Raw genomic sequence first — 56526 nt, forward strand, 5'->3', positions numbered from 1 at the left:
CCGACGAGGTGACCCGGGTGGCCCGCGAGGTGGGCACGGAGGGCAAGCTGGGCGGTCAGGCCCAGGTGAAGGGCGTTTCGGGTACGTGGCGGGATCTGACCGACAACGTGAACTCGATGGCGTCGAACCTGACGTCGCAGGTGCGCAACATCGCCTCGGTGACCACCGCCGTGGCGAAGGGTGACCTGTCGCAGAAGATCACCGTCGACGCCCACGGCGAGATCCTGGAACTCAAGTCCACCGTCAACACGATGGTGGACCAGTTGTCGTCGTTCGCCGACGAGGTGACCCGGGTGGCCCGCGAGGTGGGCACGGAGGGCAAGCTCGGCGGCCAGGCCCAGGTCAAGGGCGTCTCGGGCACCTGGCGGGACCTCACCGAGAACGTCAACCAGCTCGCCTCGACCCTCACCACCCAGTTGCGCGCCATCGCGCAGGTCTCCACCTCGGTGACCCGGGGCGACCTGACCCAGCGGATCGCGGTCAAGGCGCAGGGCGAGGTCGCCGAGCTGAAGGACAACATCAACCAGATGATCGTCACCCTCCGGGAGACGACCAAGAAGAACGCCGAGCAGGGCTGGCTCGACTCGAACCTGGCCCGGATCGGCGGCCTGCTCCAGGGGCAGCGGGACCTGGGCGAGGTGTGCCGCATGATCATGATGGAGGTGACTCCGCTGGTCGACGCGCAGCTCGGCGCGTTCTTCCTGGCGGACACCTCCGAGGGCGTGATGCGGCTGCGGTTGACCGCCTCGTACGGCTACGTCGCCCGGGGACAGGAGGTCACCTTCGGCCCCGGCGAGGGGCTGGTCGGCCAGACCGCCCTGTCCCGCCGGACGATCCGGATGGGCGGGGCGCCGGACGGCAAGCTGATGCTTCGCTCCGGGCTCGCCGAGACCCCGCCGGCCGACCTGGTCGTGCTGCCCGTGCTCTTCGAGGGCGAGCTGCTCGGGGTCATCGAGTTCGCCAGCGTCGCGGCCTTCTCCGAGCTGCACCTGTCGTTCCTGGAGCGGCTCGTGCTGACCACCGGCATCGCGGTCAACACCATCCAGGCCAACCGGCGTACGGAGGAACTGCTCGCGCAGTCCCAGCGGCTCGCCCACGAGTTGCAGGAGCAGTCGGCGGAGCTCCAGCGCACCAACGCCGAGCTGGAGGACAAGGCGCAGCTGCTCTCGGAACAGAAGGGCAACATCGAGACGAAGAACCGGGAGATCGAGCTGGCCCGGCTCGGCCTGGAGGAGAAGGCCCAGCAGCTCACGAGGGCGTCGGCGTACAAGTCGGAGTTCCTGGCCAACATGAGCCACGAGCTGCGTACGCCGTTGAACTCGCTGCTGCTGCTGGCCCGGCTGCTGGCCGAGAACTCGGAGCAGAACCTCACGCCGAAGCAGATCGAGTTCGCCCGGACGATCCACGGCGCCGGTTCCGACCTGCTGCGGCTGATCGACGACATCCTGGACCTGTCGAAGATCGAGGCAGGACGGATGGACGTCGAGCCCACCGAGGTCCGGTTCGACGAGATCCGCGGCTACGTGGAGCAGGCGTTCGCGCCGCAGGCCGAGGAGAAGAACCTGGACTTCCAGGTGCGGATCAGCAGGGACCTGCCGGCGGCGCTGGTCACCGACGCCCAGCGACTCCAGCAGATCCTGCGCAACCTGCTCTCCAACGCGGTCAAGTTCACCGACAACGGCGCGGTGACGCTGCGGATCGGGCCGGCGCCCGACAACACGGTCTTCGACGTGCCGGCCCTGACCAACGCACGGCAGGTCATCGCGTTCACGGTGGTCGACACCGGCATCGGCATCTCCGACGACAAGCTGTCGCTGATCTTCGAGGCGTTCCAGCAGGCCGACGGCACCACCAGCCGCCGCTACGGCGGTACGGGGCTGGGGCTGTCGATCAGCCGGGACCTGGCCCGACTGCTCGGCGGCAGCATCGTGGTGGCGTCGGCGCCCGGGCAGGGCTCGACGTTCACCCTCTTCGTGCCGGACGTGCTCGCCCCGGACGCGGTGGTCGCGCCGCTGCCGCCGTCACCGGCGCGGGCCGGACTTCCGTCCTCGCTGCTCATGCCGCCGCCGGAGCTGCCCGAACCGGCCTCCACGCCGGCCACCCGGAGGCTGGAGGGCACCACCGTGCTGATCGTCGACGACGACGTCCGGAACGTCTTCGCGCTGACCAGCGCGTTGGAACTGCACGGCCTGACCGTGTTGTACTCGGACAACGGGGCGGACGGCGTCCGCCTGCTGGCCGAGCATCCGGAGGTGGACATCGTCCTGATGGATGCGATGATGCCCGATCAGGACGGGTACGAGACGACCCGACAGATCAGGCGCAACCACCGGTTCGCCGACCTGCCGATCGTCTTCCTGACCGCGAAGGCCATGCCCGGCGACCGCGAGTCGGCGCTGGCGGCCGGCGGAAGTGACTACATCACCAAGCCCGTCGACCTGGACGAGTTGATCGAACTCATGTCGTCCTGGATCAGCGGCAGCCGAACCGAGGAGAGTTCGTGACCCAGATGGCAAAGGCGCTGCTGGTGGACGACCGCCGGGAGAACCTGATGGCCCTGGAGGCGATTCTCCAGGGGCTCCCCGTCCAGTCCGTCGCCGTCGAGAGCGGCGAGGCGGCCCTGAAGCAACTGCTGGTCGACGACTTCGCGGTGATCCTGCTCGACGCCCAGATGCCGGACATGGACGGCTTCGAGACGGCCAGCCACATCAAGCGGCGTGAGCGTACGCGGCACGTACCGATCATCTTCCTCACCGCCGCCGACCGGGACGCCCAGCTCGCGCTGCGCGGCTACGCGGTCGGCGCGGTCGACTACCTGACCAAGCCGTTCGATCCGTGGGTGCTGCGGGCCAAGGTGTCGGTCTTCGTCGAGCTGTGGGTCAAGACCCGGCAGCTCGCGGCCCAGTCGGACCTGGTGCGGGAGCGCGACACGCAGTGGCGGGTGCTGGCCGACGCGGTCGACGAGGCCACCACGCTGCTGCGCGCGGACGATCCGGAAGCCCGCGACCGGGCGGTACAACTCCTGGAACACGCCCGCTGGGGCAACACCCCCTGACCACCCGCCCCGCCCCACCCCGCCCACCCTCGCCCCACCCTCTCCCGCGCCGATCTTGCACTTTGTGCCCCGACATAGCGGTCAATGCGGACGAGAATTGGGCCGAAAGTGCAAGATCGACGCGCGGGCACGCGGGCGCGCGGGCGCGGGCACGGGACGGGTGCGGGACGGGCGCGCGGACTCGGGCACGGAGGCGCGGGTGTGGGGCGCGTGGGGGCGCCGGGGGTGGGTCAGCCGGTGGTCTGGTCGTTGCGGATCATCAGGGCGCTGCGTAGGCCGGTGATGTCCAGGACGCGGATCAGGAAGTCGCCGACATTGGTCAGCATCAGCAGGCTCTGCGCGTGGCTGGCCTTGCGGCTGAGTACGACGAGGGTGCCCAGGCCCTGTGAGTCGCAGAAGGTGACCCCGCCGAGGTCGAGGACGATCCGCGGCGGCGGATCGACGAGCACCTCGTTGACGACGGTCGACAGTTGGGCGGCCGTGAGCATGTCGATCTCACCGGCCAGGCGAAGCACAGCTTCGTCGCCCGCCCGGTGTAGCGTGATGGACAGTTCGGCACGATCCACCGGGTCAGCCTAGCGCGATCCGGGCGACCCGGCCTGTCGAGCGGCCGGCGACAGAGCCCCGTCAGGCGGAACGCACGGCGCGGGTGGCCGGATCACCCTCCTTCGACCTCGTGTCGGACCGCAGCACGACCCGCTCCCGCGAAGGAAACGCGAGGGGACGCAGACCCGAGTCAGGGCGCCGGAACCAGCCCGACCCGGGCGACGGGCGTGACGCCGCCCGGGAGCGCGGGAGGGGCCGGCACGGGTGAGCCGGGTAACCCCCGTGCGGGGTGCCTGCAGATTCGCCGTCCGACGCTGACACAATGGCGGCATCGTGACCGATATGTTTCCCGCCGGACCCGGCCGTTACCCGGCCGAAGCACCGGCCTCCGAGGCCCTGTTCGACCGCGCCAAGGCCATCGTGCCCGGCGGGGTGAACTCCCCCGTGCGCGCGTTCCGTGCCGTCGGCGGCACGCCGCGCTTCATGGTCCGGGGGGAGGGTCCCTGGCTGTACGACGCCGACGACCGGCGCTACGTCGACCTGGTCTCCTCCTGGGGCCCCCTGATCCTGGGCCACGCGCATCCGGAGGTGGTGGACGCGATCAGGTCGGCCGCGACCCGGGGCACCAGCTTCGGCACCCCCACTCCGGGTGAGGTCGAGCTGGCCACCGAGATCGTCGACCGCACCCCGGTCGAGCAGGTCCGGCTGGTCAACTCCGGCACCGAGGCCACCATGTCGGCGATCCGGCTGGCGCGCGGCTTCACCGGCCGCTCCCGGATCGTGAAGTTCTCCGGCTGCTACCACGGGCACTCCGACGGCCTGCTGGCCGCCGCCGGCTCGGGCGTCGCCACCCTCGGCCTGCCCGATTCGCCGGGGGTGACCGGCGCGGCGGCGGGTGACACGATCGTGCTGCCGTACAACGACGTCGCCGCCGTGGAGCAGGCGTTCGCCGCCGAGGGCCAGCACATCGCCGCGATCATCACCGAGGCCGCCGCCGGCAACATGGGCGTGGTCGCCCCGCGCGACGGTTTCAACTCCCAGCTCGCCCGGATCGCGCACGCGCACGGCGCGCTGCTCATCGTCGACGAGGTGATGACCGGGTTCCGGGTCTCCCGCGCCGGTTGGCACGGCCTCGACCCCTCCGATGCCGACCTGTGGACGTACGGCAAGGTCATGGGGGGTGGGCTGCCGGCCGCGGCGTTCGGCGGGCGCGCGGAGATCATGGAACGACTGGCCCCCGCCGGCCCGGTCTACCAGGCCGGCACCCTCTCCGGTAACCCGCTGGCCTGCGCCGCCGGCCTGGCCACCCTGCGGCTGGCCGACGACGCGCTCTACCGCAGGCTGGACGAGACGGCCGCCGCCGTGGGCAGGCTCGCCGCCGACGCGCTCTCCGCCGCCGGGGTCCCGCACCGGCTGTCGTACGCGGGAAACATGTTCTCGATCTTCTTCACCGACGCCGACGTGGTCGACTACGACAGCGCCCGCACGCAGCAGGTGCCCGCGTTCAAGGCGTTCTTCCACGCGATGCTCGCCAGCGGTGTCTACCTGCCGCCGAGCGCGTTCGAGGCGTGGTTCGTGTCGGCGGCGCTGGACGACGCCGCTCTGGAGCAGATCGCCGCCGCACTGCCGGTGGCGGCCAGCGCTGCGGCAGCGGCAGGTCACGGGGGGTAGCGGTGAGCGCGAGGAGTGAGCCGGGTTTGCGAGCCCCGCAGTCGCGAACGAAGGGCGTAGCGGTGAGCGCGAGGAGTGAGCCGGGTTTGCGAGCCCCGCAGTCGCGAACGAAGGGGGCGCAGCGGTGAGCAAGACGGTGGTCCACGTGCTGCGGCACGGCGAGGTGCACAACCCGGACGGCATCCTCTACGGCCGGCTGCCGGGCTTCCGCCTCTCCGAGCTCGGCGTGCAGATGGCGAAGGCCGCCGCGCAGGGGCTGGCCGAGCGGGAGGTCGTGCACGTGGTGGCCAGCCCGCTGGAACGCGCCCAGCAGACGGCCGAGCCGATCGCCGCGCAGTTCGGGTTGCCGGTCGGGGTGGACGAGCGGCTCATCGAGAGCGCCAACTGGTTCGAGGGCAAGAAGGTCTCTCCCGGCGACGGCTCCTTCCGGGATCCGCGCAACTGGTGGGTGCTGCGGGACCCGGTCACGCCGTCCTGGGGCGAGGCCTACCGGGTCATCGCGGAGCGGATGTTCGCCGCCCTGCACGCCGCCCGGGTGGCCGCCGAGGGACGCGAGGCGGTGCTGGTCTCGCACCAGCTCCCGATCTGGACGCTGCGCCGGCACGTCGAACGCAAGCGGCTCTGGCACGACCCGCGCCGGCGCCAGTGCGGGCTGGCCAGCCTCACCTCGTTCCACTTCGACGGTGCCAAGGTGGTCGGCATCGGCTACTCCGAGCCGGCCGCCCACCTGGTCGCGATGTCGTCGACAGCCCGGACGGCCAAGGGAGCCTGATGAACGCCCGGAGGTTCACCGCGGGTCTGCTCGCCACCATCGTGACGGTGGCGTTGGCCGGTTGCTCGTCGCGCGACCGGGAGGAGGCCTGCGACACCCGGGAGGGCGTCATCGAGTGCGCCCCCGACCAGCGTTCTGCCCCTCCGAAGCTCGCCGGTGAGCTGCTCACCGGCGGCAGCTACGACGTGGCGAAGGACCGTGGCCAGGTCGTGGTCGTCAACTTCTGGGGCTCGTGGTGCGCGCCGTGCCGGGCCGAGGCGGACGACCTGGAGGGCACGTACCAGGCCACCAGGGCGTCCGGGGTGACCTTCCTGGGCGTCAACATCCAGGACCAGCGGGACAAGGCGCTCGCCTTCGAGGAGAGCTTCAAGATCACCTACCCGAGCCTGTTCGACCCGCCGAGCCGGCTGGCGCTCGCCCTCGACATCGCGCCGAACACCATCCCGGCCACCGTCGTGCTGGACCGGGACGGCCGGATCGCCGTGGTGATCCGGGCGGCGGTCAAGCGGGAGAGCTTCCAGCCCATCGTCGAGCGGATCGCGGCCGAGCAACCGGCGCCCAACGGTTCACGCTGATGGGCGAGACGTTCCGGGAACTCGCCCAGTCGGGTCCGCTGCTGCTCGCCATCGGCGCGGCGGCGCTCGCCGGGCTGGTCAGCTTCCTCTCCCCGTGCGTGCTCCCGCTGCTGCCGGGCTACCTGTCGTACGTCACGGGCCTCGCCGGCGCGGACCTCGAAACCCGCCCACGGGCGAGGAAGGGCACCCCGGCAGCGGAAGGAGCCCTTCCCGACGCAGACAGCGCCGACAACGGCGGCAGCGGTGGCAGCGGTCCGGTGGCGGTGCGGGAGCGCACCGCGTCGGCCACGGTCGCGGTCAAGGGCCGGGTGCTGGCCGGCACGCTGCTGTTCATCGGCGGCTTCACCGTCGTCTTCACCGCCACCGCCATCCTGTTCGCCACCGTCGGCAGGGTCTTCTTCGAGTACGAGCGGACGCTGGAGATCGTCGTCGGCGCGCTGATCGTCGTGCTCGGGCTGAGCTACGTCGGGGTGGTCCCGGGGATGCAGCGGGAGTTCCGCATCCAGCGGCTGCCCGCCGCCGGGCTGCTCGGCGCCCCGGTGTTCGGCGCGGTCTTCGCGCTGAGCTGGGTGCCCTGCGTCGGCCCGACGCTCGGCGCGGTGCTCGGCATGGCAGCAGTCGAGGGTAAGACCGACCGGGCCGTGGTGCTCGCCGTGGCGTACTGCCTCGGGTTGGGGATACCGTTCGTCGTCTTCGGGCTGGGCTTCGAACGCCTGCTCGGGGTCTTCCGCGCCATCCGGCGCAACAGCCGCTGGATCACCCGGGTGGGTGGTGCGCTGCTGATCCTGATCGGCCTGGCGCTGGTCACCGGCGGCTGGACGAACTTCGTGATCTGGTTGCAGACCACCGTAGGGGTGGGCGAGGTGAGCATCTGATGACCGCCGTCGACGAGCGGCCGGCACCGCCCGCCCAGGCTCCCCGGAGTCGGCCCAACCGCCTGCTGGCCCTGCTACGCAACTCGTGGCGGCAGCTCACCAGCATGCGTACGGCCCTGGTGCTGCTCTTCCTGCTCGCGGTGGCCGCCATCCCCGGCTCGGTGCTGCCGCAGCGCGGGGTCAACCCGGAGGACGTGCGGGACTACTTCACCGCGTACCCCGACCTGGCCCCGGTGCTGGACCGGATCGGCGCCTTCGAGGCGTTCGGCTCGGTCTGGTTCTCCGCCATCTACCTGCTGCTCTTCACCTCGCTGATCGGCTGCATCACGCCCCGGCTGCGCGACCACGTACGGGCGCTGCGGTCGAAGCCGCCGGCCGCACCGAAGCGGCTGGACCGGCTGCCGCAGCACACGGTGCTGCCCGCGCCGGAGGGTGGCGCCGCGGCGATCGCGGAGGCGCTGCGCCGGCGGCGCTGGCGGGTGGTGGTGCGCGGCGACGAGGTCTCCGCCGAGAAGGGCTACCTCAAGGAGACCGGCAACCTGCTCTTCCACAGCTCGATGGTGGTCGTGCTGGTCGGCGTGGCGCTCGGCTCCTGGTACGGCTGGAGCGGCAACAGGTTGCTGGTCGCCGGCGAGGAGAACGCGTTCTGCAACACCCGCCAGCAGTACGCCGAGAGCAAGCTCGGGCCCCGGGTGGGCGCCGCCGACCTGCCCGGCTTCTGCGTCCGGCTCGACGACTTCGAGGCCCGGTTCATCGAGTCGGGGCAGCCGGAGTTCTTCAACGCCAAGGTGACCGTCGACGAGGACGGCGGCGAGCGGCGGCAGGCCAACTTCTCGGTCAACTCGCCGCTGCGCCTCGACGGCGCGAACGTCTACCTGCTCGGCCACGGCTACGCCCCGGTGATCCGCTACACCGACCGGTTCGGTCGTAGCCAGACCAGTGCGGTGCCGTTCCTGACCACCGGTGACATCGGGCTGACGAGCGAGGGGCTGGCGGCCTTCCCGGACATCAACGTCGACCCGGCCACCGGCAGCCGGGACCCGAACCTCCAGATGGCCTTCTCCGGCCTCTACCTGCCGACCGCGCCGGCCGCCGCGCCGTTCGCCCGCTCCGAGTACCCGACCGAGCGGAATCCCGCGCTGAACCTCGTCGCCTACCGGGGCAACCTGGGCATGGACGCCGGCATCCCCGGCTCGATCTACAAGCTGGACCAGCGGCAGGTGAGCGCCGGCAAGGTCAAGGAGGTCGGCACGAAGCTGCTCCGCAAGGGCGAGACCTGGAAGCTGGACGACGGCACCACTGTCGAGTTCCTGGACACGAAGCCGTACATCACCCTGTCGGTCCGGTACGACCCCGGCTCGACGTTGCTGCTGGTCAGCTCCGCCGTCCTGCTGGTCGGGCTGATGGGCTCGCTGTTCGGGCGGCGCCGCCGGGTCTTCTTCCGGGTGCTTCCGGCCGACCCGGCGAGTGGATCTCCGACGAGCGGTAGTAGTTTGGTCGAGGCCGGTGGCCTGCCGCGCACCGACCATCCCGGGTTCGCCGACGAGTTCGCGCAACTCGTGGCCGCGATCGGTGGCGACGGGCGGCCGGACGAGGAGGCCGGTGTCGATCGTGACGGCGGCGACCGGGCCGGAGCGCGAGAAGGAGCCGAGTGATGTCCGCACTCTCCGATCAGCTGGTGTCGTTCGCGATCCTGGTGTACCTGGTCGCGATGATCTGCCACGCCGTCGAGTACGCGCTCGGCAACGCCCGGGCGCGGACTGCGGCGCCCGCCCGCGAGCTGGTCGGGGCCGGCGTCGGCGCGGCCGGAGGCGTCATCCCGGAGAGTCCCGTCGCGAACGGGGCGTCGGCGGCCGAGCGCACCGCCCGGCGCGCCCGGCTGGCGGGTCTGTTCGCCGTCGGCGCCACCGCGCTCGGGTCGCTGCTGCACCTCGGGGCGCTGGTCACCCGCGGCCTCGCCGCCGACCGGATGCCCTGGGGCAACATGTACGAGTTCGTGCTCACGGTCACCTGGATCGGCGCCGCCGCCTGGCTGGTGGTGCTCTGGAAGCGCCCGCAGCTGCGCCGCCTCGGGCTGTTCCTGTCGCTGGTGATGGTGCTGCTGGTGGCGACCGCCGAGCTGGTGCTCTACACCCCGATCGTGCCCCTGGTGCCGGCACTCAACTCGTACTGGTTCATCATCCACGTCTCGACGATCGTGTTCGCCTCCGGCATCTTCCTGCTGGGCGCGGTGCCGGCGGTGGCGTTCCTGATGCGCAGCGGCTACGAGCGGGGCAGGCGGAGCTTCCCGTACACGCTGGCGAAGCGGCTGCCGGCGGCGGCGGCGCTGGAGCGGCTGACCTTCGTGCTGCACGCCTTCGCGTTCCCGATCTTCACCTTCGCGGTGATCGCCGGGGCGATCTGGGCCGAGGCGGCCTGGGGGCGGCCCTGGGGCTGGGACCCGAAGGAGACCTGGTCGTTCATCTCCTGGGTGATCTACGCCGGCTACCTGCACGCCCGGGCCACGCCGAGCGTGAAGCGGAACGTGGCGACCTGGCTGGCCATCGTCGGCTTCCTCACCATGCTGATGAACCTGTTCGGCGTGAACATCTTCTTCGAGGGCCTGCACTCGTACGGCGGCCTGGACTGAGTCTCCGTCTTCCACGCTGTGTAGAACCACACTTCTCACCCGGGTCGGTGTGCTGGCCGGGCCGGGTGCGCGCCGATCACCGTTCCGGCCGGCCGGCGGGCAGGTCCAGCGTCTGGTCGATCGCGTCCAGCACCTCCGGCTTGTCCGCCTTGGCGCTGCGCAGCAGGTCGACGACGACCATCCGGATCTGGCCGATGGACGTGCTGACCGGCAACGACTGGTCGTGCCGGAGCAACGGGGCCATCGCCTGGACGGTGTCGACCGCGATCCTCCCCGCCTGGTCGGCATGCCTGTCGGCCGCGTCGCTCTCGCCGGAGACGACGGCGGCGAGCACCGCGGCGGCACAGTCCGTCAGCTGACTCAGCGAGGCCAGCGCGGTGCCGAGTTGTGGCGGCGTCGGATCCGGCAGCCGGGTGAGTGTCACTGCCGAGCGCGCCAGCGTCCGGGTGTTGCGGACGGCGTAGTCGACCTGGTCGACGGTGGCTCGGGCGGCCTGGACCCGAGGGCGGCTGCGCCGTTCCCAGATCGCGAGACGCAGGTTCTCGTCGGCGACCAGCACGGCCCTGCGGAGCGCGGCGGTACGCGAGTCCAACTGCCGTGCCCGGTCGAGCACGGCCCGGGCCGCCTTCTCGTCGTGTCGTTGCACTGCCTGACGGATGCTGTCCAGCACCCCGGACAACTCCGTGAACGCCCGCCGCCCCTCGGCGTCCAGTGGCGCCAGCGGCGAGCGTGCGCCGGCAACCTGGGTGATCAGCAACGCGATGGTGCCACCGATCAGCGCGTCGTAGAGGCGGGTCGGCTCCAGTTCCTTGTTCGGCGGGACCACGGCGACCAGAAAGAGCGCGGACGTCGTCAACTGGTTCCGGACGACGCCCGCGGCACCGGCGGCGATCGACAGCCCGGCCGCGGCCAGGATGACGACGAAGATGGCGGCGGTGGAGCGGGCACCGAGCAGCCAGATGGCGACCTCGCCGAGGACCACCCCGACCGCGATCCCGACCAGGACCCGGATCGCCTGCCCCAGCCGTACGCCCCGGGCCTGGGACAGGACGATCAGCGCGGCTGCCGGTGCGTAGAACGCCGCGCTGTCGTCACCACCGTGCGGGCCGCCGATGAGGCGGCTGGCGACGAACCAGGACGCGGTCGCCCCCAGGGTCACCGCCGCCAGCAGTTGCCAACCGCTTCGCAGGCGGTCCCAGGCGGTACGGAACCAGTGCGCCAGCCGGGCCACGCGCGTCCTCCCCATCGCTGGTTCAACGACGTGACCGGCCGTTCGTCGTTCGGCGGTGCGGTCTCTTCCGCAGCGCGGTTTCGGGTTCCCGCCCGCCGGGTGGGTCAGCCGCCGAACCAGCCGGGCACGTCGAGGCGGAACGGGTTGGCCGGGGTGACCGCGCGCAGGTCGTCCTCCAGGGCGGCGACCCGGTCGGTGCCGAGGGCGGTGGCCCACCCCTGCCGCAGCTGGTCGAAGACGGCCGCCGAGCGGCGCAGGCCGTCCAGGCCGTGCGGGGTCATCCGGACCAGCTTGCGCCGGGCGTCGTGTGGGTCGTCGGCGCGTTCCAGGTAGCCCAGGGCGACCAGCCGGTCCACCGTCTTTCCGGCCGCCTGCTTGGAGACGCCGAGTCGCTGGCCCAGCTCGGTGGCGGTGGTGCCCTCGCCGCCGACGGCCTGGAGGACGAAGCCGTGCAGGGGCCGCAGCTCAGGGTGCCCCTGTCGGGCCAGCTCCGCGTGCAGGTCGTCGATGAGCGTCCGGAAGCCGGCCAGCAGCAGCAGGGGCAGCAGGAAGCCGGGCCGGTCGGGTTCAGCCGTTGCCACGTTCGACAACCTGGTTTACGATTTCGACAACCACGTTGACGATTCTACGTCACGCGCGGCGCGCCGCCGATCCGGCCGCGCCGCCCCTCCCCGACCCTGAGAGCAGGCTCCCCGTGTCCCCGTTCACCGCGCACACCGTCGACACCGCCCCCGCCGCCGCCCGGCCGACCATCGAGGGGGTACGCCGCAGGCTCGGGCACCTGCCCGCCGCCGTCGGCCTGATGGCCGAGTCCCCGGAACTGCTCAACGGCTTCCTCGCCGTCAACGGCATCTTCGAGAGCTGCGCGCTCGACCCGGTCGAGCGGGAGGTCGTCGTGCTGACCGTGGCCACCCGCAACGAGTGCCACCTCTGCGTCGCCATGCACACCGCCACCCTCACCCGGCACGGCGCCGCGCCGGAGCTGATCGAGGCGCTCCGCGCCGGCACGCCCCTGCCCGACGGCCGGCTGGAGGCGCTGCGGCGCTTCACCGTCGCCGTACTCGACCACCGGGGCGCGGTGCCCGAGGAGGGGACGCGCGCCTTCCTGGCGGCCGGCTACCAGCCCCGGCACGCCCTGGACGTCGTCCTCGGCGTCGGCACGTACACCATCTCCACCTTCGCCAACCGGCTCACCGGCGCCCCGCTCGACCCGCCCGTGGCCGCGTACGCCTGGGTACCGGTCCCGTGATCGCCGGTGTCACACCACCCGGCGTGGTTGCGGCCCCGACCGGTGCGGGAGACTGGCAGGCATGGCTGCTCGTGGCTTCCCGTACACGGATCTCAAGGACTTTCTCGCGGCGCTGGAGCGCGCGGGCGAACTGCGGCGGGTGAGCGCGCCGGTCGACCCCACCCTGGAGATCAGCGAGGTCGTCACCCGGACCGTTCGTGCGGGCGGCCCGGCGTTGCTCTTCGAGCGGCCGACCCGGGGCGAGATGCCGGTGGCGATCAACCTGTTCGGCACCGAGAAGCGGATGGCGATGGCGCTCGGCGTCGAGAGTCTCGACGAGATCGGCGAGCGGATCGGCAACATGCTCAAGCCGGAGTTGCCGATGGGCCTCTCCGGGATGATGGACGGCCTCGGCAAGGTCATGCAGCTGAAGTCGATGCCGCCGAAGAAGGTCAAGACCGCCCCCTGCCAGCAGGTGGTCTACCGCGGCGACGACGTCGACCTGAACCGGCTGCCGGGGCTGCAGGTCTGGCCGGGCGACGGCGGGATCTTCCACAACTTCGGGCTGACCCACACCAAGCACCCCGAGACCGGCAAGCGCAACCTGGGGCTGTACCGGTTGCAGCAGCACTCGCGGAACACCATCGGCATGCACTGGCAGATCCACAAGAACTCCACGGCGCACCACGCGGTCGCCGAGCGGCTCGGGCAGCGGCTGCCGGTGGCGATCGCCATCGGTACGGACCCCGCGGTCGCCTACTCGGCCAGCGCGCCACTTCCCGCCGACATCGACGAATACCTGTTCGCCGGGTACCTGCGCGGCGAGCGGGTCGAGATGACGGACTGCCTGACGGTCCCGTTGCAGGTGCCGGCGCACGCGCAGATCGTCCTGGAGGGCTACATCGAGCCGGGTGAGCGGCTTCCGGAGGGCCCGTTCGGCGACCACACCGGCTTCTACACGCCGGTGGAGCCCTTCCCGGTGATGCACATCGAATGCATGACCATGCAGCGCGACCCGGTCTACCACTCGATCGTCACGTCGCAGCCGCCCCAGGAGGACCACGGCCTCGGCAAGGCCACCGAGCGGATCTTCGCGCCGTTGCTGCGCTTCCTGATCCCGGACATCGTCGACTACGACCTGCCTGCCGCCGGGGTCTTCCACAACTGCGCGATCGTGTCGATCCGCAAGCGCTACCCGAAGCACGCGCAGAAGGTCATGAACGCGATCTGGGGCGCGCACATGATGTCGCTGACCAAGCTGATCGTGATCGTCGACGAGGACTGCGACGTGCACGACTACAACGAGGTCGCGTTCCGCGCCTTCGGCAACGTCGACTACGCCCGCGACCTGCTGCTCACCGAGGGCCCGGTGGACCACCTGGACCACGCGTCGTACCAGCAGTTCTGGGGCGGCAAGGCGGGCGTCGACGCCACCCGCAAGCTGCCCACCGAGGGCTACACCCGGGGCTGGCCCGAGGAGATGCGGATGGCCCCCGAGGTCGTCTCCCTGGTCGACAAGCGCTGGAAGGAGTACGGCATCTGATGCCCACACCCTCCGATCCCCGCGATCTTGCAGTTTCGGCCCCCGATTCGCCTGGTTCGTCCGCCTCTGTCGGGGCGGCGAGTGCAAGATCGCGGGGGAAGGTGCGGGCCTTCCTCGACCTCGTGGCGATCGAGCACTCCGTGTTCGCGTTGCCGTTCGCGTACCTGTCGGCGTTGACCGCCATGCAGGTCAACGGAGGGCGGGTGCGGTGGGGGGACCTGCTGCTGATCACCGTGGCGATGGTCGGCGCGCGGACGTTCGCGATGGCCGCCAACCGGATCCTGGACCGCCGGATCGACGCGCGGAACCCGCGTACCGCCGCCCGGGAGCTGGTCACCGGGGCGGTCAGCGTGCGGACGGCCTGGACCGGCGCAGCCGTCGCGCTCGTGGTCTTCCTCGCCGCCGCCGCCCTGCTCAACCCGCTCTGCCTGGTGCTCGCGCCGCTGGCCGTGGTGCCGCTGATCGTCTACCCGTACGGCAAGCGGTTCACCAACTGGCCGCACGCCATCCTGGCTGTCGCCCAGGCAGTCGGCCCGGTCGGCGCCTGGCTGGGCGTCACCGGCACCCTCGACGGCTCCTGGCCGGCCTGGCTGCTCGGCGTGGCCGTCGGCCTCTGGATCGGCGGGTTCGACCTCATCTACGCCTGCCAGGACGCCGAGGTCGACCGGCAGATCGGCGTGCACAGCGTGCCGGCCCGCTACGGGCTGCGGTTCGCGCTGCACGCCTCCACCGTCGCGCACGTGGTGACGTTCGCGCTCTTCATCTGGTTCGGGGCGCTGGTCGGCTTCGGCTGGCTCTGGTGGATCGGGCTGGCGCTGACCGCGTTCGCCTTCGGCTACCAGCACCTGGTCGTCAGCCCGACCGACCTGAGCAAGGTGAACCGGGCCTTCTTCACCGCCAACGGCTTCGTCGGCATCGCGCTGTTCGTGTTCGCCCTGCTCGACCTGGTGATCCGCCTCGGCCTGCGGGCCTGACCGCCGATCCTGCCGGACCAGGCCGGGCGGGCCGTTGCCGGCCCTACCGGTGCCAGCCGGCGGCGGGCGTGTCCGGTCCTGGCCGTCAGGAAGGGGCACTTCCTCTACCGGAAGCGTCAACAAGGTGCCCTTCCTTACTGCCGTAGCGGGTGCTCTCCAGGGTCCAGTCGACGGTGGCCCGGACGGCGTTCGCCACCCCGTCGAGGTGGTCGGCGACCGCCTGATCCAGCGCCGGACCGAACGACGGCACCGCCGCGCGCAGCTCGACGAAGCGCCCCATCGACGCCCGCCAGCGCTCGGCGGTCAGCCCGACCGCGGTCCGCACCGGCACCCGCTGCTCGGCCGCGATCGCGAGGACCAGGTTGTGCCCGCCGGAGGTCGCCTCGTCCCGCTCCAGCGAGGCGAGGTCGTTGTACCAGGAGAGCAGGTCGTTGCCCGTGTCGGCGATCTCGCGCAGCAGCGGGTGGTGGTGGACCGGGTCGGGCAGCGGGCGCCCGGTGACGAACTCCACCAGCGGATACGACACGTACGCGGCGGAGGTGGCGCGCCGCAGCACGACGTACTCGGCGACGCCGGGGCGGCGCCCGGCCGCCTTGTTCACGGCCTCCCGCCACACGCCGTCGAGGTGGTCGGCGACGGCCCCGGCGAAGCGCCGCCGCCAGCGGGCCGGCATCCGCCGGCGCGGCTCCCGCCACCCGTGCACCAGCAGCCGCCTCAACGGTCCGGTCAGGCCGGCGTGCCGGAGCCGGGGACCGGAGTGCAGCAGGGTCAGCGCGCCGGCGCGCAGCGCCCGGATCTGGTCGATGCCGTGCCGACCCGGCCCGTCGCACGCGTCGTCGACCAGGAAGAACCAGGTGAACAGGGCCGTCAACGCCCGGAGGTCGGCCTCGGCGGCGCCCGGATAGAGACGGCCGGCGTACCGGGCGAACCCGGCGCGGGAAGCCCGTTGCAGCGCCGCCTCGTCCAGCGGCAGGCCGAGGCCCGGAAGCAGGTCGTCGACCAGCCACCGCTGCACCCTGTCGGCGTACGGCGAGAGCCGGGGCGGGACGGGGCACTCGGACCGTAGCGACCAGAGAACCTCGCCGGTCGTCACCGAGTCCCTCCCCGCATGCGATTCGCCCACATGGGAATCGCACCGGCAGCATGTCAGGTCGCCAGGAGGAGCGTGTTCCCGGTCGCCCGACGCAACCGGCGCGCGGGGGACATCACGGACGCTCCGGGCGGGGGTGCCCGACGCCGGAAGAAGGCGACCAGGCAGGCTGGAGGGCATGCGCGAACCATGGGTGGTCGGAGTCTCCGGGGCGTCCGGCACGCCGTACGCGGCTGCCGTCGTGCGGGCGCTGCTCGACGCCGGCGAGCCGGTGGACCTGATCGTCTCCCGGGCCGCCCGGCTGACCGTCCTGGACGAAACCGGTCGCCCGTTCCGGGACGGACACTGGGCCGACGACCTCGCCGCCTGGCTGGGCCGCGACCTCGCGGGAGCCGACGTGCGGCACTGGCCCGCCGGCGACCTGGCCGCCGGCCCGAGCAGCGGCTCCTACCGGGTGCGCGGGATGGCGGTGGTGCCGGCGAGCACGGCGGCCTGCGCCGGCATCGCGATCGGGCTCTCCAAGGACCTGTTGCAGCGGGCCGCCGAGGTCAACCTCAAGGAGCGCCGGCCGGTGGTGGTGGTGCCCCGGGAGACGCCGGTGACCCGTAGCCACCTGGAGCACCTCATCGCGCTGCACGACGCCGGAGCGGTGGTGCTGCCGGCCAGCCCCGGCTTCTACGGCGCGGGGGCGGCGGCCTCCGCCCCGCAACTCGTCGACTTCGTGGCCGGCAAGGTGCTGGACGCCCTCGGCGTACGGCACACGCTGTTCCGTCGTTGGTCGGGTGAGCTGGGCGCGGCGCGGGAGTGACCCCGGGGCGCGGCCAACCGGAACGCGGACCGGAACTGGAGCCCGGTCCGCGTGATGATCCGCACCGTTCAATACATGCCGGCGTTGGCCGGGCCCGGCCCGGTCGAGGCGGCCGGCCCCGCGTTGCGCGGTTTGCCACCTTCTTCCGCCTCGTCCAACATGCCCTCCCCCTCAAGCAGGGCCCGCACCTCGGATTCCCGAAACCGGCGGTGCCCGCCTGGAGTCCGGATGCTGCCTATCCGGCCCGCCGCTGCCCATCGCGTCACCGTTTTCGGGTCAACCCGAAACAGTGCGGCAACTTCACCCGGTGTCAGCAGGCGATCTCCAGTGTCCACAGCCCCCTCCTCGCGTCGACGAAGCCCCCGGCTGAACACACTGCCCCCGGCCGGTGCGAGCCCAGAGCCGTCATGAGGGACGTATGGCAATTACAGCACCAGCGACCTGGCCTGTCCGCCAAACGCGAAAAACGCACTGAGTGGGAAGTTAGGAAATATTACCTGCGTACGGCACCTTTCACTGTGGATTTCTGAACGACTACACGCCGTCATGTTCAACGCGTACCGGGTGCCCGACGTTACGCCCGGACCGCTAGGGTCACTCTCCGTGGACGCCATCGACCTGAGCCTCGTGGAGTTGCTGCGCGGCAACGCCCGCCTCTCCTACGCCGAGTTGGCCCGCCAGGTCGGCCTCTCCGCGCCAGCCGTGCACGAACGGGTCGGCAAGCTCGAGTCCGGCGGCGTGATCCGGGCCTACCGGGCGGAGGTGGAGCCCGAGGCGGTCGGCCTCGGCGTCACCGCGCTCATCAGCATCGTCGAGGACTCCGGCGGCGACACCGACGACGTGCTGGAGGCGTTCCGGCGGATGCCCGAGATCGAATCCTGCTACTTCATGGCCGGCGTCGAGTCGTTCCTGCTCAAGGCCCGGGTCGGCACCATCGCCGAGCTGGAACAGCTGATAGTGCGGCTGAACCGGACCCCGGGCGTCGCCTCCACCCGCACCGGCATCGCCCTCTCCACCAAGTGGGAGAACCGGCCACAGGCCCTGGGAAACCCCGCCACCTGAACCGCCCGCCCCGCCCGCCGGCCCCGCCCGGCCGGCCGGGGCCGCTGCGGACCGAACCGGCTTGCTAGGTTTCGAACGTGACTCATCTCGACCGGTGCGACGAGACCAGCCGGCGCTGGGTGACCGAGGCGATCGCCGCCGTCGAGGCGGACGCCAACCGCTCCGCCGACACCCACCTGCTGCCGTTCCCGCTGCCCCGGGCGTGGGGAATCGACCTCTACCTCAAGGACGAGTCGGTGCACCCGACCGGCTCGCTCAAGCACCGCCTGGCCCGCTCGCTCTTCCTCTACGGGCTCTGCAACGGCTGGATCGGCCCGCAGACCACGATCGTGGAGGCGTCCTCCGGGTCGACGGCGGTCTCCGAGGCGTACTTCGCGCGGATGCTGGGGCTGCCGTTCATCGCGGTCATGCCCGCCTCCACCTCGCCCGAGAAGATCGCCCAGATCGAGTTCCAGGGTGGCCGCTGCCACCTCGTGGACGACCCGGCCAAGGTGGTCGTCGAGGCCCGCTGGCTGGCGGAGGACTCCGGCGGGCACTTCATGGACCAGTTCACCTACGCCGAGCGGGCCACCGACTGGCGGGGCAACAACAACATCGCCGAGTCGATCTACGCGCAGCTCGCCCTGGAACGGCACCCCGTGCCGGCGTGGATCGTGGTGGGAGCGGGCACGGGCGGCACCAGCGCCACCATCGGCCGGTACGCCCGCTACCAGCGGCTGCCCACCAAGCTGTGCGTGGTCGACCCGGAGAACTCCGCGTTCTATCCCGCCTGGCAGGCCGCCGACTGGTCGGTGCGCACCGGGCGCGGCTCCCGCATCGAGGGGATCGGCCGGCCCACCGTGGAGGCGTCGTTCGTGCCGTCGGTGGTGGACCGGATGGTCCAGGTGCCCGACGCCGCCTCGCTGGCCGCCATGCGTGCCGGCTCGGCCGTGCTCGGCCGCCGGGTGGGCGGCTCGACCGGCACCAACCTGTGGGGTGCCTTCGGGCTCATCGCGGAGCTGCTCGCCGAGGGCCGCACCGGCTCGGTGGTCACCCTGATCTGCGACGCCGGCGACCGCTACGCCGACACCTACTACGCCGACGAGTGGCTGGCCGCCCAGGGGCTCGACCCGACCCCGCACCTGGCGACGGTCGAGCGCTTCCTCAGCACCGGGGCCTGGCCGGCCTGAGCCGCCGGAGGGCGCCGGCAGCCGGTCAGCGCGGGTCGACCCGCTCGGCCAGCCCGGGGTAGCGCACCACGTAGCCGTCGCCGTCGAGGTCGATGTCGGCGGTGAAGGTGTCGCTGGCGAAGCGGACCCGGCCGGGGCCGAGCGCGGTGTAGACCTGCTCGGCGGGCACCACCATCAGGCTGGGCACCAGCACCCAGGCGACGTCGATCCGGTGCGGGGTGTCGGCCGCAGCGGCGGTCAGCCCGAGCCGGTGCACCGGCAGGCTGTTGAACAGCGCCGCGCCGCCGAGGTCGACGTCCAGCGCCCCGGCCAGCCGGTCCGGGTCGTCGGTGCCAGGGAGCCCGACCTGCGGATGGCCGGCCGCCCGCAGCGCCGCGTCCAGGTCACCCTGCTCGGAGGTGGTCACCCGCCACCCGTCGGCCATCCGTTCCAGGCGTACGCTGCGCAGCCAGCCGGTGCCCTCCGCCTCCACCTCGACCCGGGAGCTGGCCCACTGCGGGTCGGTGGCGAGCTGGTAGCGGCAGGTGTAGGGGACCGGGTCGACGGCTGTCAGAGTGCCCCGCGCCGTCAGCCCCCGGCCGTCGTCGAACAGCGCGTGCTCCGCTCCGGCGGTGTCCGTCCGGGTCCAGAAGAGCGACTTCGGCATGGTCGGCATGAGCCGGACGTTACGCGACCCGGCCGACACCGGCAGCGGATGTGGAAACGCCGTCGCGGGGCGTGGGCCCCGCGACGGCGTCCAGAGACGATGCTGTCGATCAGTGGGTACGTGCCGGCGGACGCCCGCCGAAGCCCCGCCGCTCGTCGCGCGGCCGGTCGTCGCGTCCCCGACCCTCGGGCCGGAAGCCACCCCGGTCGCCGAAGCGGCGTTCGCCCTGCGGCCGGTCCCCGTAACCACGGCCGTCGGTCGGCCGGTCACCGTAGCCACGGCTCTCGGTCGGCCGGTCCCCGTAGCGGCGTTCGCCCTGCGGCCGGTCGCCGTAACCACGCCCGTCGGCCTGCCGGTCGCCGTAGCTGCGGCGGTCGGTCGGCCGGTCGCCATAGCCACGGCTCTCGGAAGGCCGGTCGCCGTAGCGGCGCTCACCCTGCGGCCGGTCCCCGTAGCCGCGGCTCTCGCTGCGGTCGCCGTAGCGCCGCTCACCTTGTGGACGGTCGTAGCCGCGGGTCTCGGTGGGCCGGTCGCCGTAGCGGCGTTCGCCCTGTGGGCGGTCGCCGTAGCCGCGGCCCTGGGTGGGTCGGTCGCCGTAGCGGCGTTCGCCCTGCGGCCGGTCCCCGTAACGGCGCGGGCCGCCCTGCCGGTCGCCGTGCCGGCGCGGCTCCTCGGGCTCGTTGCGGACCGGGACGCCGCTCGGCTCGCGGGCGCCGGTCAGCTCGGCGAGCGCCGGGTCGCCGACCCGCACCCGGGTCTCGGCCGGCGCCACGCCGGCCTTCTCCAGCATGGCGAGCGTGGTCCGGCGCTGCTTCGGCAGCACCAGCGTGGCCACCGCGCCCGACTCGCCGGCCCGGGCGGTACGACCCGCACGGTGCAGGTAGTCCTTCGGGTCCTTCGGCGGGTCGACGTGCAGCACCAGCGAGACGCCGTCGACGTGGATGCCCCGTGCCGCCACGTCCGTGGCGACCAGGACGTTCATCCGGCCCTCACGGAACTCGGCCAGCGTGCGGGTACGCATCCGCTGGGTCTTGCCGCCGTGCAGCCCACCCGCCCGTACGCCGACGGCAGCCAGCTGCTCGACCAGCCGGTCGACGCCGAGCTGGGTCCGGGCGAAGACCATCGTCCGACCGTCCCGGGCCGCGATGGACGCCGCGACCGGGAACTTGTCGTGCGGCGGGATCAGCAGCATGTGGTGGTCCATGGTGGACACCGACGCGGTGGACGGGGCGGTGGAGTGCGTCACCGGGTCGGTCATGAACCGCTTGACCAGCGCGTCGACGTCGCCGTCCAGGGTCGCCGAGAAGAGCAGCCGCTGGGAGCCGGCCGGCGTCTTCGACAGCAGCTCGGTGACCTCGGGCAGGAAGCCCATGTCGGCCATCTGGTCGGCCTCGTCGAGGACGGTGATCTCGATCTCGTCCAGGTGGCAGACACCCCGGGCGATCAGGTCACCCAGCCGGCCCGGGGTGGCCACGATGATCTCCACCCCACGCCGGAGGGCGTCGATCTGCCGGTCGTACGGCACGCCGCCGACAGCGGTCTTCAGGAACACACCGACGGCCTTGCCGAGCGGCACCAGCGCGTCGTTGACCTGCATGGCGAGTTCCCGGGTGGGCACCAGGACCAGGGCGCGGGGCCGCAGCGGCCGGGCCCGGTTGCGGTCGGCCACCAGGGCCAGCAGGGGCAGGCCGAAGGCCAGGGTCTTACCGGAGCCGGTCTGGCCCCGACCGAGGACGTCCCGGCCGGCGAGCGCGTCCGGCATGGTGGCGCGCTGGATCTCGAACGGGGTGGTGATGCCCTGCCGGGCGAGCGCGTGGACCAGTGGCTGGGGCAGCCCCAGCGCGGCGAAGTCGGCGGCCTCGGGCGTCACCGGGGCGGCCTGGTCCTGGAGGGTGGTGTCCTGCTCGACGACGGTCTGCGCGTCGGCGGTGTCGAGGGCGGACGGCAGCGTGCTGGATTCAGCAAAGGTGGTCAAGAAATGCCTTTCGAGCGGGGCGCATCTTCGCGATGGCCTGCCGCAGCTGAACGCCGCCGAATCGCCCGCAAGATCGCCCATGGGCGCGCAGGACGCGCGCCGGGTCAGTGATCTCCACCAGTGTACGGCGATCGGACGAACCCGCCACCGGACCACGGATGGGTAGTGGGCGGGCTCACCATCGTCGTCGGCTCACTTGCTCAGTAGGCCGTCCACCAGTCCGCCCAGCGTGTCGTTGGCCAGCAGCACGACCAGCACGCCGATCGCCACCAGCAGGCCCAGTGAGGCGGCCAGTACGACCATCACCTTGGTCGTGCTGGACCGCTCCTCGGTGGGGGTCTCCGTCCAGCCCTGGGCCAGGATGTGCCCGGTCAACGAGCCGGAGTTCTCCACCGGGTTGTTCGGGAACGAGACCGTGTTGAAGCCCGGGCCCTCGACGCTGCCGCTGGTACCGGCGCCGTAGAACGTGCCGAGGTCGGGCCCGCCGTCGTAGCGGCCCGCAGGGGTGCCCTCGGCCTGCCCGGCGCGCGTGGACGGGCCGCCGACGGAGCCTCCGCCGACGGAACCCGTGCCGACGGGGCGCTCGGTCAGCCGGCGTGCCTCCCGGGGCGCGGAGGCCGGCTCGGTACCGCCGGGCCGGCGGTCACCCGGGTTGGTCGGTGGCGGCCAGCCCGGCAGCGCGGGGGCGGGCACGACCACCGACCCGGAGGCGGGGGGCGCGGAGAACGGCGGCGCGACCGCCGGTGGTGCGGAGAACGGGGGTGCGGCTGCCGGGGAAGCTGAGAACGGCGGCGCGGAGGCCGGGGGAGCGGAGAACGAGGGCGCGAACGCCGGGGGTGTGGAGAACCGGGGCGCCACCGCCGGTGGTGCGGAGAACGGTGGTGCGCTCGCGACAGGTCCCGGTACCGGTGCGGTGCCCGTAGCGGCCGTGAGAGGCGGTGGCGGGAACGGCGGAGCCGGCGCCGGGCCGGGCGGTGGCGGCGGGGCGGGCACCGGCGGCCCGGGTGGCGGCGCGGGCGGGCCCGGCACTGGCGGCCTGGGCCCCGGCCCGGGGGGCACCGGGCCGGGCGGGTAGGGAGCGGGAACCGGCGGGGTCGGGGTCGGGACCGGCGGGGCCGGCGACGGCGGGTTCGGGCCCGGCACCGGCGGCGTGGGGGCCGGCGACGGCTCGGGCTCCGGGACCGGTGGGGTCGGCGGCTGGGCCGGCTGCGGCGGCTGGGCGGGCTCCGGCGGTTCCGGGTTGACCGGGGTCGCCCGGTAGATCCTGGCCTCGCCCGTCCGGGAGCGGACGGCTCCGGCCTCGTCGGCCGAGATGCGCCGCATTCCGGGTACGGCGGCGCTGGCCCGCGCCCCCGGCGCGCCCCGCTGGCCGGGGACCGGAGTGTCGGCGGGGGTGGCCGTTCCGGCTGCCCGGTAGGTGGTGCCGGCGCTCGGGCCGGCCGGTGGCGCAGCGTCGTCCTGGCTGGCCGTGGCGGCCACGGACACCCGGCCCCGGGCCGGCGCGGCGGGCTGTCGGCGTACGTCGTCGGCGGGCAGCTCGGGCGACGACCCCGACGGCACCGGGGAGCCGGCCCCCGACGTGGCTCCGTTTCCGGGCGTGGTCGTCGTCGGGGTGCCGACGGGTGTCGGGGGATGCGGTGCCTCGGCACGGCTCCGGTCGGGCGTGGATCCGTGGTCGACCGGCTCTGCCGGAACCTCTTGCTCGGCCATGCTCGCCCTCCGCGCACGCTCGCGCCCGGATCCGCGACGTCGGACCGGGCGTGCCTGACTGTCACCGTGCCACATTCCGGCTCGACGGCACAGCCGGAGTGCGTTCCGGGGCGGTGTCGATCCGATGCCCCCGCCGGGGGCGCCCCGGTCAGCTGCCGGTGCTCGCCGGGGCGGTGGCCGAGGTGCTGCCCGCCGGACCGGAACTGCTCGCCGCCGTGGTCGGCGCCACACTGCCGGTCGTCGCGCTCGGCACCGAGGTGGCCGACCTGCTCGGCGACGCACTGACCGACCTGCTCGGGGACGGCGTGGCCGACGTGTCGGGCGTGGTCGACGTGTCGGGCGTGGCCGTGGGCGAGAGGGAGTCGGTGGGCGAGGGGGATGGCGACGACGGCGAGGTCGACGGGCTCGGTGACGGCGAGGTGGGCTTCGGGCTCGGTGACGGCGAGGTGGGCTTCGGGGTCGGAGTCGGGCTGGTCGGCGGCTTCGGCGTGGCCGGCTTGGTCGGAGTCGGCGTCGGCGAGGGGGTGCTGGGCGGCGCGGGCACCGCCCCGATGACGCGGGTGGCGGCGTAGAGGCGCGACCAGCGCACATTGGAGATCTTGACCACGTCGCCGGTGGTCGGCGAGTGGATCATCTTGCCGCCGCCGATGTACATGCCCATGTGGTGGATCGTCGTCCAACTGGTGCCCGAGGCGTAGAAGACCAGGTCACCGGGGAGCAGCGCGCTCCGGGAGACGGTGCGGGACCGGGTGGCGTAGTACTGGTCCCGGGAGACCCGGGGCAGCCCGTAGTAGCCCGCCGACCGGTAGGCGGCGTAGATGAGGCCGGAGCAGTCGAACTTGTCCGGCCCCTCGGCCGCCCACAGGTACGGGTCGCCGAGCTGCGCCTTGGCGTACGCGACGGCCTTCAGAGCCGTCGGGTGGGCGGCCAGGCCGTTGGCGGTCTCGTTGTCGAGGTAGTCCGCGCCGAGGCGCTGGTCGGCGGCCTCCTGCTGGCGCTCGATCTCGACGAGCTGCGTGGCGTTGTCCCGCCGCAGCTTGTCCAGGCTCTTCTCGGCCGCACGTAGGGCCGTCTCACCGGCGGTGTATTCCGCCCTGGCTCCCGTGAGGCGGGACTCGGCCGACAGCATCGCCTGGCCGGCCGCCTGCTCGGCGAAGCGGGTCCGGGACAGCTCGCCCTGCGCGGCGGTGGTGCCGCCCTCGGCCTTCTCCCCGCGGATGATCCGGGAGAGCCGGCTCAGCTCGTGCAGGTCGCTGGCGAACTCGCCCGGCGGAAGGGCCGCGGCGGCCTTGAACGCGCCTGCGGCGGCGGCGTCGGCGCCCTCCTGGGCGCGGGCCAACGCGTCCCGCGCGGCGGCGAGGTCGCGTACGGCGGTGGCGTGCTGGGCCTCGGCCTCGGTGCGCTTCTGCTGGAGCAGGAGCAGTTGATCACGGAGCTGCCCGACCTGGGCCTCGGCGGCGTAGATCTGGGCGGCGAGTGGGCCGGTGCCGATGTTGCCGGCCGGCAGCCCCGGAACCGTGCCGGGCAGCCCGGGGACCGGCGCGCCGCCCGGGAGCTGGAGCTGGCCGCTGTAGGACGGACGGGACCCGGTGTCGGGGACGCTGGTGGGCAGCGACGGATCGGCCTGGACCGGGTTGGCGAGGACGGTGGCGGCGATGGCGCCGAGCAGGGCGGACCAGAGCGCCGGGCGCAGCACCGGCGAGATCACCGGGCTCCGTCGTCGCTGCCGTCGCCCGCGCTCGCTGTCGACCATTCCGCTCCCCGTCCGGAGTGAGTCCCCGCGCCGGGTGGGCGCGGCCGTGGGGACGCTACCAGCGTGCGGCGAACGTCCCACCCTGTCTTACCGCACGCACGCAGCGATGTCGATGCGCGGGCAGGTAACGGGAGCCTGAGAGTTCGGTGAGTTGACGCACGGGGGCCGACCGTGCTGCGACGGCGACGGCGGGCCGACGTACGCTCGATTCCTACAGCAGGTGGAAGGGACGTGGCTTTCGATGGACGCCGGACTCAAGCGTGAGCTCGAAGCGAAGGTGTACGCCGGCGAGCGGCTGACCCGCGAGGACGGGATCGCCCTCTACGACAGCGACGACCTCGCGTGGCTGGGCCGGCTGGCGCACCACCGGCGCACCGAGCTCAACGGCGACCGGGTGATGTTCAACGTCAACCGGCACCTCAACCTGACCAACGTCTGCTCCGCCTCGTGCGCGTACTGCTCGTTCCAGCGCAAGCCGGGCGAGAAGGACGCCTACACGATGCGCATCGACGAGGCGGTCCGCAAGGCCAAGGAGATGGAGGACGAGCAGCTCACCGAGCTGCACATCGTCAACGGCCTGCACCCGACCCTGCCCTGGCGGTACTACCCGAAGGTGCTGCGCGAGCTGAAGGCGGCGCTGCCGAACGTCAACCTGAAGGCGTTCACCGCCACCGAGGTGCAGTGGTTCGAGAAGATCAGCGGGCTGGGCGCCGACGAGATCCTCGACGAGCTGATGGACGCCGGTCTGGAGTCGCTGACCGGCGGTGGCGCGGAGATCTTCGACTGGGAGGTCCGCCAGCACATCGTCGACCACGCCTGCCACTGGGAGGACTGGTCGCGGATCCACGCCCTGGCGCACCGCAAGGGCATGCGGACCCCGGCGACGATGCTCTACGGCCACATCGAGGAGCCCCGGCACCGGGTGGACCACGTGCTGCGACTGCGTGAGTTGCAGGACGAGACCGGCGGCTTCGCGGTCTTCATCCCGCTGCGCTACCAGCACGACTTCGTCGACTCGGCGGACGGCAAGATCCGTAACCGGATCCAGGCCCGCACGACGATGGCCTCGCCGGCCGAGTCACTGAAGACCTTCGCCGTCTCCCGGCTGCTCTTCGACAACGTCCCGCACGTGAAGTGCTTCTGGGTGATGCACGGGCTGTCGGTCGCCCAGCTCTCCCTCAACTTCGGCGTCGACGACCTGGACGGCTCGGTCGTCGAATACAAGATCACCCACGACGCCGACTCGTACGGCACCCCGAACACGATGCACCGGGACGACCTGCTGCACCTGATCTGGGACGCCGGTTTCCGCCCCGTCGAGCGGAACACCCGCTACGAGGTGGTCCGTGAGTACGACGCCGCCCCGTCACTGGCCGAGCGTCGCGCCGAGCCGCAGCAGGTCTGGGCCTGAGCCGGCACGTACCCTCCTAGTCCATGACCGAGCAACGGAGCGGGTTCCCCCGGCGTGACGCCGACGGGCGCGTCCTCACCCTGGGCGACCTGCTCGGGGTGAGCCTGGCCGGCCTGGTCATCGGCGTGCTGGCGGTGGCGCTGTTCGACTGGGCGTTCGCGCTGATCGGCAGCGGCGACTTCGGGCAGGCCAACGGCTGGCTGGCGATCATCCTGCCGGCCTGGCTGTTCTGGGACGACTTCCGCGCCTGGGAGTTCGGCGCGGCCCGGGTGGTGGCGGCGCTGGCCGCCGCCGCGGTGGGGGTGGTCGCCGGGCTGGTGGCGGCCGGTCTCGCCGCCGGCCTTCCGCCGCTGCTCTCCGGCGGGCTGGGGGCGGCAACCTTCACCCTCGGGTACGCGGTGGTCTGGTTCCACGGCGTCCACTGGCTGGCCCGCCGGACGGGCTGAACCTGCCGCCGGATGCCCCGGCGGCGGAGAACGGAGTGCGGAACGTGAGCGCGGCGGTCAAGTACACGCTGGGCCGGATCGGGCTGTTCGCCGCCGTGGTGGCTGCCCTCTGGCTGGTCGACATGAACATCTTCCTCAAGCTGATGCTGGCGCTCGTCTTCTCGGCCGCCCTCTCCTTCTTCCTGCTGAAGGGCTGGCGGGACGAGATGGCCGAGGAGATGGCCACCGCCGCCGAGCGGCGCCGCGCCGAGAAGGAGCGCCTCCGCTCCGCCCTCGCCGGCGAGGACGAGGACCGGGAGACGCCCCCCAACTAGCGCTTGACGTCGACGGGCCCGTTCGACCGTCAGATCGCCAGCTGCCACATCAGCAGCACGCCAGGGATGAGCCCGGACAGCGACACTGTGAGCACGGCGAGCACGAGGCAACCGGAACTCTTCGGTTGGTAGGTCTGCCCGGTGTTTATGTCGCGCCTCGAATCAGAGTTCGGGAGGCGAATGGTTTTCCCTGCGTTTACGTCATCTCCCGCCTCCCGACCCCAGCAGTACATGCATTCGCCCTCGTAGCCCTTTGACCGGCCACACTTCGAGCAGCTCCCCATATTCGCCTCCCTCGATGAGGGGGTGAGTCTAGTCCACTGAGGAGTTTCCCGGCGCCCCAGAAGAATCCGATGTCACGTCTATGCCATTCCTGGAGACGACAGGATTCGTCCTTCGATGTATTGCGGTGCAGGACATGAATGTCAGTCGGCACACGGCACCGCCCGGACCTGCTCGTCCACGAGCCAGCCGGACATCCCCGCCGGTCGATCGCTCGTGTCCGGGAAGACCCGTGGCCGGGAAGGGCCGAGGGGCCCGGTCGCCGGGCTGAGCCGGGCGACGCGGACCCCTCGATCGATGGGTCGGTGTCAGGTCACCAGTTGGTGGAGCCGGCGACCTTCGGCCACGGCTTCAACGTGGGCTTGATCAGGTAGACGACGCCGCCGGAACCGCCGGAGACGCCGCCGCTGGCGTTGGTCCGCTTGGTCCGCAGCCAGATCTGCTCGAACTGCTCACGCTTGTAGACGTGGCGTACCACCTCGTTGCTCGACGAGGCCGGGTCGTTGACGATCACGTCGCCGTCGGCGGTGAAGCCGACCACCACGAACAGGTGCCCCGCGGTGCCGTAGCCCGCCCCGTCCAGCTCGCTGGCGAGGAAGGACTGGCTGGTCACCACCGGGATGCCGGCGGCGATGAAGCGCTCCACCTCGTCCAGCGAGTGCAGTCGGGTGACCCGCGCCTCGAGGCCGGGGAAGCTGGCCGCGTACGCGGTGTTGAACGGCCAGTTGCCGGCGCCGTCGTACTGGTAGTCGTAGACCATCCGGGCGGCGTGGTTGACCGTCGGGTCCGGGTAGGTCGGGTTGACCCAGGAGGTGTCCTCCTCGGACGCCTTCCGGCCCCAGTACTCGATCACCATCGTCGTGGAGGTGGGGGAGCACCAGGCCTGGCCGCCGCCGTCGTACTCGGGGTAGTGGCCGGCGTGGACGTTCTGCGAGTAGCGAGGGACCTTGAGTTCCTTGCCCCAGGCGATGCCGCCGGCGCTCGGCTCGACGGTGAACCGGTCGGGCACGTTGGAGCTCATCGCGCCCACCGTGTGGACGACCGGCGCGGCGCGCTGGCCCGGGGCCCGGTAGAGGGTGAGCCGTAGCTGGTACGCCCGCAGCAGCACGCCGACGGAGGCGTCGTCGATGCTGAACGTGTCGGTCCAGATGGTCGACCAGGGGTCGCCCTGCCGGTTGACGCTGGTGCGCTTGATGTCGGCGTCGCCGGAGGCCCACCGACCCATCACGTACCACTTGGTCTGGGTGCCGGTGTTGTACGTGCCCTGCATCTCCACCTGGATCCAGGTGCCGGCGGGGGTGTTCGCGTTCCACGAGGCGATCAGCTCGGTGGCGTCGAACCCGACCTGGGTGACCGGGGAGGTCCAGGTCGCGTACTCCCAGCTCCTGGTCACGCCGGTGTGCGGGTCGGTGTAGTCGGTGGTGCCGAGAGGCTTGGCCAGCGTCACACCCGGCCGGAGGCCGGGGACGGCCCGCGTGCCGGCGTGGGTGCCGCCCCGCCAGTCGGGGTAGCGGGACCAGTCCTGGAAGGTGATCTGCTCGTCGTGGACCACCGGTCGGTTGGTCGACGGGGCCGCGACGGGTGCGGCGGCGACGGCGGGGGCCGCGGTGCCGAGAAGGGTGAGTGCGGTGGCGGCCGCGAGGGCGGCCGTGCGCAGGCGTGTTTGGGCCATGGGTCCTCCGCAGGGACGGACGGATCGTTGCGGGTCAGTGTCCCGCTCGGAGGGAACTTTCGCCAGAGGTCGGCAGTTGGAAAATCCTTGCCGATGTGAGGATCCGGATGGCATGTAACTAGGCAGCGATGAATGTTGATATGACCATGTGGCGGGTGGTGGAGTGTCCTCCACCGAGCGGGATCTTCTCCCGCCCCCCGAGGAGGTTGTCCATGGCCTTCCGCAAGCCCGCCTTCCGCCGTCGCCTGGCGCTCGCCGTCGCCACCGGGTTCGGCCTGCTCACGGTGGCCGCCGCGCCGGCCACCGCCCGGCCGGCCCCGGAGGACGCCGCCAGCTCCGCGGCGACGTCCTACCGGGTGCTCGGCCCGCGTACGGTCGCCGACCGCACCGCCGTCGCCGGCACCGGCGCCGCCATCGACTTCGTCGAGCACGGCGTGCTGAACGTCTCGGCCACCCCGGCCGAGGCGGCGGCGATCACCCGGCTCGGCTTCCGGCTGGAGGCGGCCCCCGCCCCGTCGGCCGACGGCCACGACCACGCCGAGGGGGACGTCGGCACGGCCGCCTTCCCGCCGGCCGACTCCAACTACCACGACTACGCCGAGCTGACCGCCGCGGTGAACAAGGTGGTCGCCGACCACCCGACACTCGCCAGGAAGATCAGCATCGGCTCCTCGTACGAGGGCCGGGACCTGATGGCGGTGAAGATCTCCGACAACGTCGCCACCGACGAGAACGAACCGGAGATCCTGTTCAACTCGCAGCAGCACGCCCGCGAGCACCTGACCGTCGAGATGGCGATCTACCTGCTCAACCTCTTCACCGACAGCTACGGCACGGATTCCCGGGTCACCAACATCGTGAACACCCGGGAGATCTGGATCGTGCCCACGGTCAACCCCGACGGCAGCGAGTACGACATCGCCACCGGCTCCTACCGCTCCTGGCGCAAGAACCGGCAGCCGAACAGCGGCTCGTCGTACGTCGGCACCGACCTGAACCGCAACTGGTCCTACCAGTGGGGCTGCTGCGGCGGCTCGTCCGGCTCCACCTCCTCGGACACCTACCGGGGCCCGTCGGCGTTCTCCGCCCCGGAGACCGCGGCGCTGCGGAACTTCGTCAACAGCCGGGTGGTCGGCGGCACCCAGCAGATCAAGGCCAACATCGACTTCCACACCTACTCGGAGCTGGTGCTCTGGCCGTTCGGCTACACGTACAACAACACCGCTCCCGGGATGACGGCGGACCAGTACAACACCTTCGCCACGCTGGGCCAGCAGATGGCGAACACCAACGGCTACACCCCGCAGCAGTCCAGCGACCTCTACATCACCGACGGGGACAGCATCGACTGGATGTGGGGCCAGCACGGCATCTGGGCGTACACCTTCGAGATGTACCCCGGCTCGCTGGGTGGCGGCGGCTTCTACCCGCCCGACGAGGTGATCCCCGCCCAGACCTCGCGCAACCGGGAGGCGGTCCTGCTGTTCAGCGAGTACGCCGACTGCCCGTACCGGGCCATCGGCAAGCAGGCCGAGTACTGCGGCGGCGGTGGCGGCACCACGGTCTGGTCGGACACCTTCGAGACGGCCACCGGCTGGACCATCAACCCGAACGGCACCGACACCGCGACCCTCGGGGCGTGGGAGCGGGGCGCCGCCCAGGCCACCACCTCCAGCGGGGCGAAGCAACTCGTCCCGTACGCCGGTGCCAACGACCTGGTCACCGGGAGGCTGGCCGGCACGGCGGCGGGTGACCACGACGTCGACGGCGGCGTGACCAGCGCCCGGTCGCCGGCGGTGACCCTGCCGTCGAGCGGCACGCTGACCCTCTCGCTGGCCTGGTACCTGGCCCACGGCTCGAACGCCTCGTCGGCCGACTACTTCCGGGTGAGCGTGGTGCACGCCGGCGGCACCACGGCCCTGTTCACCCAGTCCGGGGCGGCCAGCAACCGCAACGGCGCCTGGGCGGTGGCCAACGCCAACCTCACCCCGTACGCCGGCCAGTCGGTGCGGATCCTCGTCGAGGCGGCGGACGCCTCGGGCGCGAGCCTGGTGGAGGCGGCTGTGGACAACGTCACCATCACCAGCTCCTGACCCGGTGGGGCCCCGTTTCCACCCCGACGGGGCCCCACCACCTGCCCAGTAGACGTCGATCCAGGGCAATTCGCTGCCGTTGGTGATCAACGAGCGCCGATGCGCCCTGGATCGACGAGGCACGTCCGGGGCGTGCGCTACGGTTCTACCGACCACGCGCAGCGAAGCCGGTGGGAACCCGGCGCTGTCCCGCAACTGTGATGTCCCGCCACCCCGGCCGAGCGCCGTGGCGTGGCAGGGTGAGCCAGGTCGCCTGCGTCCGTGGTCGCGACACGCGCTCTCGAGGAAGGGCGCCTCGCGGACGGGCGCCCCGCTCCCTGTCGGCGAAGCACCACGCTCCTCGACCGACAGGAGGACCCATGCTCAGACGTACCCCCCGGCTCTTCGCCGCGACCCTCGCGGTGGCCGCGCTCGCCCTCGGCGCGTGCGCCGAGAAGAGCTCCGACAACACCCCCGCCGCCGGCGCCAGTTCGGCGGGCACCGCCTTCCCGGCCACCGTCGGCTCGCTCACGCTGGAGAAGCGGCCCGAGAAGATCGTCTCGCTCTCCCCGACGGCCACCGAGATGCTCTTCGCCATCGGCGCCGGCAAGCAGGTGACCGCCGTCGACGACCAGTCGAACTTCCCGGCCGACGTGCCGAAGAGCGACCTTTCCGGCTACCAGCCGAACGCCGAGGCGATCGCCGGCAAGAGCCCCGACCTGGTGGTGCTCGCCAACGACACCAACAAGATCGTCGAGCAGCTCACCGCGCTGAAGATCCCCGTCCTGCTGAGCCCGGCGGCGACCACGCTGGACGACACCTACCGGCAGATCACGGACCTGGGCACCCTCACCGGTCACCCCACCGAGGCCGCCGACCTGACCACGCGGATGAAGGACGACATCGCCAAGCTGGTCGCCGACCTGCCGAAGCGGGCCGAGAAGCTGACCTACTTCCACGAGCTGGGCCCGGAGCTCTACACCGCCACCAGCAAGACCTTCATCGGCTCGCTCTACAGCATGGTCGGCCTGGAGAACATCGCCGACGCATCCGACGCCGACGGGAAGCAGGGCGGCTACCCGCAGCTCTCCCAGGAGGTCATCGTCAAGGCCGACCCGGACTTCGTCTTCCTCGCCGACACCAAGTGCTGCCAGCAGAGCGCGGAGACTGTCAAGGCGCGCGGCGGCTGGGCCGCCGTCACCGCCGTCAAGAACAACCAGGTCGTCGCCCTCGACGACGACATCGCCTCCCGCTGGGGCCCCCGCGTGGTCGACCTGCTCCGCGTGATCGTCGACGCCACCGCCAAGGTCCCCGCGTGACCCGCACCCGTCGATGACCGGTCCGCTCGCCAAGGCGCCACCCACCCGGCGGGCGGGGACGCTCCCCGCGTCCCGGCCCGCCGGGCTGCGGCCCCGCTGGCTCGTCGCCGGCATCGTCGCCGTGCTGGTCGCCCTGGTCGCCGGGGTGTCCCTCGGCCCGGTCAGCCTGCCGCCGGGCAGCGTCGCGGCCGAGCTGCTCAACCTCATCCCCGGCGTACGCATCGACAGCGGGCTGACCGAGCGTGAGATCGCCATCGTCACCGAGCTGCGGCTGCCCCGGGTGGTGCTCGGCCTGCTGGTCGGCGGGCTGCTCGCCCTGGCCGGCGGCTGCTACCAGGGGGTGTTCCGCAACCCGCTGGCCGACCCGTACCTGCTCGGCGTGGCGGCCGGCGCCGGGCTCGCGGTCACGGCGGTGATCACCCTCGGCGCCGGGGCGGGCGGGGCGCTGACCGGGCTGCCGCTCACCATCCCGCTGGCCGCGTTCGTCGGCTCGATCGGCGCGGTGGCGATGACGTACCTGCTCGGCGTCTCCGGCGGGCGCGGACGCTCCACGGCCACGCTGATCCTCGCCGGGGTGGCCGTCTCCGCATTCCTCTCGGCCGGGCAGACCTACCTGCTGCAACGCAACTCCGACAGCATCCAGCAGGTCTACTCCTGGCTGCTCGGGCGGCTCGCCACCGCCGGCTGGCACGACGTGCGACTCGTCCTCCCGTACTTCCTCCTCACCGCCCTGGTGGTGCTGCTGCACCGGCGGGAGCTCGACGTGCTCTCCGTCGGCGACGACGAGGCCGCGAGCCTCGGGCTGCACCCGCAGCGGTCCCGCTACCTGCTCATCGCCGCCGCCTCGCTCGGCACCGCCGCCGCCGTCTCCGCGTCCGGCCTGATCGGCTTCGTCGGGATCATCGTGCCGCACACCGTCCGGCTGCTCGCCGGATCGAGCTACCGGGTGATCCTGCCGCTCTCACTGCTCTTCGGCGGTGCCTTCCTGGCCCTGACCGACGTGGTGGCCCGCACCGCCGCCGCCCCGTCCGAGATTCCGATCGGCGTGGTCACCGCGCTGCTGGGCGGCCCCTTCTTCGTACTGGTGCTGCGTACCTCCCGCCGGATGCTCGGATGAGCGCGGGACGGGTGCCGGCCGCGCGGCCGACGGACGACGGCGACCTGGTGGCCCTCCCCGCCGTCCCCACCGTTCCCGCGGTCGAGGTGCGCGACCTGCACGTGCGCCTGGACGGCACGCCGATCCTGGCCGGCGTCGACCTGACCGTGGCTCCGGGCGAGTGGGTCACCGTGATCGGTCCGAACGGTGCTGGAAAATCGACCCTGCTGCGTGCCGTCGGCGGCCTGCTGCCCGCGCCGGGCGCCGTCTCCCTCTTCGGTACGCCGAGCGAGGCGCTGCGCCGCCGCGACCGGGCCCGGGTCGTCGCCACGGTGGCCCAGTCCCCGGTCGTGCCGGCCGGCATGTCGGTGCTCGACTACGTGCTGCTGGGCCGTACCCCCTACATCCCGGCGCTGGGCCGGGAGTCCGCCGCCGACCTGACCGCCGCGTACGACGTGCTCGACGGGCTGGACCTGGCCGGGTTCCACGCCCGGGAGTTGGCCACCCTGTCCGGCGGCGAGCGGCAGCGGGTCTTCCTGGCCCGGGCGCTGGCCCAGGGCGCGACCCTGCTGCTGCTGGACGAGCCGATCAGCGCCCTGGACATCGGCCACCAGCAGGAGGTGCTGGAACTGGTCGACCGGCTGCGCCGCGAGCACGGCCTGACCGTGCTCGCCACCATGCACGACCTCTCCATCGCCGGCGAGTACGCCGACCGGATGGTGCTGCTCGCCGAAGGCCGGGTGGTGGCCGCCGGCACCCCCCACGAGGTGCTCACCGAGCAACTCCTGGCCACCTGGTACCGCGCCACCGTCCGAGTGATCCCCGGCGACCACGGCCCCCTCGTGGTCCCCATCCGCCCCCACTGACCCCCACGCCCCCCTCGCCCCCGCCCCTGCCCCGCCCTCGGCCCTCGTCCTCGGCCCCCGCGATCTTGCACTTTCTGCCCCCGCATATCGGGCAAAGCGCGCAATCCGTGGGCGCAAAGTGCAAGATCGCCGAGCAGGGTGGGGCGGGGGCGGGGCAGGGGGAGGGGGGCGGGGGTTAGGGGGCGGGGTTAGGGGCGGGTGAGGATGTTGAAGAGGGCGCCGTGGGGGTCGCGGAGGGCGGCGTAGCGGCCCGCCGGGGCGGTCTGGGGCGGGACCAGGATGGTGCCACCGAGTTCGGCGGCTCGGGCGGCGGCTGCGTCGGCGTCTGCCACCGCGAAGGACACCGACCAGTACGCGGGCGTGTCCGCAGGGAACCCGTCGCCGAGCGGCGGCACCATGCCGGCCACGATCCGGGTGCCGAGCCGCCAGCCGGTGTACGTGATCGGCCCCAGCCGCTGGTCGTCCGGGTGCCAGCCGAAGACCAGCTCGTAGAAGACCTTCGCGCCGTCCGGATCCGGGGTTATCAGCTCGGTCCAGGTCAGCGCTCCCGGGGTGTCGAAGACCTCGGCCCCCGGCATCGCCATCGGCTGCCAGACGCTGAACGCCGCCCCGGCGGGGTCGGCGAAGACGGCCATCCGTCCCCGGTCGAAGACCTCGAACGGGGGCACCACCACCTGCCCGCCGGCCCGCTCGACCCGCCCGGCCACCAGGTCCGCGTCGTCGGTCGCCAGGTATGTCGACCAGATCGGCACCTGGTCGGGGATGGCTGGTGGACCCGCGCCCGCCACCGCCCGCCCGCCGAGAAGGAAGACCGTGTAGCCGCCCGCTTCGGGTTCAGGGTCGATCCGGCCGGTCCAACCGAACAGTTCGGGATAGAACCGCCGCGCCTCGGCGAGGCCCGGGGTGGCGAGGTCGGCCCAGCAGGGCGTGCCCGGCGGGACGATGCTCACGTCGACCCCTCTCGGCTGGGGACGGCCACGCCGGCACGCCCCTGCCGGAATCGTGGCACCGACCCGCCGCGCTCCGGGGCGGATCGGACAAAAACGTCAGCTGAACCGTCGACCCTCGTCTCGCCGGTACGCCCACCCGGCCAGCACCGCCAGCAGCACCACCCAGACCCCGAGCATGACCACCGACAGCGAGTTGACCGAGTAGTCGCCGACCGCCGCCCACATCAGCTCCACCGCGCCCCGGGTCGGCAGGAACGGCGCGACGGCTTCGACGAACCCGGGCGCCTGGTCCGGGGCGGAGAGCAGGCCGCCACCGAAGGCGAGCGGGAAGAAGACGACCTGCGCCACCACGATCGCCGCCTTGCTCGGCATCGAGTAGCCGATGGAGAGCCCCAGCAGCGTGAACGGCACCGAGATCATGGCGACGATCGCCATGGCCAGCAGGAACGCCGCTGCGCTGACCCGCGCCTCGGTGAGCATCGCCCCGATCACCACCACCGGGAGCAGTGAGAGGTAGGTGAGTGCCAGCCCGGCCAGTATCCGGCCCGCGAAACGCGACATGGGGCCGGCGGGCAGCGTCCGGGTGTACGGGTCCCAGGGGTGGGCGCGGTCCTCGGCCGCCCCGATCCCGTACTGGAAGATGTTCGCGCTCATCACCGAGAAGGTGACCATCGCGGCGGTGGCGTAGTTGGCGGCGACCGGGTCCTTACCGGTGAACGGCACCACGAAGAAGAGCATCGCGGCGGCCGGGAAGAAGGCGCTGCCGACGACGGCGACCGGGATGCGGACCGTCTCCAGGAGTTGGTAGCGGGCGTGGAGCAGGGCGAGGCGCATGGGAGACCCGTCTCTCAGGCGGTGGCCGGTGGGCCGGCCACGGCGGTCGTCGGACGGTCGGTTCCGGAGCCCGGTGCCGCGTCGGTCGCGGTGATGGCGAGGAACGCCTCCTCCAGCGAGGTGGGGCGCACCTCCAGGTCGGTGAACGTCACCCCGGCGGTGACCAGGGCCCGCACCAGCTCGTCGGCGTCGGTGGTCAGCAGGTGGGTGCGGCCGTCGACCTCCTCGGTGCGGACCACGCCCGGCAGCGCGGGCAGTTCGCCGGCGACCAGGCTCACCCGGCGTACGCCGACGATGCCCCGGATGGCGCTGACCGTGTCGTCGGCCAGCACCCGGCCGTGCCCGATGACCACCACGCGCCGCGCCAGCGCCTCGACTTCCTCCAGGTAGTGGCTGCTCAGCAGCACGGTGCCGCCGTCGTCGTGGAACGCCCGGATCGCCTCCCACAGGGTGTGCCGCGCAGCGACGTCCAGGCCGGTGGTCGGCTCGTCGAGCAGCACCAGCCGGGGCCGGCCGACGAAGGCGATGGCCACCGCGAGCCGGCGGCGCTGCCCGCCGGAGAGGCCGCCGGTCTGCCGCCGGGCCAGCTCGCCCAGGCCGAAGCGGTCGAGCAGTTCGCCCCGGGGGACCGGGTCGGGGTGGTGGGCGGCAACGAAGTCCACCACCTCGCCGACCCGCAGCGTGCCGGGCAGGCCTGTCTCCTGCGGGGTGACCCCGATCCGCTGCCGGCTCGCCGGGTCGCGGGGGTCGCCGCCGAACAGCTCGACCCGGCCGGCGGTGGGCCGGCGCAGCCCGACGAGCAGGTTCAGCAGGGTGCTCTTGCCAGCACCGTTCGGACCGAGCAGGCCGACCAGTTCGCCGGCCCGGACCTCCAGGTCGACTCGGTCGAGTGCGAGCACGTCGCCGTAGCGGCGGCTGACCGCCTCGGCGCGGGCGAGGATCACGGGATGCTCTTCCAGGGTGTCACGGACGCCTGTCTACCGCACCGGCGCAAGTCGCCGATCACCCGAGCGGAGGCGGCAGCGGTCGGGCGTGCAGCACGGCGAGGCGGGAGACCGCCCGGGTGAGCACCACGTAGAGCCGGTGCAGGCCACGCGGTTCGGCGGCCACGATCATCGCCGGCTCGACGACGATGACGTGGTCGTACTCCAGGCCCTTGACCAGGGGCGCGGGCACCACGGTGACGCGCGCCGCGGCGGCCGGCTCGTCGACGGTCGCGGTCTCGACGCCGGCGGCGTCCAGCGCCGCGCGTAGCCCGCCGACCGCGTCGTCGGCGGCGATCACCGCCACGGAGCCGTCGAACGCCAGCGCCGCGCGCACCTCGGCCACCGTCGCGGTGGTCAGGTCGTCGACGGTACGCACGTCCAGCGCGCCGTCGCGGCGCAGCGACTCGGCCGGGGGGACGTCGACGTCGAGCGCCGGCAGCAGCCGGTTGGCGAACGCGACCACGGCTGCGGGCACCCGGAAGCCGACCGTCAGCGGCACCACGACGGCGTCCGGCTTGCCGAGGTGGCGCAGGGACTCCCGCCAGTCTGCGGCGGCCCACGGGGCGGTGCCCTGAGCCAGGTCCCCGAGGAGGGTGATCGACCCGTGCTCGCTGCGCCGGGCGATCACCCGGCACTGCATCGGGGAGAGGTCCTGCGCCTCGTCGACGACGACGTGTCCGAAGCCGCCCGGCCGCTCGATCAGCCCGGCCGCCTCGTCGATCAGCACGGCGTCGGCCGCCGTCCATTTCGTGGCCTTCGGCGTCCTGCCGAGCTTCGTGCCGGCCGGAACCAGGCGGCGCGTCGGGCGCGGCGCGCGGGTTCCACCGACCACCACCGTCGGGCCAGGTGTCACCGCACCGGCCACCGTCGGGCCGGGTGTCGCCGTGCCGGTCGCGGTCGGGTCGGGCATCACCGCATCGGCCGCCCTCGGGTCGGGTGTCGCCGTGCCGGCCGTCGTCGGTCCGGGCGTCACCGGGTTGGCCGTCGTCGGGTCGGGTGTCGCGGCCGGGGTGGTGACGCCGCGCAGCCGCGCCTGTTCCTCGGCGCTGAGCAGCCCGTCCGCCGCTGCGGCGAGCCGCTCCGGGTCGCTGAGCAGGGCGTGCACCAGCCCCTCCGGGGTGAGTGCCGGCCAGACCGCGTCGAGGAAGGTGGTGACCGGTGTGGCCTTGCCCATCCGGCGCAGCCAGGCGTCGCTCGGCGACTCGGCGCGCCGCGCCTCGGCCTGCCGTTGCAGCAGCGCCACCACCCGGGCCCGGACGCGCTCGCGCCCCGTGGCGTACGGCAGGCGCTCCCGGCGGGTCTCCTCGACCACCCGGTGCAGCGGGTCCAGCCCGATCCGCCAGCGGTACGAGCCGTCCGAGACCATGATCGGCTCGGTGGGCTCGCCGATGTGCGCGTCGACTGCCCGGCGCAGCACCTCGGCCATCCGGGCGTCGTGCTTGACCGCGGCGACTGCCGGGTCTTCGACCGCCCGCACCGGCACCCGGCCGACCAGGTCTTCCACCGTGGCCTGCTCGACCTCGACTTCTCCGAGTGCCGGCAGCACCGCCGCGATGTACGACAGGAAGGCCCGGTTCGGCCCCACGATCAGTACGCCGGACCGCCGCAGCCGCTCCCGGTGCAGGTAGAGAAGGTAGGCGGCCCGGTGCAGGCCGACGGCCGTCTTGCCGGTGCCGGGGGCGCCCTGCACGCAGATCGAGTCGGCCAGGTCGGCCCGGACCAGCTCGTCCTGTTCCGGCTGGATGGTGGCGACGATGTCGCGCATCGGCCCGACGCGTGGCCGTTCGATCTCGGCGGTCAGGATCCGGCTGGTCGTGCCGAGTTCCTCGCCCCGGTCGAGGCGCTCGTCCTCGAAGCTGGTCAGCGTCCCGTTGCTGAATCCGAAGCGGCGCCGTACGGCCACACCCTGCGGGTCGCGCGCGCTCGCCCGGTAGAACGACCGGGAGACCGGGGCCCGCCAGTCCAACACGAGCGGCTCGCCCCGGTTGTCGGTGACGTGCCGCCGACCGACGTGGTACCGCCGTCCGGCGTGGTCCGCGTCCCACCTGTCCGGCCCGTCCCCAGCGTCACCGGCCCGCCCGCTGCTGGCCCGACCGTCACCGGCCCGCCCGTTGACAGCTGAGGCGTCGGTGGGCGGGGCCTCGGGCGCCGGACCGAAGTCGAGGCGACCGAAGAAGAGCGGGGTGGTCGGGTCGTCGGCGAGTTCGGCGACCCGGCGGGCCAGGGTGCGCCCGAGCGTCTCGGCCGCGTACGCGTCGCCGGCCACCTGGTCACCGGTGGCGAAGAGGGCTCGGGCGCGTTCCCGCATCTGGGCCAGTGCCGCCCGGGAGGTGGCGAGGTGTTCGCGTTCGGCGTCGAGGTCGAGATCGAGGTCGGTCACGCTGAATCCCGTCGGGGTCATCTGTCTGTCGCTCGCGTCTCCGGCGGGCGGATGGCCGGCCCCCGGCGCGGGACGTCCGATGCGGTGGTCACCTCACCCTGGCCGTCAGCGACCTGACAGCCTACGCGCCGAACGCGCGCCGCTCCACCGGATTGCGACCGGGCACCGGTGCCCGTCGACGGACCCGCGTGCCGGTTGACCGGCGAATCCCGAGCGCCGACACATCAGCGAACCCGAGCGCCGGCACACCGGCGGCCACCGGGGACCGCGCGACCAGGAATCATGGACCCATGACGGAGGGGCGTCCCGAGCGGCCGCGGATGACGATCAGTGACCCGCAGGTGATGCGGGCGCTGGCCCATCCGGCCCGAATCGCGATCATGGAGCACCTGGGCAGGGTGGAGGGCGGCGCGACCGCCACCGAGTGCGCGGAGGTGGTCGGGTTGTCGCCGAGCGCGACCAGCTACCACCTGCGGGCGTTGGCGAAGTCGGGCCTGGTGGAGCAGGCGCCGAGCCGGGGGGACGCGCGCGAGCGGTTGTGGCGCACGGTCGGCCAGGGCCTGATGGTCACCGCCGGTCGCTCCGCCGGGCCGGAGGTGCGCGCGGCCGAGCAGGCGTTGGTGGAGGCGCACGCGGCCAGGGACCTGGAACGGGCCCGGGAATGGCTGCGCCATGCCGGCGACGAGCCCCCCGAGTGGTACGACGCCGCGCTGTTCAGCGACACGCTGCTGCTGCTCACCGCCGCCGAACTGGTCGAGCTGAACGAGGCGGTGAGTGCGCTGTTCGAGCCGTACCGGCAGCGGAACCGCCAGTCGGATCCGCCGGCCGGGGCGCGCACGGTGGCGGCGCAGTACCGGGCGGTGCCGCTGGCGTAGGGGGTTGATTCGATCAGTTGTGAAGGATTATTTTCGAAGCATGTCCTTCACAACTGGCGAGTCACGCTGGTCCGACGTCTGGCTCACCGCCGCCGCGCGTGGCACCTCGATCTGCGGGGACTTCCTTGCCGCCACCGCCCTGGCGCTCGCGCTACAGGGCGCCGGAGCCAGCGGCCTCGCCGTGTCCGGGCTGCTGCTGGCGGCCACCCTGCCGCTGGTGGTGCTCGCCCCGATCACCGGGCGGCTCGCCGATCGGGTGGACAGCCGTACGCTGCTGGTCGCCGTCGGCATCGGGCAGGCCACCGTGTGCGCGCTGCTCGCCTTCGCCGACCACCCCGCCCTGGTCATCGGACTCGTCGCGCTGCTCGCCTGCGGGCTGGCCGTGACCCAGCCCTGCCTCGCGGCGCTGCTGCCGACGATGGTGCGCCCCGCCGACCTGCCCCGGGCCAGCGCGATCAGTCAGACCGCCTCCTCCCTGGGCGCGCTCGGCGGCCCGGTGCTCGCCGGGCTGCTGGTCGGGCAGTTCGGCACCCGCGTACCGCTGCTCATCGACGCCGCGAGCTATCTCGCGCTTGTGGCCGTGGGCCTGTTGCTGCGGACCCGGCGGGGCGGCCGGCGGGCTGCCGCGGCCACGCCGGCGGCCGGGGCGGACCGGGGCCCGGCCTGGCGGCTGCGCCGCGACCCGCTGCTGCTGGCTGTCGTCCTCACCACGGCGGCGGTCATCACGGCGGTGGGCGGCATCAACGTGATCGAGGTCTTCTTCATCCGGGAGACCCTCGGCGGCTCACCCACCACGTACGGGCTCGTGGGCGCCGCCTGGATGGCGGGCATGCTGCCGGGCAGTTGGCTCTGCGCCCGGCTGGCCCGGCGGCTCACCGACGACGGCGCCTTGGTGTACGGGGTGCTGGCGACCCTCGGCGGCATCTGCCTCATGGTGATGGTCGCCGCCGCCGTGCCCACGGCCGCGCTGCTGGTGCCGCTCTGGCTGGTCGCGGGCGCGGCGAACGGCGGGGAGAACGTCTTCGCCAACGTGCTCACCGCCCGGCGGGTGCCCGAGGCGGCGCGCGGCCGGGCGTACGCCACCTACGGCGCGGCGGTGCAGGGCGGCTCGATGGGCGGCTACCTGATCGGGGGCGCCCTGCTGGCGCTGCTGTCGCCGCGATCTCTGATCGCGGCGGCCGGCGTGGTCGGACTGCTGGTCGTCGTGGCATTCGTACCGGTCGTCACCCGGTCCGTCCGGCGTGCCCGCGCGGCCGGCGCCGCGTCCGGATCCGCCCCGGCCGGATCGTCGGCCGCCGGACCCGGTGAGGTGGCCGGCGTGCAGGCCGACGGGCGGGGTGACGGGTCGGCGGATGCGGGGTTGGCCACTCCCGTGCCGACCCGCTGAGCCCCGGCGCGGCGGCGGGGATACGGTCGGGGCATGGCTGAGCACGTCGCACGTCCCCGGGTCGGGCACATCCAGTTCCTGAACTGCCTGCCGATCTACTGGGGGCTGATGCGCTCCGGCGCCCTGATCGACGTCGACCTGCACAAGGACTCCCCGGACCGGCTCAGCGCGGCGCTCGTCGCCGGTGACCTGGACATCGGTCCGATCTCCCACGTGGAGTACCTGCGCCACGCCGACGAGCTGCTGCTCCTGCCCGATCTGGCGGTCGGCAGCGACGGCCCGGTGCTGTCCGTCAACATCGTGTCCACCCGTCCGCTGGCCGAGTTGGACCACGGCAAGGTGGCGCTGGGCTCGACCTCGCGGACCGGGGTGCTGCTGGCCCAGTTGCTGCTCGGTGAGCGGTACGGGGTGAACCCCGAGTACTTCCGCTGCCCGCCCGACCTGACGCAGATGCTGCTGGAGGCCGACGCCGGGGTGCTGATCGGCGACGTGGCGCTGCGCGCCCTCTACGAGGCACCGAAGCGCGGGCTGGAGGTCACCGACCTCGGGCAGGCGTGGCGGGAGTGGACCGGCCTGCCGATGGTCTTCGCCGTCTGGGCGGTACGCCGTGACTTCGCCGCCGCCCACCCCGGCCTGGTCAAGGAGGTGCACGAGGCGTTCCTGCGTTCCCGGGACCTCTGCCTGGCCGAGCTGGACCAGGTGGCCGAGGCGGCTGCACGCTGGGAGCCGTTCGACGCGGCGACCCTGGCGACGTACTTCCGGGCGTTGGACTTCTCCCTCGGCGAGCGGCAGGTGGCCGGCCTGCGCGAGTTCGCGCGGCGCGCCGCCGCCCTCGACGCCGCCCCGCCTCTGCCCACCTCCGGCCCGGCCTTCTTCGCGGGCTGACGCCCGGACCGGCCGGGAGCGCGGCTAGGTGGTGGGGCGGAGGAGGGCTTCGGTGATCTTCTGGCAGTTCTTCATGCCGTACTCGTAGCCCTTGCCGATCGGGTAGCGGACCATCACGCCCATCGTCCAGGTGTCGCCGATGGCGAGGCAGTTGATGTGCATCTCCTGCTCGCGCGTCCGGTCGATCCAGCCGTTCTTGATGGCGATGGTCTTGCGTTCCGCGGCCGGGAACGCCTTGCGGATGCCGAAGTCACCGCCGCCCCGGACCAGCCGCATCTCGTCGACGAGCCATTTGGTCCACTTCGGTCCGGCGGCGCGGCCGTCGGCGATGCAGGCGCCCATCCGTGCGGTGTCCCGGGGGGAGAGCTTCGTCCGGCTCCAGCCGCCGTCGCTGGCGACGCTGCTGTCGGTCAGGTCGCAGATGGAGATCAGCCGCTTGATCGAGGCGGACCGGCTGAGCGTGTTGTAGAACTGCTCGGTCCGGGTGTTGTCGCTGTCTCGGATGATCTTCGTGGCGTCGGCGAGTCTGGCGTCGCTCGGGGTCTGGCCGGCGTCGTCGGCGCGGCGCAGGTAGTCGGCGACGATCCAGGCCTTGATCAGTGACGCGGTGGTGCTGGTCTCGTCCATGTTGTCCGAGCCGATGATCTCGCCGCTGCGGCGGTCGAGGACGCTCCAGGAGTACCAGCCCTCGATGTCCAGGTCGAGGTCCTTCGCCTCGAACGGCAGCGGTTCCGGGGTGGGGCTCGGCGTCGGCGTCGGCGACGGCCGCGAGCTGCGGTCGCTCGGGGCTGCCGTGGCGCGTTCCGCCGGGCCGGCGGGGACGCCCCACGTCGCGGCGGCCGTCGACTCGAACGGCGAGCCCGGCAGCAGCCGCAGCGAGACGAGCACCAGGACGATGAGGACCACCGCGATCACGATCAGCCTGACGGGGGAGGCGTCCCCGGGCCCGTCGGCCCGACGCTGGCGCGCCATCAGAGCTTCCCGGTGGGCTGCTGCGGCACCTTGAGGGCGGCGCCCGGCTGCGGGGTCACGAGCTGGCTGGTGACCGAGGCGCAGACCTGCGCGCCGTAGTCGAGGCCGCTCTTCTGCGGGTAGCGGAGCATCACCGCGAGGCTCCATTTGTCGGTGACCGCGAGGCAGTTCACGTGCCAGTTGCCGTCGTAGTTGAGCGGGGTCCAGCCGTTCTTCATGCTGACCGGGCCCTGGCTGACGATCGACTGGGGGAGGCCGTCGATGATGCCCCAACGACCGCCGCCGGAGCGGGCCTTCTGGTCCTTGGCGGCCGTGCTGCCCCTGACCTTGCTCATCTCGTCCAGCAGGAACTTGGTCCAGGTGGGTCCGGCGGCCGTGCCGTCGGCGATGCAGTCGCCGAGCCGGACGGCGTCGCGCGGCGACATCCGGGTGAAGCTCCACCAGCCCACGTAACCCGGCACGTTGCCCGGCTTGGTGTCGGTGAGCTCGCAGGTGCTGACCATCCGCTTGATCGTCGCGGCGCGGCCCACCGCGCCGTAGAGGGCGTTGGCGGCGTCGTCGTTGCTGTCCCGGATGGCGGTGGTGATCTGCTTCTTCCGCTCGGCCGGCAGCGGCTTGTCACCGAGCTGACGGAGGTAGTCCGCCGCGAACCAGGCCTTGATCATCGACTCGGTGGAGCTGGTCGAGGCCATGTTCTTCGACCCGGAGATCTCGCCGGTCTCCCGGTCCATCAGCGCCCACGAGAGGAACTCGCCCTTGAAGTCCACCGACACGGGGCCGGCGGCCAGGGTCGGCGGCGGGGGCGGGGTCGGCGCGGGCGCCGCGACGCTCCCGCCGCCGCGTCCGCCGCTCGCGGCGTCGTCGCCGGCGAGTCGGGCGTACGCGGCGGGGATGAGCAGGCCGCCACCGAGGAGGACCGCCAGGACGGCGAGCACCAGGGTCACGCGGGATCGCATGAGTGGGTGAGCTCCAGATGTCAGGGCCGGGGGACCGGCTGGTTGTCCGGACGGATCGGCGCTCGCCGAGGGCCGGGGGAGGCGCCCTCCGTGTTTCGGGGCGATCGTCGGCAACCGATCGGTGTGACGGGGGAAGTCTACGTGCGGATCGGCGACGCGCCAGAACCCGACACCTGGCAACTTGCCATGAAGGCGGGATATCGAGCCGCTATGCGGCTGTTGAGAGGATTCATCTTCCCTTCGTGACTCAAGTCATAGTTTGAGCGGCTGGTGGTAGTGCCTGCCCGTGCCGAAAGTGTCTCCGGAAACCTGTTACACCCTCTGGTGTCTTGAGAGGCGAGCTGTAACACTTGCCCCATGTATGGCAACGACTTCTCCGCCGACGCGCCCGGCGGTGGCCTGCTCGGCGAGGTCGAGGCGGCGGAGGCGGCGCTGCGGGAGGCCGCCGAACGGGGTCGCCGCGTCGGCGCCCCCGGCCCGGACGAGGACCTCGCGGCGTACTTCGCCGAGGTCATTGAGGCGGACCAGAAGATCGAGCCGCGCGACTGGATGCCCGAGGCGTACCGGAAGACCCTGATTCGGCAGATCGCGCAGCACGCGCACTCCGAGATCATCGGCATGCAGCCGGAGGGAAACTGGATCAGCCGCGCCCCGTCACTCAAGCGCAAGGCGATCCTGCTGGCGAAGGTCCAGGACGAGGCCGGCCACGGCCTGTACCTCTACGCCGCCGCCGAGACCCTCGGGATCAGCCGGGACGAGTTGGTCGAGCTGCTGCTCAGCGGGCGGCAGAAGTACAGCTCGATCTTCAACTACCCCACCCTGACCTGGGCCGACGTGGGCGCGATCGGCTGGCTGGTCGACGGCGCCGCGATCGTCAACCAGGTCCCGCTCTGCCGCTGCTCCTACGGGCCGTACGCGCGGGCGATGATCCGGGTCTGCAAGGAGGAGTCGTTCCACCAGCGGCAGGGCTACGAGATCCTGCACACGCTGGCGCACGGCACCCCCGCACAGAAGGCGATGGCGCAGGACGCCGTGGACCGCTGGTGGTACCCGTCGCTGGCGATGTTCGGCCCGCCGGACACCGACTCCACCCACTCGGCGCAGTCCATGGCCTGGAAGATCAAGCGGTTCTCCAACGACGAGCTGCGGCAGCGCTTCGTGGACATGTGCGTGCAGCAGGCCGAGATCCTCGGGCTGACCATCCCGGATCCGGGCCTGCGCTGGAACGAGTCCCGGCAGTCGTACGACTTCACCCAGCCCGACTACGACGAGCTGATGCGGGTGATCAAGGGAGACGGGCCATGCAACCGGCAGCGGGCGGAGCACCGGCGCCGCGCCCACGACGAGGGCACCTGGGTACGCGAGGCCGCCGTGGCGTACGCCGCCAAGCAGGCGGAGAAGAAGGAGAAGGTGGCGGCGTGAGTAGTTCTTCGCCTCTGTGGGAGGTCTTCGTGCGGGCGCGGCGCGGGTTGTCGCACACCCACGTCGGCAGCTTGCACGCCCCCGACGCCGAGCTGGCCCTGCGGAACGCGCGGGACCTCTACACCCGCCGTCAGGAGGGCGTCTCCATCTGGGTGGTGCCGGCGGGCGCGATCACCGCGTCCAGCCCCGACGAGAAGGACGCGTTCTTCGACCCGGCGGCCGACAAGGTCTACCGCCATCCCACCTTCTACGAGGTGCCGGACGGGGTGGCCCACCTGTGAGCGAGCACAGCGAGCGAACCATCCGGCTCAGGACCGGGGCGCGTCGCGCCGCCGCCGGGCGGAGCGAGGTGGCGGCGTGACCGGCCCCTTCGACTTCGCCCTCGCCCTCGGCGACGACGCGCTCATCGCGGCGCAGCGGCTGGCCGAGTGGACCACCCGCGCGCCGGAGATGGAGGAGGACATCGCGCTGGCGAACATCGCCCTCGACCAGCTCGGCGCGGCCCGGCTCCTGCTGTCGTACGCGGGCGAGCTGGAGGGCGCCGGCCGCGACGAGGACGCGCTGGCGTACCTCCGCGACGACCGGGAGTTCCGCAACTGCCTGCTGGTGGAGCTGCCGAACGGCGACTTCGCGGTCACCATGGCCAAGCTGTTCTTCCTCGCGGCCTACCAGCTCCCGCTCTACACCGCGCTGGCCGGGTGCGCCGACGTGCGGCTGGCCGCGATCGGGGCGAAGGCCCGGAAGGAGTCGGCCTACCACCTCGACCACGGCTCGCTGTGGGTGAAGCGGCTCGGCGACGGCACCGAGGAGTCGCACCGGCGCATGCAGGCGGCGGTCGACCAGGTCTGGCCGTACGTGCACGAGTTGTTCGCCTCGGCCCCGGCGGCGCCGGTCGACCCGGCCACCCTGCGGGCCGACTTCGACGCCCGCGTCGCTGCGGTGCTCGACGAGGCGACGCTGACCCGGCCGGAGCCCGGCTGGGCGCCGGCCGGCGGGCGCGACGGCGTGCACACCGAGCACCTGTCCTTCCTGCTCGCCGAGATGCAGGTGCTGCACCGCGCCCATCCCGGAGCCAGCTGGTGAGCGCGAGGAGTGCAGCGAAGCGGAGCCCCGCAGTCGCGAACGGAAGGTGGCGCTGGTGAGCGCGAGGAGTGCAGCGAAGCGGAGCCCCGCAGTCGCGAACGGAAGGTGGTACTGGTGACCGACCCCAGGGCAGCCGTGGCGGCGGTGGTGGATCCGGAGATCCGGGTCGTCACCATCGACGACCTCGGCATCCTGCGGGCGGTCGACGAGGACCCGGCCACCGGTCGGGTCGTCGTGACCATCACCCCCACCTACACCGGCTGCCCGGCGATGGACGTGATCCGCGCCGACATCCGCCGGGCGCTGGCCGCCGCCGGTCACCCCGACGCCGACGTTCGGACCGTCTACGACCCGGCGTGGAGCACCGACTGGATCTCCGACGCCGGCCGGGCCAAGCTCGCCGCCGCCGGCATCGCCCCGCCGTCGCCCGTCCGCGCGGGCGACGTGGTGCCGCTGACCCTCGCGGTCCGCTGCCCGCGCTGCGGCTCGCCCGAGACCGAGCAGATCAGCCGCTTCGGCTCGACCGCGTGCAAGTCGCTCTGGCGCTGCCGTTCCTGCCGTGAACCCTTCGACCACCTGAAGGCGCTGTGACTGTCACCATCACCCGCCCGGTCCGTCGCCGGCCGGTCTTCCACCCGCTTCCCGTCGCCGCCGTCGACCGGCTCACCGACGACGCCGTGGCGGTCACCTTCGCCGTGCCGGCGGAGCTGCGGGAGACGTTCGCGTTCTCCGCCGGCCAGCACCTCACCGTCCGGCGCCCCGGCACCGCCGCTGCCGCCGCTGCCGCCGGTGCGGACGTGCGGCGGTCGTACTCCATCTGCTCCACGCCCGACGAGCTGGCCCGGCACGGCCGGCTGCGAATCGGCGTGCGCGAGATCCCCGGCGGTGCCTTCTCCGCGTTCGCCTGCGGCGTGCTGCGTGGCGGCGACACGATCGAGGTGCTGCCGCCGCTCGGGCACTTCACCACGGCCTTCGCGCCGGAGCGGGTCCGCCACTACGGCGCGGTGGTCGCGGGCTCGGGCGTCACCCCGGTGCTCGCGCTGGTCGCGACGGCGCTCGCCGTCGAGCCGGCCAGCACGTTCACGCTGGTGTACGGCAACCGCACGGCGAACACGGTGATGTTCGCCGAGGAGCTGGCCGACCTGAAGGACCGCTGGCCGGCCCGGCTGCACCTGGTGCACGTGCTCTCCCGGGAGCAGGGCGAGTCGCCGCTGCTCTCCGGTCGGATCGACGCCGACCGGCTGGGCCGGCTGCTGGACACCATCGTTCCCGGCGACGCCGTCGACGAGTGGTTCCTCTGCGGCCCGTACGACATGGTGGTGGACGCCCGGGAGGTGCTCGCCGCGCGGGGCGTGCCGGATTCGGCGGTGCACACGGAGCTGTTCCACGTCGCCGAGGCCCCGGCCCCGCCGCGGCGCCCGGCCGACGAGCCGGGGGGCGGCGCCGAGGTGACGATCATGCTGGACGGCCGCTCGTCGCGCTTCACGATGCGGCGCGACGAGCGGGTGCTGGACGCGGCGCTGAAGGTTCGCGGCGAGCTGCCGTACGCCTGCAAGGGCGGGGTGTGCTCGACCTGCAAGGCCAAGGTGGTCGACGGCGCGGTCACGATGGCCCGCAACTACGCGCTGGAGCCGGACGAGGTGGCCGCCGGCTACGTGCTCACCTGCCAGTCCAGCCCGACCACCGACCGGCTCACGGTCGACTACGACGCCTGACCGGTCTTCCCGCCGTGCGGCGGGGCGGAGCAGGTCGGCGGGGCCGGCGGTGGCACCGCGTGGGCCCCGCCGACCCCCCTCCTCCGTGCTCGGCTCGGGGCCTCGACCCGGCCGCCGTAGGCGAATGCCGCGCCACAGGTCGAACTGGCGGTCGTTGAGGCACGACCACCGTGACGCTCGGGGTGAGCGCCTCGGTTCCGGACGCCCGGCGGGGCCTGTGGCGTGGGCGACAGGAGTCCGGCGAGGTCGGCCGGGGGCGGGGCGACGTAGGCTCGGGGGGTGAGTGTGAGCCGGGAGATCGACGACATCCTGCAGCGCGGCGCGGACGGCGGGCGGATCACGCCCGAGGAGGCCCTGCTGCTCTACACCGAGGCGCCCTTCCACGCCCTGGGCGAGGCCGCCGACGCGGTGCGCCGACGGCGCTACCCGGACAACATCGTCACGTACCTGATCGACCGCAACATCAACTACACCAACGTCTGCGTGACGGCGTGCAAGTTCTGCGCGTTCTTCCGGGCCCCCCGGCACAAGGAGGGCTGGACCCACCCGACGGAGGAGATCCTGCGCCGCTGCGGCGAGGCGGTCGAGCTGGGCGCCACCCAGGTCATGCTCCAGGGCGGGCACCACCCCGACTACGGCGTGGAGTACTACGAGGAGCTGTTCTCCTCGGTCAAGAAGGCCTACCCGCAGTTGGCCATCCACTCGATCGGCCCCAGCGAGATCCTGCACATGGCCAAGGTCTCCGGCGTCGGCCTCGACGAGGCCATCGCCCGGATCAAGGCGGCCGGGCTGGACTCGATCGCCGGCGCCGGCGCCGAGATGCTGCCCGCGCGGCCGCGCACCGCGATCGCGCCGCTGAAGGAGTCGGGCGAGCGCTGGCTGGAGGTCATGGAGCTGGCGCACCGGCAGGGTGTCGAGTCGACCGCCACCATGATGATGGGCACCGGTGAGACCGCGGCAGAGCGGATCGAGCACCTGCGGATGATCCGCGACGTGCAGGACCGCACGAAGGGCTTCCGGGCGTTCATCCCGTGGACGTACCAGCCGGAGAACAACCACCTCAAGGGCCGGACCCAGGCCACCACGCTGGAATACCTGCGACTGGTCGCGGTGGCCCGGCTCTTCTTCGAGACGGTGCCGCACCTCCAGGCGTCCTGGCTGACCACCGGCAAGGACGTCGGGCAGCTCGCCCTGCACATGGGCGTGGACGACCTGGGCTCGATCATGCTGGAGGAGAACGTCATCTCCTCCGCCGGCGCGCGGCACCGCTCCAACCTGCACGAGCTCATCGGCATGATCCGCTCGGCGGACCGGATTCCGGCCCAGCGGGACACGCTCTACAACCGGCTGGCCGTGCACCACAGCCCGGCCGACGACCCGACCGACGAGCGGGTGGTCTCGCACTTCTCCTCGATCGCCATGCCCGGCGGCGGCGCCGGGAAGCCCCTGCCGCTGGTCGACGCCCGCTGATCCCGACACCTCGACCCCCGCCGTCGTGCACGGCGGGGGTCGAGCCCTGTCTACGGCGGGTGAGTGCCGGATCGACACGTCGTGGGCGCCCCGGATCGGGACGGTTGGCCGTTCGGCGGAGCGGTCACCGACCATGGGTACCGATTGATCCGGCGTTCGATCCGGCGGGATCGGACGGCCGGTGACAACAAGGCACATCAATCCGGACAATCCTTAAGCGTTTCTTAGCGGTGCTGATCAGCTCGCCGGAAGGCGGGGTGGCGGGCATGATCGTGGACCGCTAACGTCCCGGCCCGTACCTTTCCTGCACCCCAACGGGGGGACCTCTCCATGATCTTCCGTAACCGCTCGCTGGCGCGCCTCGGCGCCGCCGCGCTGCTGGCCTCCGGCGTGTTCACGGCGATGGGCACGCCGGCCCACGCCGCGGGTACCGAGACGGACCTGGCGCTCCAGGCCGTCGTCGGCATGAAGACGACCGCCAATGCGGAGGGCAAGTTCGGCTGGGTCAAGATCAGCAACATGGGTGCCGGCACGCCGACCGAGCTCATCGTCAAGGCCGACGTGTCGAAGGTGGACTTCGACAAGGCGTTGATCTCGCCGTTCACGGAAGACTGCACCATGGACGGTGACGGCCGGCCCGAACTGGTGACCTGCAAGGTCGCCAAGGAGGACATCCCCGGCCCGGGCGAGACCGCCGAGGTGCTCGTCTTCGTGGTCAAGAACCCGGACGCGGCCAGGGAGGCCTACTCCGCCCCGGTGACCTTCAGCATCGAGTCGCCGGACGACACGGACAAGAGCAACAACTCCGCCACGGCGACCGTCGAGATCACCACGGACAGCGGCGTCGACCTGGGCGTCGTGGTGCAGGACGTGAAGACCCGGTTCGACCCCGAGGCCGAGGAGGAGCAGCCGGCGGCCCCGCTGCGGCCGGGCGACTCCGCCATCGTCTTCGGCCAGGTCATCAACCAGGGCGACCTGATCGGCAAGGGCGTCAAGCTGACGTTCCGGCTGCCGGAGGGTGTCACCTTCGCGGGGCCGGTGGAGGCCTGCACCTACGGCGCGGACAAGCGCACCGCGGTCTGCGAGGACAAGGCGTTCCAGTTCGAGCCGCAGATGGTGCTGTTCCTGCCGATGCCGGTGGTGGTCGACAAGGGCGTCAAGGCTCCCTCGACCCTGCCGGGCGGCTCGCTCGAGGCCGAGGCGCTCGGCTCCCTGCCGGTCGACTCCCCGCTGGCCAGGAAGAGCACCCGCAGCACCATCGGCAAGGCCGAGGTGCTCAGCGCCGCCGACCCGCGGTTCACCGACCTCGACCCGACCGACAACAAGGACGACTACGCGGTCGTCGTGGCCGCCGGGACCGGTGGCGAGGGCGGCGGTGGCGACGGCGACGGCGGTGGCCTGCCGGTGACCGGCGCGCAGACCACCCTGATCGGCGGGATCGGCGGCGCGGTCCTGGTCGCGGGCGCGGTCATGTTCGTGGTGGCGCGGCGGCGCCGGATCGTCCTGGTGACCCCGGGCGACGAGAAGCCGACTGCCTGACGTTCGTCCTCCATCGACCCGCGAGGGTCGTTCACATAACGCACGGCGGTGGGGGCGGGATGGGTGACCATCCCGCCCCCACCGTCTGCCCGGCCGTCCGGCGGACCGGACCGACCGGACGGATGAAACACGTTCTCCCTGCTGGCGCGTCGCATCGACCTTCGATAGCGTCCGGCCCGGTTCCGCAACCATCCGTTTCTTCCCAACCCCCGGGGGACCGATGACCCTGTTCCACCGCTCGGCCCTGGCCCGCGCCGGCGCCGTGGCCCTGCTCGCGGCGGGCGGCCTGGCCGCCGTCGCCGCTCCCGCACACGCCGCCGACCAGGTGGACCTGGCTCTGACGCCGGTCAGCTACCACGTGGCCAAGGGCGTGAAGGCGGCGAAGGCCAAGCCGTTCAAGTTCACCGTCCAGAACCTCACCGCCGCGGTCGACGCGAAGGCCGTCACCGTCACCGTGGACACCAGCGGCCTCAAGGCCAAGAGGGTCGGCTACGTCGTCCCGGACGGCTGCGAGACGGCCGGCGCCACGTTCACCTGCCTGCTCGGTGACCTGCGCGGGGGCACCGGCGAGGACTTCGGCATCCCGTTGTTCAGCACCGGCGCCAAGGGCAACGGCGGCGTGCTGGTGGTGACGGTCAGCTCGGCCGCCGGTGACCCGAACCCCGACAACAACTACGAACTCGACGTGCCGATCACCGTGACGAAGCCGGGCTACGACCTCACCGCCTGGGTGCAGGACGTCCAGGCCAATGTGGTGGTCAACGGCGCGGTGGCCGACGAGCCGGACCTGAGGCCGGTGCGCCGGGGCGAGACCGTCCCGCTGGACTGGGCGGTCTACAACGACGGCAGCCGGCCCGCGACGGGCGTCTTCTACGGCATCACCCTCCCGGCGGGTGTGAGCTTCGTTACCCTGCCCGAGGGCTGCGTCGAGCAGGAGTTCCTCGGCAAGGCGCAGGCGTTCTGCGAGGACGCCGGCGTGACCATCCGCCGCGGGCAGTACTACACCGCCGACGTCACGGTGAAGGTCGGCGACGGCGTGACCGAGCCGGTGCTCCGGGAAGGTGACCTCTTCGCGCGCGGGCTGGACGTGGTCGAGGGCGAGCCGGAGGCGGAGCCGCAGGTGGCCAGCCCGGCGCAGCGGAAGGCCTTCAGCGAGGTCGACGTGCTGGACAACCACACGACCTTCGAGGCCTTCGTCGACCTGTCGGCGCAGCCGACCCCGACGCCGACCCCGACCGTGGCGCCGACGGCGACCCCGACCGGCGGGCCCACGCCGGGCCCGACCACGACCACGACCCCGGGCACCGGTGGTGGTGGCGGTGACGGCGGCGGGCTGCCGGTGACCGGCGTGCAGGCCGGCCTGATCGGCGGCATCGGCGCGGCCGTGCTGCTGGCCGGCGGCGCGCTGCTGCTGGTCTCCCGGCGGCGCCGGGTCGTCCTGGTGGCGCCCGGCGACGAGAAGTCGACCGACTGACGTACGGCCGCACGGGGGCGGGGTGGGCGACCACCCCGCCCCTGTGGCATACCCGGCCCACGGCCGACCCGCCGGCCGCCGGGCGGAGCCCTGCTGGCAGAGTGGAGGGGTGAGCCGTACCCCGCAGGGCCAGCGCGCCAACCTGGACAAGCAGCCGCACGAGGTCGCCGCGATGTTCGACGGCGTGGCGGAGCGTTACGACGTGACCAACACCATCCTCTCCTTCGGACAGGACCGGTTCTGGCGGCGGGCCACCCGGGCCGCGCTCGACCTGCGGCCGGGTGAGCGGGTGCTCGACGTGGGTGCCGGCACCGGCGTCTCCACCGAGGAGTTGGCGCAGTCGGGCGCGTACGTGGTGGGCGCGGACCTGTCCCTCGGCATGCTGCGAGTCGGTAAGCGCTCCCGTCCCCAGGTGCCGCTGCTGGCCGGGGACGCGCTGAAGCTGCCCTTCGCCGACGCGAGCTTCGACGCGGTGACCATCTCGTTCGCGCTGCGCAACGTGAACGACACCGATGCCGTCCTGCGTGAGTTCGCCCGGGTCACCCGGCCGGGCGGCCGGCTGGTGGTGTGCGAGTTCAGCACCCCGGTGAACCCGGCGTTCCGCACCCTCTACCTGTCGTGCGTGCTGCGCTCGTTGCCGAGCGTGGCACGCACCGTCTCCAGCAACCCCGACGCGTACGTCTACCTGGCCGAGTCGATCCGGGCCTGGCCCGACCAGCCGGCCCTGGCCGCGCGGATCGGCGCGGCGGGCTGGGGCAGGGTGGCCTGGCGCAACATGTCGGGCGGGATCGCGGCGCTGCACCGGGCGGTCCGCGTTCAGGCAACCTGATCCGTCTTTCGTAAATATCCGTTTTCGCTCCACTTTGTTCCGTAAGCTCGCCCCATGACGGGATCAGACCAGGCAGCCGGCGCGGAGGCCGCCGAGGACGACGCGGCCGAACTCATCGCCCAGCTCAAGGAGCTGGCCGGCGCGGATCCCGCCGATGTCCGTCAGGTGGTGGCCGAGGTGCTGGCCGCCCTGGACCGCGCCGCCGGCGGCGCGCTGCGCGAGCATCTGCCGGAGGCGATCCGGCACGACGCCGGTCTGGACGCGGCCACCTCCGCCCGGCACTGAGGCCCCGCCCACCGCCCGGCACCGAGGCCCCGCCCGGCCTCGGCCGGAGCGTTTCCGGCAAGTTAGGTACCCCTGCTCCGGCCCGGTTTTCGCGTCGGTCATAGACTCCCACCGTCTGGCTTGTGAAGCATTTCACGAGCGTGCGGGAGGAGGCGCGGATGGCCGCGGTGGAGCATGACGCCGACGTGATCGTCGTGGGCGCCGGTCCCGGTGGGTCGGCTACCGCGTACCACCTGGCTCAGCACGGCGTACGGGTCCTGCTGCTGGAGAAGACCGAGTTCCCCCGGGAGAAGGTCTGCGGCGACGGGCTGACCCCGCGCGCGGTGCGGCAGCTGATCCGGATGGGTGTGGACACCTCGCCCGAGGCCGGCTGGCTGCACAACCGGGGCCTGCGGGTGATCGGCGGCGGCGTCCGGCTGGAGCTGGACTGGCCCGACCTGGCGAGCTTCCCCAACTACGGCCTGGTGCGCACCCGGCTCGACTTCGACGACCTGCTCGCCCGACGGGCCGTCGAGGCCGGGGCCGACCTGCGTACCGGCGTGAACGTCACCGGCCCGGTCCTGGGCCCGGACGGCCGGGTGACCGGAGTCGAGGCGGAGGTCGGCCCGGGCAAGGAGCCCGCCACCTTCCACGCGCCGCTGGTCGTCGCGGCCGACGGGGTCTCCGGCCGCTTCCCGCTCGCCCTCGGGCTGGCCAAGCGGGAGGACCGGCCGATCGGCGTCGCCGTCCGTCGCTACTACCGCTCGCCGGCCAAGCACGACGACAACTACCTGGAATCCTGGCTGGAACTGCGCAGCAAGGACAGCGGCGACAGCCTGCTGCCCGGGTACGGCTGGATCTTCGGGCTGGGTGACGGCCGGGTCAACGTCGGCCTCGGCGTGCTCAACTCCTCGTCCGCCTTCGGCAAGACCAACTACCGGCGGCTGCTCACCGACTGGCTGGCCAACACGCCCGCCGACTGGGGCATGACCGACGAGGCGAACGCGGAGGGCCCGATCCTCGGCGCCGCCCTCCCCATGGGGTTCAACCGGGTGCCGCACTACACCCGTGGCGTGATGCTGGTCGGCGACTCCGGCGGCATGGTCAACCCGTTCAACGGCGAGGGCATCGCGTACGCGATGGAGTCCGGCGAGCTGGCCGCGGAGGTCGCCGTGCAGGCGCTCGCCCGCCCGGCCGGCGCGGACCGGGAGCGTGCCCTGGCGGCGTACTCGACGGAGCTGAAGGCTCGCTTCGGCGGCTACTACCGGCTCGGCGGCATCTTCGTGAAGCTCATCGGCCGTCCCGAGATCATGCGGATCGCCACGAAGCACGGCATGCCCCACCCGATGCTGATGCGCTTCGTGCTCAAGCTGCTGGCCAACCTGACCGACCCCCGGGACGGGGACGCGATGGACCGCGTCATCAACACGATGACCAGGGTGGCACCAGCCGTGTGACTACCGGGCGCGTGGCCGGCGACGGCCACCAGCCAGGGCAGAGATCGACCCCGCCGATGCCCGTCGCCGGGGATGTGAATAGTGTGATTTTTGACAAGGACCAGGGGCAGGGAAGGACGAGCAGGAGAAAACGATGTCGCTCTCGCCTTACGCACCGATCATCGGGTTGTTCGCCCTCGCCGCGGGGTTCGCCCTGTTCTCCGTGGCCGCTGCCCGCTTCGCCGGTCCCCGGCGCTACAACAAGGCCAAGCTCGAGGC

General features: G+C 72.4%; 52 protein-coding genes and 1 riboswitch (1 of these 53 running past the window's edge). Of the genes, 36 read left to right on the forward strand and 16 right to left on the reverse strand.

All coding sequences use genetic code 11. The features are described from left to right. Both AB0D32_RS06205 and AB0D32_RS06210 read left to right on the forward strand, forming a co-directional pair. The coding region (locus AB0D32_RS06205) for an ATP-binding protein (protein WP_357085492.1) at window positions 1-2504 on the forward strand (2504 nt) is incomplete at its 5' end. Further along, entirely contained in the window at window positions 2501-3055 is a 555-nt protein-coding gene (locus AB0D32_RS06210) for a response regulator (RefSeq protein ID WP_357085494.1), read from the forward strand. The genes AB0D32_RS06205 and AB0D32_RS06210, both read left to right, overlap by 4 nt. A gap of 230 nt (window positions 3056-3285) precedes the next feature. Here the strand turns inward: AB0D32_RS06210 and AB0D32_RS06215 are convergent, their stop codons facing one another. Continuing rightward, window positions 3286-3621 carry an STAS domain-containing protein gene (locus AB0D32_RS06215; RefSeq protein WP_357085496.1) on the reverse strand — a complete coding sequence of 112 codons (336 nt, stop codon included), beginning with the start codon at window positions 3619-3621 and terminating at the stop codon, window positions 3286-3288. 313 nt (window positions 3622-3934) lie between these two features. On the opposite strand from AB0D32_RS06215, the gene hemL reads away from it, so the two are divergent. The 6 genes from hemL to ccsB all read left to right on the forward strand — a co-directional run bounded on the left by hemL (window position 3935) and on the right by ccsB (window position 10123). Further along, the gene (gene hemL / locus AB0D32_RS06220; RefSeq protein WP_357085498.1) at window positions 3935-5272 is read left to right on the forward strand and encodes a glutamate-1-semialdehyde 2,1-aminomutase; all 1338 of its coding nucleotides are present in this window, start codon (window positions 3935-3937) and stop codon (window positions 5270-5272) included. 124 nt (window positions 5273-5396) lie between these two features. Continuing rightward, on the forward strand, window positions 5397-6044 hold the full coding sequence (locus AB0D32_RS06225) for a histidine phosphatase family protein (protein WP_357085500.1): 648 nt from the start codon (window positions 5397-5399) through the stop codon (window positions 6042-6044). Further along, entirely contained in the window at window positions 6044-6619 is a 576-nt protein-coding gene (locus AB0D32_RS06230) for a TlpA disulfide reductase family protein (protein ID WP_357085502.1), read from the forward strand. The genes AB0D32_RS06225 and AB0D32_RS06230 overlap by 1 nt, the downstream gene beginning before the upstream one ends. After that, window positions 6619-7494 carry a cytochrome c biogenesis protein CcdA gene (locus AB0D32_RS06235; RefSeq protein WP_357085505.1) on the forward strand — a complete coding sequence of 292 codons (876 nt, stop codon included), beginning with the start codon at window positions 6619-6621 and terminating at the stop codon, window positions 7492-7494. Before AB0D32_RS06230 ends, AB0D32_RS06235 begins: the two co-directional genes overlap by 1 nt. Continuing rightward, window positions 7494-9149: a cytochrome c biogenesis protein ResB gene (locus AB0D32_RS06240; protein ID WP_357085507.1), complete on the forward strand. Its 1656-nt coding sequence runs from the start codon at window positions 7494-7496 to the stop codon at window positions 9147-9149. The genes AB0D32_RS06235 and AB0D32_RS06240 overlap by 1 nt, the downstream gene beginning before the upstream one ends. Next, window positions 9149-10123, forward strand: a complete 975-nt coding sequence (ccsB, locus tag AB0D32_RS06245; RefSeq protein ID WP_357085509.1) for a c-type cytochrome biogenesis protein CcsB — start codon at window positions 9149-9151, stop codon at window positions 10121-10123. Before AB0D32_RS06240 ends, ccsB begins: the two co-directional genes overlap by 1 nt. Window positions 10124-10199: 76 nt before the next feature. Here the strand turns inward: ccsB and AB0D32_RS06250 are convergent, their stop codons facing one another. Next, a complete protein-coding gene (locus AB0D32_RS06250; protein WP_357085511.1) occupies window positions 10200-11354 on the reverse strand; it encodes an FUSC family protein in 1155 nt (384 codons plus the stop codon). A gap of 104 nt (window positions 11355-11458) precedes the next feature. Continuing rightward, window positions 11459-11935 (reverse strand): helix-turn-helix domain-containing protein, encoded by a 477-nt coding sequence (locus AB0D32_RS06255; RefSeq protein ID WP_357085513.1) that lies wholly within the window; start codon window positions 11933-11935, stop codon window positions 11459-11461. Between the two features lie 113 nt (window positions 11936-12048). Between AB0D32_RS06255 and AB0D32_RS06260 the strand changes: the two genes are divergently transcribed. The 3 genes from AB0D32_RS06260 (at window position 12049) to mqnP (ending at window position 15099) form a co-directional block, all read left to right on the forward strand. Then, window positions 12049-12603 carry a carboxymuconolactone decarboxylase family protein gene (locus AB0D32_RS06260; RefSeq protein ID WP_357085516.1) on the forward strand — a complete coding sequence of 185 codons (555 nt, stop codon included), beginning with the start codon at window positions 12049-12051 and terminating at the stop codon, window positions 12601-12603. A gap of 61 nt (window positions 12604-12664) precedes the next feature. Next, the gene (locus AB0D32_RS06265) at window positions 12665-14125 is read left to right on the forward strand and encodes a menaquinone biosynthesis decarboxylase (protein WP_357085518.1); all 1461 of its coding nucleotides are present in this window, start codon (window positions 12665-12667) and stop codon (window positions 14123-14125) included. Then, complete coding sequence (mqnP, locus tag AB0D32_RS06270) at window positions 14125-15099, forward strand: menaquinone biosynthesis prenyltransferase MqnP (protein WP_357085520.1); 975 nt, start codon at window positions 14125-14127, stop codon at window positions 15097-15099. The genes AB0D32_RS06265 and mqnP overlap by 1 nt, the downstream gene beginning before the upstream one ends. Window positions 15100-15184: 85 nt before the next feature. Here mqnP and AB0D32_RS06275 read toward each other — a convergent pair whose 3' ends face one another. Beyond that, a complete protein-coding gene (locus tag AB0D32_RS06275; protein ID WP_357085522.1) occupies window positions 15185-16192 on the reverse strand; it encodes a terpene synthase in 1008 nt (335 codons plus the stop codon). Window positions 16193-16367: 175 nt separating this feature from the next. Here AB0D32_RS06275 and AB0D32_RS06280 point away from each other — a divergent pair, with 175 nt between their 5' ends. Continuing rightward, on the forward strand, window positions 16368-16997 hold the full coding sequence (locus tag AB0D32_RS06280) for a UbiX family flavin prenyltransferase (protein WP_357085525.1): 630 nt from the start codon (window positions 16368-16370) through the stop codon (window positions 16995-16997). Window positions 16998-17065: 68 nt separating this feature from the next. Here the strand turns inward: AB0D32_RS06280 and AB0D32_RS06285 are convergent, their stop codons facing one another. Continuing rightward, window positions 17066-17332 carry a BldC family transcriptional regulator gene (locus AB0D32_RS06285; RefSeq protein ID WP_357085527.1) on the reverse strand — a complete coding sequence of 89 codons (267 nt, stop codon included), beginning with the start codon at window positions 17330-17332 and terminating at the stop codon, window positions 17066-17068. Window positions 17333-17600: 268 nt separating this feature from the next. Between AB0D32_RS06285 and AB0D32_RS06290 the strand changes: the two genes are divergently transcribed. Together AB0D32_RS06290 and AB0D32_RS06295 are read left to right on the forward strand one after the other, a co-directional pair. Further along, the gene (locus AB0D32_RS06290; protein WP_357085529.1) at window positions 17601-18059 is read left to right on the forward strand and encodes an Lrp/AsnC family transcriptional regulator; all 459 of its coding nucleotides are present in this window, start codon (window positions 17601-17603) and stop codon (window positions 18057-18059) included. 77 nt (window positions 18060-18136) lie between these two features. After that, entirely contained in the window at window positions 18137-19228 is a 1092-nt protein-coding gene (locus tag AB0D32_RS06295) for a PLP-dependent cysteine synthase family protein (RefSeq protein ID WP_357085532.1), read from the forward strand. Window positions 19229-19253: 25 nt separating this feature from the next. Here AB0D32_RS06295 and AB0D32_RS06300 read toward each other — a convergent pair whose 3' ends face one another. From AB0D32_RS06300 to AB0D32_RS06315, 4 genes are all read right to left on the reverse strand, one after another. After that, window positions 19254-19883, reverse strand: coding sequence for a putative glycolipid-binding domain-containing protein (locus AB0D32_RS06300; protein ID WP_357085534.1), 630 nt, complete (start codon window positions 19881-19883; stop codon window positions 19254-19256). Between the two features lie 100 nt (window positions 19884-19983). Continuing rightward, window positions 19984-21849: a DEAD/DEAH box helicase gene (locus AB0D32_RS06305; RefSeq protein ID WP_357085536.1), complete on the reverse strand. Its 1866-nt coding sequence runs from the start codon at window positions 21847-21849 to the stop codon at window positions 19984-19986. Window positions 21850-22041: 192 nt separating this feature from the next. After that, entirely contained in the window at window positions 22042-23559 is a 1518-nt protein-coding gene (locus AB0D32_RS06310) for a hypothetical protein (protein ID WP_357085538.1), read from the reverse strand. Window positions 23560-23707: 148 nt separating this feature from the next. Further along, window positions 23708-25312: a C40 family peptidase gene (locus AB0D32_RS06315; protein ID WP_357085540.1), complete on the reverse strand. Its 1605-nt coding sequence runs from the start codon at window positions 25310-25312 to the stop codon at window positions 23708-23710. A gap of 241 nt (window positions 25313-25553) precedes the next feature. Here AB0D32_RS06315 and mqnE point away from each other — a divergent pair, with 241 nt between their 5' ends. Genes mqnE through AB0D32_RS06330 form a run of 3 tightly spaced genes read left to right on the forward strand, consistent with a single transcriptional unit; the run spans window position 25554 to window position 27483 of the window. Next, on the forward strand, window positions 25554-26723 hold the full coding sequence (gene mqnE, locus AB0D32_RS06320) for an aminofutalosine synthase MqnE (protein WP_357085542.1): 1170 nt from the start codon (window positions 25554-25556) through the stop codon (window positions 26721-26723). A 23-nt stretch (window positions 26724-26746) separates the two neighbouring features. After that, on the forward strand, window positions 26747-27169 hold the full coding sequence (locus tag AB0D32_RS06325; protein ID WP_357085544.1) for a hypothetical protein: 423 nt from the start codon (window positions 26747-26749) through the stop codon (window positions 27167-27169). A gap of 44 nt (window positions 27170-27213) precedes the next feature. Continuing rightward, window positions 27214-27483: a DUF4229 domain-containing protein gene (locus AB0D32_RS06330; protein ID WP_357085546.1), complete on the forward strand. Its 270-nt coding sequence runs from the start codon at window positions 27214-27216 to the stop codon at window positions 27481-27483. A 595-nt stretch (window positions 27484-28078) separates the two neighbouring features. On the opposite strand, the gene AB0D32_RS06335 is transcribed toward AB0D32_RS06330, so the two are convergent. Further along, on the reverse strand, window positions 28079-29437 hold the full coding sequence (locus tag AB0D32_RS06335; protein ID WP_357085548.1) for a C39 family peptidase: 1359 nt from the start codon (window positions 29435-29437) through the stop codon (window positions 28079-28081). 212 nt (window positions 29438-29649) lie between these two features. On the opposite strand from AB0D32_RS06335, the gene AB0D32_RS06340 reads away from it, so the two are divergent. From AB0D32_RS06340 to AB0D32_RS06355, 4 genes are all read left to right on the forward strand, one after another. Continuing rightward, on the forward strand, window positions 29650-31530 hold the full coding sequence (locus tag AB0D32_RS06340; RefSeq protein WP_357085550.1) for a M14 family zinc carboxypeptidase: 1881 nt from the start codon (window positions 29650-29652) through the stop codon (window positions 31528-31530). A 166-nt stretch (window positions 31531-31696) separates the two neighbouring features. Further along, window positions 31697-31779, forward strand: a riboswitch (cobalamin riboswitch). Window positions 31780-31889: 110 nt separating this feature from the next. Beyond that, window positions 31890-32828, forward strand: a complete 939-nt coding sequence (locus tag AB0D32_RS06345) for an ABC transporter substrate-binding protein (RefSeq protein WP_357085552.1) — start codon at window positions 31890-31892, stop codon at window positions 32826-32828. A gap of 13 nt (window positions 32829-32841) precedes the next feature. Further along, window positions 32842-33945, forward strand: a complete 1104-nt coding sequence (locus AB0D32_RS06350; protein ID WP_357085554.1) for an iron ABC transporter permease — start codon at window positions 32842-32844, stop codon at window positions 33943-33945. Further along, entirely contained in the window at window positions 33942-34790 is an 849-nt protein-coding gene (locus tag AB0D32_RS06355; RefSeq protein ID WP_357085556.1) for an ABC transporter ATP-binding protein, read from the forward strand. The genes AB0D32_RS06350 and AB0D32_RS06355 overlap by 4 nt, the downstream gene beginning before the upstream one ends. Before the next feature lie 188 nt (window positions 34791-34978). Here AB0D32_RS06355 and AB0D32_RS06360 read toward each other — a convergent pair whose 3' ends face one another. From AB0D32_RS06360 to AB0D32_RS06375, 4 genes are all read right to left on the reverse strand, one after another. After that, window positions 34979-35740: a VOC family protein gene (locus tag AB0D32_RS06360; protein WP_357085558.1), complete on the reverse strand. Its 762-nt coding sequence runs from the start codon at window positions 35738-35740 to the stop codon at window positions 34979-34981. A 96-nt stretch (window positions 35741-35836) separates the two neighbouring features. Next, window positions 35837-36574, reverse strand: coding sequence for an ABC transporter permease (locus AB0D32_RS06365; RefSeq protein WP_357085560.1), 738 nt, complete (start codon window positions 36572-36574; stop codon window positions 35837-35839). Window positions 36575-36588: 14 nt separating this feature from the next. Then, window positions 36589-37518 (reverse strand): ABC transporter ATP-binding protein, encoded by a 930-nt coding sequence (locus AB0D32_RS06370; RefSeq protein ID WP_357085563.1) that lies wholly within the window; start codon window positions 37516-37518, stop codon window positions 36589-36591. A gap of 58 nt (window positions 37519-37576) precedes the next feature. Further along, window positions 37577-39961 (reverse strand): AAA family ATPase, encoded by a 2385-nt coding sequence (locus AB0D32_RS06375; protein ID WP_357085565.1) that lies wholly within the window; start codon window positions 39959-39961, stop codon window positions 37577-37579. A gap of 269 nt (window positions 39962-40230) precedes the next feature. Between AB0D32_RS06375 and AB0D32_RS06380 the strand changes: the two genes are divergently transcribed. Genes AB0D32_RS06380 through AB0D32_RS06390 form a run of 3 tightly spaced genes read left to right on the forward strand, consistent with a single transcriptional unit; the run spans window position 40231 to window position 43087 of the window. Continuing rightward, a complete protein-coding gene (locus AB0D32_RS06380; protein ID WP_357085567.1) occupies window positions 40231-40815 on the forward strand; it encodes a metalloregulator ArsR/SmtB family transcription factor in 585 nt (194 codons plus the stop codon). Between the two features lie 40 nt (window positions 40816-40855). Further along, a complete protein-coding gene (locus tag AB0D32_RS06385; RefSeq protein WP_357085569.1) occupies window positions 40856-42202 on the forward strand; it encodes an MFS transporter in 1347 nt (448 codons plus the stop codon). Window positions 42203-42235: 33 nt separating this feature from the next. Beyond that, window positions 42236-43087, forward strand: coding sequence for a menaquinone biosynthesis protein (locus AB0D32_RS06390; RefSeq protein ID WP_357085571.1), 852 nt, complete (start codon window positions 42236-42238; stop codon window positions 43085-43087). A 24-nt stretch (window positions 43088-43111) separates the two neighbouring features. Here AB0D32_RS06390 and AB0D32_RS06395 read toward each other — a convergent pair whose 3' ends face one another. Together AB0D32_RS06395 and AB0D32_RS06400 are read right to left on the reverse strand one after the other, a co-directional pair. Further along, window positions 43112-44059 carry a hypothetical protein gene (locus AB0D32_RS06395; protein WP_357085573.1) on the reverse strand — a complete coding sequence of 316 codons (948 nt, stop codon included), beginning with the start codon at window positions 44057-44059 and terminating at the stop codon, window positions 43112-43114. After that, window positions 44059-45015 (reverse strand): hypothetical protein, encoded by a 957-nt coding sequence (locus AB0D32_RS06400; protein WP_357085575.1) that lies wholly within the window; start codon window positions 45013-45015, stop codon window positions 44059-44061. The genes AB0D32_RS06395 and AB0D32_RS06400 overlap by 1 nt, the downstream gene beginning before the upstream one ends. A 357-nt stretch (window positions 45016-45372) precedes the next feature. On the opposite strand from AB0D32_RS06400, the gene paaA reads away from it, so the two are divergent. From paaA to AB0D32_RS06460, 12 genes are all read left to right on the forward strand, one after another. Continuing rightward, the gene (gene paaA / locus AB0D32_RS06405) at window positions 45373-46437 is read left to right on the forward strand and encodes a 1,2-phenylacetyl-CoA epoxidase subunit PaaA (protein WP_357085577.1); all 1065 of its coding nucleotides are present in this window, start codon (window positions 45373-45375) and stop codon (window positions 46435-46437) included. Then, window positions 46434-46718 (forward strand): 1,2-phenylacetyl-CoA epoxidase subunit PaaB, encoded by a 285-nt coding sequence (paaB, locus tag AB0D32_RS06410; RefSeq protein ID WP_357085579.1) that lies wholly within the window; start codon window positions 46434-46436, stop codon window positions 46716-46718. The genes paaA and paaB overlap by 4 nt, the downstream gene beginning before the upstream one ends. Window positions 46719-46794: 76 nt before the next feature. Continuing rightward, complete coding sequence (paaC, locus tag AB0D32_RS06415; protein ID WP_357085582.1) at window positions 46795-47520, forward strand: 1,2-phenylacetyl-CoA epoxidase subunit PaaC; 726 nt, start codon at window positions 46795-46797, stop codon at window positions 47518-47520. A gap of 114 nt (window positions 47521-47634) precedes the next feature. After that, complete coding sequence (paaD, locus tag AB0D32_RS06420; protein ID WP_357085584.1) at window positions 47635-48111, forward strand: 1,2-phenylacetyl-CoA epoxidase subunit PaaD; 477 nt, start codon at window positions 47635-47637, stop codon at window positions 48109-48111. After that, window positions 48108-49235 carry a 1,2-phenylacetyl-CoA epoxidase subunit PaaE gene (gene paaE / locus AB0D32_RS06425; RefSeq protein ID WP_357085586.1) on the forward strand — a complete coding sequence of 376 codons (1128 nt, stop codon included), beginning with the start codon at window positions 48108-48110 and terminating at the stop codon, window positions 49233-49235. Before paaD ends, paaE begins: the two co-directional genes overlap by 4 nt. A 279-nt stretch (window positions 49236-49514) precedes the next feature. Then, complete coding sequence (gene mqnC, locus AB0D32_RS06430; RefSeq protein WP_357085588.1) at window positions 49515-50705, forward strand: cyclic dehypoxanthinyl futalosine synthase; 1191 nt, start codon at window positions 49515-49517, stop codon at window positions 50703-50705. A gap of 330 nt (window positions 50706-51035) precedes the next feature. Further along, complete coding sequence (locus AB0D32_RS06435; RefSeq protein WP_357085590.1) at window positions 51036-52244, forward strand: LPXTG cell wall anchor domain-containing protein; 1209 nt, start codon at window positions 51036-51038, stop codon at window positions 52242-52244. 220 nt (window positions 52245-52464) lie between these two features. Next, on the forward strand, window positions 52465-53718 hold the full coding sequence (locus tag AB0D32_RS06440; protein ID WP_357085593.1) for a cell wall anchor protein: 1254 nt from the start codon (window positions 52465-52467) through the stop codon (window positions 53716-53718). A gap of 109 nt (window positions 53719-53827) precedes the next feature. Beyond that, window positions 53828-54547 carry a demethylmenaquinone methyltransferase gene (locus AB0D32_RS06445; RefSeq protein WP_357085595.1) on the forward strand — a complete coding sequence of 240 codons (720 nt, stop codon included), beginning with the start codon at window positions 53828-53830 and terminating at the stop codon, window positions 54545-54547. A 54-nt stretch (window positions 54548-54601) separates the two neighbouring features. Then, window positions 54602-54832 (forward strand): hypothetical protein, encoded by a 231-nt coding sequence (locus tag AB0D32_RS06450; protein ID WP_357085597.1) that lies wholly within the window; start codon window positions 54602-54604, stop codon window positions 54830-54832. Window positions 54833-54990: 158 nt separating this feature from the next. Next, window positions 54991-56268, forward strand: a complete 1278-nt coding sequence (locus tag AB0D32_RS06455) for a geranylgeranyl reductase family protein (RefSeq protein ID WP_357085694.1) — start codon at window positions 54991-54993, stop codon at window positions 56266-56268. A 133-nt stretch (window positions 56269-56401) separates the two neighbouring features. Continuing rightward, window positions 56402-56526: the beginning of an NADH-quinone oxidoreductase subunit A gene (locus AB0D32_RS06460; protein ID WP_091624263.1), read on the forward strand. 241 nt of this gene lie beyond the right edge of the window; the window shows 125 of its 366 coding nt (coding positions 1-125); the start codon lies at window positions 56402-56404; its stop codon lies beyond the right edge, outside the window.

Origin of the sequence: Micromonospora sp. NPDC048170, assembly GCF_040652795.1 — a bacterium.
Taxonomy (GTDB): Bacteria; Actinomycetota; Actinomycetes; order Mycobacteriales; family Micromonosporaceae; genus Micromonospora.

Excerpts from the sequence above, each read along its gene's own strand:
- AB0D32_RS06230 (WP_357085502.1), top strand. The coding sequence starts at position 6,044 with ATGAACGCCCGGAGGTTCACCGCGGGTCTGCTCGCCACCATCGTGACG.
- AB0D32_RS06235 (WP_357085505.1), top strand. The coding sequence starts at position 6,619 with ATGGGCGAGACGTTCCGGGAACTCGCCCAGTCGGGTCCGCTGCTGCTC.
- AB0D32_RS06240 (WP_357085507.1), top strand. The coding sequence starts at position 7,494 with ATGACCGCCGTCGACGAGCGGCCGGCACCGCCCGCCCAGGCTCCCCGG.
- ccsB (WP_357085509.1), top strand. The coding sequence starts at position 9,149 with ATGTCCGCACTCTCCGATCAGCTGGTGTCGTTCGCGATCCTGGTGTAC.
- AB0D32_RS06265 (WP_357085518.1), top strand. The coding sequence starts at position 12,665 with ATGGCTGCTCGTGGCTTCCCGTACACGGATCTCAAGGACTTTCTCGCG.
- mqnP (WP_357085520.1), top strand. The coding sequence starts at position 14,125 with ATGCCCACACCCTCCGATCCCCGCGATCTTGCAGTTTCGGCCCCCGAT.
- AB0D32_RS06280 (WP_357085525.1), top strand. The coding sequence starts at position 16,368 with ATGCGCGAACCATGGGTGGTCGGAGTCTCCGGGGCGTCCGGCACGCCG.
- AB0D32_RS06300 (WP_357085534.1), bottom strand. The coding sequence starts at position 19,883 with ATGCCGACCATGCCGAAGTCGCTCTTCTGGACCCGGACGGACACCGCC.
- AB0D32_RS06310 (WP_357085538.1), bottom strand. The coding sequence starts at position 23,559 with ATGGCCGAGCAAGAGGTTCCGGCAGAGCCGGTCGACCACGGATCCACG.
- AB0D32_RS06315 (WP_357085540.1), bottom strand. The coding sequence starts at position 25,312 with ATGGTCGACAGCGAGCGCGGGCGACGGCAGCGACGACGGAGCCCGGTG.
- mqnE (WP_357085542.1), top strand. The coding sequence starts at position 25,554 with ATGGACGCCGGACTCAAGCGTGAGCTCGAAGCGAAGGTGTACGCCGGC.
- AB0D32_RS06325 (WP_357085544.1), top strand. The coding sequence starts at position 26,747 with ATGACCGAGCAACGGAGCGGGTTCCCCCGGCGTGACGCCGACGGGCGC.
- AB0D32_RS06335 (WP_357085548.1), bottom strand. The coding sequence starts at position 29,437 with ATGGCCCAAACACGCCTGCGCACGGCCGCCCTCGCGGCCGCCACCGCA.
- AB0D32_RS06340 (WP_357085550.1), top strand. The coding sequence starts at position 29,650 with ATGGCCTTCCGCAAGCCCGCCTTCCGCCGTCGCCTGGCGCTCGCCGTC.
- AB0D32_RS06345 (WP_357085552.1), top strand. The coding sequence starts at position 31,890 with ATGCTCAGACGTACCCCCCGGCTCTTCGCCGCGACCCTCGCGGTGGCC.
- AB0D32_RS06350 (WP_357085554.1), top strand. The coding sequence starts at position 32,842 with ATGACCGGTCCGCTCGCCAAGGCGCCACCCACCCGGCGGGCGGGGACG.
- AB0D32_RS06355 (WP_357085556.1), top strand. The coding sequence starts at position 33,942 with ATGAGCGCGGGACGGGTGCCGGCCGCGCGGCCGACGGACGACGGCGAC.
- AB0D32_RS06365 (WP_357085560.1), bottom strand. The coding sequence starts at position 36,574 with ATGCGCCTCGCCCTGCTCCACGCCCGCTACCAACTCCTGGAGACGGTC.
- AB0D32_RS06375 (WP_357085565.1), bottom strand. The coding sequence starts at position 39,961 with ATGACCCCGACGGGATTCAGCGTGACCGACCTCGATCTCGACCTCGAC.
- AB0D32_RS06380 (WP_357085567.1), top strand. The coding sequence starts at position 40,231 with ATGACGGAGGGGCGTCCCGAGCGGCCGCGGATGACGATCAGTGACCCG.
- AB0D32_RS06385 (WP_357085569.1), top strand. The coding sequence starts at position 40,856 with ATGTCCTTCACAACTGGCGAGTCACGCTGGTCCGACGTCTGGCTCACC.
- AB0D32_RS06390 (WP_357085571.1), top strand. The coding sequence starts at position 42,236 with ATGGCTGAGCACGTCGCACGTCCCCGGGTCGGGCACATCCAGTTCCTG.
- AB0D32_RS06395 (WP_357085573.1), bottom strand. The coding sequence starts at position 44,059 with ATGGCGCGCCAGCGTCGGGCCGACGGGCCCGGGGACGCCTCCCCCGTC.
- AB0D32_RS06400 (WP_357085575.1), bottom strand. The coding sequence starts at position 45,015 with ATGCGATCCCGCGTGACCCTGGTGCTCGCCGTCCTGGCGGTCCTCCTC.
- paaA (WP_357085577.1), top strand. The coding sequence starts at position 45,373 with ATGTATGGCAACGACTTCTCCGCCGACGCGCCCGGCGGTGGCCTGCTC.
- AB0D32_RS06435 (WP_357085590.1), top strand. The coding sequence starts at position 51,036 with ATGATCTTCCGTAACCGCTCGCTGGCGCGCCTCGGCGCCGCCGCGCTG.
- AB0D32_RS06440 (WP_357085593.1), top strand. The coding sequence starts at position 52,465 with ATGACCCTGTTCCACCGCTCGGCCCTGGCCCGCGCCGGCGCCGTGGCC.
- AB0D32_RS06450 (WP_357085597.1), top strand. The coding sequence starts at position 54,602 with ATGACGGGATCAGACCAGGCAGCCGGCGCGGAGGCCGCCGAGGACGAC.
- AB0D32_RS06455 (WP_357085694.1), top strand. The coding sequence starts at position 54,991 with ATGGCCGCGGTGGAGCATGACGCCGACGTGATCGTCGTGGGCGCCGGT.